This is a genomic window from Arthrobacter sp. HMSC08H08, assembly GCF_001807575.1.
GTDB lineage: Bacteria > Actinomycetota > Actinomycetes > Actinomycetales > Micrococcaceae > Pseudoglutamicibacter > Pseudoglutamicibacter albus.
Map to the genome: position 1 here is coordinate 1 of NZ_KV789387.1, position 44,740 is coordinate 44,740.

Annotated in this window: 33 protein-coding genes, 1 tRNA gene and 1 rRNA gene; 14 read left to right on the forward strand and 21 right to left on the reverse strand. The window is 60.5% G+C overall.

All coding sequences use genetic code 11. The features are described 5' to 3' along the window. Positions 1 to 542: 542 nt before the first annotated feature. The 3 genes from HMPREF3175_RS04345 to HMPREF3175_RS04355 form a co-directional block, all read right to left on the reverse strand. Positions 543 to 1,364 carry a spermidine synthase gene (locus HMPREF3175_RS04345; RefSeq protein WP_070490859.1) on the reverse strand — a complete coding sequence of 274 codons (822 nt, stop codon included), beginning with the start codon at positions 1,362 to 1,364 and terminating at the stop codon, positions 543 to 545. Positions 1,365 to 1,462: 98 nt separating this feature from the next. Then, complete coding sequence (locus HMPREF3175_RS04350; protein ID WP_070490827.1) at positions 1,463 to 2,773, reverse strand: GNAT family N-acetyltransferase; 1,311 nt, start codon at positions 2,771 to 2,773, stop codon at positions 1,463 to 1,465. 82 nt (positions 2,774 to 2,855) lie between these two features. Further along, positions 2,856 to 3,170: a thiamine-binding protein gene (locus HMPREF3175_RS04355; RefSeq protein ID WP_070490829.1), complete on the reverse strand. Its 315-nt coding sequence runs from the start codon at positions 3,168 to 3,170 to the stop codon at positions 2,856 to 2,858. 197 nt (positions 3,171 to 3,367) lie between these two features. Here HMPREF3175_RS04355 and HMPREF3175_RS04360 point away from each other — a divergent pair, with 197 nt between their 5' ends. From HMPREF3175_RS04360 to HMPREF3175_RS04375, 4 genes are all read left to right on the forward strand, one after another. Next, positions 3,368 to 4,504 carry a hypothetical protein gene (locus tag HMPREF3175_RS04360; protein WP_070490830.1) on the forward strand — a complete coding sequence of 379 codons (1,137 nt, stop codon included), beginning with the start codon at positions 3,368 to 3,370 and terminating at the stop codon, positions 4,502 to 4,504. Between the two features lie 298 nt (positions 4,505 to 4,802). Beyond that, entirely contained in the window at positions 4,803 to 6,908 is a 2,106-nt protein-coding gene (gene pta, locus HMPREF3175_RS04365; protein WP_070490833.1) for a phosphate acetyltransferase, read from the forward strand. 102 nt (positions 6,909 to 7,010) lie between these two features. After that, positions 7,011 to 8,141 (forward strand): acetate/propionate family kinase, encoded by a 1,131-nt coding sequence (locus HMPREF3175_RS04370; RefSeq protein WP_070490835.1) that lies wholly within the window; start codon positions 7,011 to 7,013, stop codon positions 8,139 to 8,141. 298 nt (positions 8,142 to 8,439) lie between these two features. Then, the gene (locus HMPREF3175_RS04375; RefSeq protein WP_070490836.1) at positions 8,440 to 10,242 is read left to right on the forward strand and encodes a dipeptide ABC transporter ATP-binding protein; all 1,803 of its coding nucleotides are present in this window, start codon (positions 8,440 to 8,442) and stop codon (positions 10,240 to 10,242) included. A 91-nt stretch (positions 10,243 to 10,333) separates the two neighbouring features. Here the strand turns inward: HMPREF3175_RS04375 and HMPREF3175_RS04380 are convergent, their stop codons facing one another. Both HMPREF3175_RS04380 and HMPREF3175_RS04385 read right to left on the reverse strand, forming a co-directional pair. Next, a complete protein-coding gene (locus tag HMPREF3175_RS04380; RefSeq protein WP_070490838.1) occupies positions 10,334 to 11,392 on the reverse strand; it encodes a D-2-hydroxyacid dehydrogenase in 1,059 nt (352 codons plus the stop codon). A gap of 176 nt (positions 11,393 to 11,568) precedes the next feature. Continuing rightward, the gene (locus HMPREF3175_RS04385) at positions 11,569 to 12,393 is read right to left on the reverse strand and encodes a glycerophosphodiester phosphodiesterase (protein WP_070490840.1); all 825 of its coding nucleotides are present in this window, start codon (positions 12,391 to 12,393) and stop codon (positions 11,569 to 11,571) included. 90 nt (positions 12,394 to 12,483) lie between these two features. Here HMPREF3175_RS04385 and HMPREF3175_RS04390 point away from each other — a divergent pair, with 90 nt between their 5' ends. Next, complete coding sequence (locus HMPREF3175_RS04390; protein WP_141742462.1) at positions 12,484 to 13,866, forward strand: DUF445 domain-containing protein; 1,383 nt, start codon at positions 12,484 to 12,486, stop codon at positions 13,864 to 13,866. A 216-nt stretch (positions 13,867 to 14,082) separates the two neighbouring features. Here the strand turns inward: HMPREF3175_RS04390 and HMPREF3175_RS10570 are convergent, their stop codons facing one another. The 3 genes from HMPREF3175_RS10570 to HMPREF3175_RS04405 all read right to left on the reverse strand — a co-directional run bounded on the left by HMPREF3175_RS10570 (position 14,083) and on the right by HMPREF3175_RS04405 (position 20,073). After that, positions 14,083 to 17,616, reverse strand: coding sequence for a DUF7507 domain-containing protein (locus HMPREF3175_RS10570; protein ID WP_070490842.1), 3,534 nt, complete (start codon positions 17,614 to 17,616; stop codon positions 14,083 to 14,085). Positions 17,617 to 17,855: 239 nt separating this feature from the next. Continuing rightward, complete coding sequence (locus HMPREF3175_RS04400) at positions 17,856 to 18,716, reverse strand: hypothetical protein (RefSeq protein ID WP_052048611.1); 861 nt, start codon at positions 18,714 to 18,716, stop codon at positions 17,856 to 17,858. Between the two features lie 31 nt (positions 18,717 to 18,747). Next, on the reverse strand, positions 18,748 to 20,073 hold the full coding sequence (locus HMPREF3175_RS04405) for an endonuclease/exonuclease/phosphatase family protein (RefSeq protein WP_070490845.1): 1,326 nt from the start codon (positions 20,071 to 20,073) through the stop codon (positions 18,748 to 18,750). A 207-nt stretch (positions 20,074 to 20,280) separates the two neighbouring features. Here HMPREF3175_RS04405 and HMPREF3175_RS04410 point away from each other — a divergent pair, with 207 nt between their 5' ends. Both HMPREF3175_RS04410 and HMPREF3175_RS04415 read left to right on the forward strand, forming a co-directional pair. Beyond that, complete coding sequence (locus tag HMPREF3175_RS04410) at positions 20,281 to 21,558, forward strand: type III PLP-dependent enzyme domain-containing protein (protein ID WP_083289391.1); 1,278 nt, start codon at positions 20,281 to 20,283, stop codon at positions 21,556 to 21,558. Further along, positions 21,555 to 22,949, forward strand: coding sequence for a D-arabinono-1,4-lactone oxidase (locus tag HMPREF3175_RS04415; RefSeq protein ID WP_141742463.1), 1,395 nt, complete (start codon positions 21,555 to 21,557; stop codon positions 22,947 to 22,949). Before HMPREF3175_RS04410 ends, HMPREF3175_RS04415 begins: the two co-directional genes overlap by 4 nt. A 104-nt stretch (positions 22,950 to 23,053) precedes the next feature. Here HMPREF3175_RS04415 and HMPREF3175_RS04420 read toward each other — a convergent pair. Beyond that, positions 23,054 to 23,126: transfer RNA gene (locus tag HMPREF3175_RS04420), tRNA-Lys, on the reverse strand. A gap of 213 nt (positions 23,127 to 23,339) precedes the next feature. Between HMPREF3175_RS04420 and HMPREF3175_RS04425 the strand changes: the two genes are divergently transcribed. From HMPREF3175_RS04425 to HMPREF3175_RS04435, 3 genes are all read left to right on the forward strand, one after another. Continuing rightward, a complete protein-coding gene (locus tag HMPREF3175_RS04425) occupies positions 23,340 to 23,975 on the forward strand; it encodes a hypothetical protein (protein WP_070490847.1) in 636 nt (211 codons plus the stop codon). A 390-nt stretch (positions 23,976 to 24,365) separates the two neighbouring features. Continuing rightward, positions 24,366 to 24,926: a hypothetical protein gene (locus HMPREF3175_RS04430; RefSeq protein WP_141742464.1), complete on the forward strand. Its 561-nt coding sequence runs from the start codon at positions 24,366 to 24,368 to the stop codon at positions 24,924 to 24,926. Beyond that, positions 24,927 to 25,940 (forward strand): inorganic phosphate transporter, encoded by a 1,014-nt coding sequence (locus HMPREF3175_RS04435; protein ID WP_052048605.1) that lies wholly within the window; start codon positions 24,927 to 24,929, stop codon positions 25,938 to 25,940. Between the two features lie 181 nt (positions 25,941 to 26,121). Here the strand turns inward: HMPREF3175_RS04435 and pstB are convergent, their stop codons facing one another. The 4 genes from pstB to HMPREF3175_RS04455 form a co-directional block, all read right to left on the reverse strand. Then, on the reverse strand, positions 26,122 to 26,901 hold the full coding sequence (gene pstB, locus HMPREF3175_RS04440; protein WP_035757300.1) for a phosphate ABC transporter ATP-binding protein PstB: 780 nt from the start codon (positions 26,899 to 26,901) through the stop codon (positions 26,122 to 26,124). A gap of 115 nt (positions 26,902 to 27,016) precedes the next feature. Next, complete coding sequence (pstA, locus tag HMPREF3175_RS04445) at positions 27,017 to 28,096, reverse strand: phosphate ABC transporter permease PstA (RefSeq protein WP_052048627.1); 1,080 nt, start codon at positions 28,094 to 28,096, stop codon at positions 27,017 to 27,019. 133 nt (positions 28,097 to 28,229) lie between these two features. Continuing rightward, entirely contained in the window at positions 28,230 to 29,177 is a 948-nt protein-coding gene (gene pstC / locus HMPREF3175_RS04450) for a phosphate ABC transporter permease subunit PstC (protein WP_083289394.1), read from the reverse strand. Positions 29,178 to 29,275: 98 nt separating this feature from the next. After that, positions 29,276 to 30,391 (reverse strand): phosphate ABC transporter substrate-binding protein PstS, encoded by a 1,116-nt coding sequence (locus HMPREF3175_RS04455; protein WP_035757297.1) that lies wholly within the window; start codon positions 30,389 to 30,391, stop codon positions 29,276 to 29,278. A 178-nt stretch (positions 30,392 to 30,569) separates the two neighbouring features. Between HMPREF3175_RS04455 and HMPREF3175_RS04460 the strand changes: the two genes are divergently transcribed. The 3 genes from HMPREF3175_RS04460 (at position 30,570) to disA (ending at position 34,461) form a co-directional block, all read left to right on the forward strand. Beyond that, positions 30,570 to 31,715, forward strand: a complete 1,146-nt coding sequence (locus HMPREF3175_RS04460; RefSeq protein ID WP_035757294.1) for an FUSC family protein — start codon at positions 30,570 to 30,572, stop codon at positions 31,713 to 31,715. Between the two features lie 96 nt (positions 31,716 to 31,811). After that, entirely contained in the window at positions 31,812 to 33,206 is a 1,395-nt protein-coding gene (radA, locus tag HMPREF3175_RS04465; protein ID WP_070490851.1) for a DNA repair protein RadA, read from the forward strand. Positions 33,207 to 33,366: 160 nt separating this feature from the next. Further along, entirely contained in the window at positions 33,367 to 34,461 is a 1,095-nt protein-coding gene (gene disA / locus HMPREF3175_RS04470; protein ID WP_256173838.1) for a DNA integrity scanning diadenylate cyclase DisA, read from the forward strand. 32 nt (positions 34,462 to 34,493) lie between these two features. Here disA and HMPREF3175_RS04475 read toward each other — a convergent pair whose 3' ends face one another. Continuing rightward, a complete protein-coding gene (locus tag HMPREF3175_RS04475) occupies positions 34,494 to 35,219 on the reverse strand; it encodes a DUF4834 family protein (protein WP_070490853.1) in 726 nt (241 codons plus the stop codon). Between the two features lie 49 nt (positions 35,220 to 35,268). On the opposite strand from HMPREF3175_RS04475, the gene HMPREF3175_RS04480 reads away from it, so the two are divergent. Further along, positions 35,269 to 36,303, forward strand: a complete 1,035-nt coding sequence (locus tag HMPREF3175_RS04480) for an HhH-GPD family protein (RefSeq protein WP_239445944.1) — start codon at positions 35,269 to 35,271, stop codon at positions 36,301 to 36,303. A 109-nt stretch (positions 36,304 to 36,412) separates the two neighbouring features. Here the strand turns inward: HMPREF3175_RS04480 and HMPREF3175_RS04485 are convergent, their stop codons facing one another. The 7 genes from HMPREF3175_RS04485 to rrf form a co-directional block, all read right to left on the reverse strand. Next, on the reverse strand, positions 36,413 to 36,985 hold the full coding sequence (locus HMPREF3175_RS04485; protein ID WP_052048623.1) for an amino-acid N-acetyltransferase: 573 nt from the start codon (positions 36,983 to 36,985) through the stop codon (positions 36,413 to 36,415). A gap of 173 nt (positions 36,986 to 37,158) precedes the next feature. Beyond that, a complete protein-coding gene (locus tag HMPREF3175_RS04490; RefSeq protein WP_083289396.1) occupies positions 37,159 to 39,861 on the reverse strand; it encodes an ATP-dependent Clp protease ATP-binding subunit in 2,703 nt (900 codons plus the stop codon). A gap of 143 nt (positions 39,862 to 40,004) precedes the next feature. Next, positions 40,005 to 40,304, reverse strand: a complete 300-nt coding sequence (locus HMPREF3175_RS04495; RefSeq protein ID WP_035757283.1) for a histone-like nucleoid-structuring protein Lsr2 — start codon at positions 40,302 to 40,304, stop codon at positions 40,005 to 40,007. Positions 40,305 to 40,422: 118 nt separating this feature from the next. Continuing rightward, entirely contained in the window at positions 40,423 to 40,650 is a 228-nt protein-coding gene (locus HMPREF3175_RS04500) for a hypothetical protein (protein WP_070490856.1), read from the reverse strand. A gap of 2 nt (positions 40,651 to 40,652) precedes the next feature. Next, positions 40,653 to 42,188, reverse strand: a complete 1,536-nt coding sequence (lysS, locus tag HMPREF3175_RS04505; RefSeq protein ID WP_035757277.1) for a lysine--tRNA ligase — start codon at positions 42,186 to 42,188, stop codon at positions 40,653 to 40,655. Between the two features lie 116 nt (positions 42,189 to 42,304). Continuing rightward, positions 42,305 to 44,338, reverse strand: a complete 2,034-nt coding sequence (locus HMPREF3175_RS04510) for a M13 family metallopeptidase (protein ID WP_070490857.1) — start codon at positions 44,336 to 44,338, stop codon at positions 42,305 to 42,307. 218 nt (positions 44,339 to 44,556) lie between these two features. Then, a 5S ribosomal RNA gene (gene rrf, locus HMPREF3175_RS04515) occupies positions 44,557 to 44,673 on the reverse strand. Positions 44,674 to 44,740 lie beyond the last annotated feature (67 nt).

Here is a 44,740-nt window from a genome sequence, read left to right on the forward strand (position 1 = left end):
CACCATCCCAGGAACCTTAGAAACCCAAGCTACACCCTTGGGTATACGGGTTTGGAGTATGAGGTCCGTCAATGTCTCCGGTCCCTGCCAACCAGGCAACCCGAGTGATGATCCGACCTGCAAGATACAAGACTTCACCATCTTCAAACCCCGCCAAACACGCAAACCCCCACACGGCGCGAGCCCCACATAACCGCTCAGCCGCCGCGCACCACAATCCCACAACACAACACACAAAACGGGCCGGCCGCTTCTCGCGGCCGGCCCTGAACATACCCTCTGGGGTTCAGTTGAATAACCAATGTCGGCGATGCGTCAATGCCGCTGTTTACGCTACTCTTGCTATACCCACCAGGTAACCTGCGGGGAATCTGAACTCGAGTACGATCACACCATCCATCATCGACAGCTGAGTTTCACTAAGCGGTGCAGTACGCCTTATCCGGAAGAACTGTCCTTGACGCGAGCGGGACTACTTTGTCGAAGAAATCAGGCACCTATGCACGTTCGCGGCAGTTCCTCGTCAGCCATCAACGCAACCTTCACTTCGCGCCGAAGCGTGACTCCAGCTCGTTGCCTGCCAACACTTGAGCCGGCAAAGGGTCGGAAAGCAATCCTTTAACAAGGCGCGCCGCATCTCCGAAGCCTTGGTTCGACGCCGCCATCACGATATTTCCTCTGCGCCTTCCCTTAAATACCGCGGGATCCGAAACAGCAATTATGTTGCCGAAGGTTCCTTTAAGGGTTGAGAGTTCGCGGCGCACATTCACCAGTTCCGGGCCATCACCCACATTCAACAGATATAACCCATCCGGCGCCAAGACTCTCGCAACCTCACCAACGAACCCGGCATCAACGAATCCCGACGGCGTCACATCTCCCACGAAGACATCCCGGACCACAACATCACGGCTAGCCGCCGTCAGCGTCGGAACAACATCCAAAGCATCCCCCGAACGCAACCGCAGCATCGGCGCCCGCGGCAGATCGAACCAGCCCCGCACCAACTCGTTTAGCCGGGCATCCAACTCCACAACAACCTGTCGCGACTCCGGGAACGCCGCATTCACATACCGTGGAAAAGCCGCAGCCCCGCCACCCAAATGCAAAACCCGAAGACGCGCCTCAGCATCAAAAACATTGCCCAGAATCAATGCCATCCAACGCATATACTCGAAATCCAGGTGAAACGGATCAGAAAGATTGATGCTCGAGGACGGCACACCATTCACCAAAACTGTCCAAGTATCCGGTGTATACGAGTCGCGTTCAAGCGCCACCACACCAGTCGAAACAGGCCACTGGCCTTCCCGCAGATCCTCCGGCCCTGCCGGCGGAACATCGGTGCGAGCATCAGCGCCCACATCGGACGCTGTATTCTCGCCCTGCAGCAAGCGTGATCGACGGGCAGCCCTCCCCCGCTTCCTACGCGATACACCCACGCGCCGCGTTGAGCCCCCGCTCATGAATGCGTCGTCAAATTCTTCGTTGGAACATTGCGGATCATGCGAATCTCTCGCGCGCCCGACCACTCATCCGGCAGATTCTCCACCGCCCCATCGGCAACGAAACCAAGCTTCGTATAGAAAGCGCGCGCACGAGCATTATCCTCCAGACCCCCCAAAATGCAGGAATCCTCACCAACCACAAAATCCACCAGCCGCGACGCAATCCCACTGCCATGCCACGCCTTGTCCACGTAGCAAGTGAACAGTTGCCACTTTGCGTGCGTCTCAAAACGATCCTGGTCATCAAGAATCGGCGCCGCCGTCGCCACACCAACCACCTGACCATCCGAGGTACGCGCGACCGCAAAACGCGACTGATTACCTGGGCGCGCCAGCATAGCCGACCACGCAGCCACATCTTTATCTAGGCGCGCATCCATCTCATTCAGGTCTTCTTCACCCAAATACTTGTCATAGGTATCACGCCAGCCCTGATTCTTGACACGCAAAGCATCTCTGACTGTCTCCGCAGTCATAGGCTCGATGCGCACATCAGTGCCAGCCGACGCGGGCGGGCTCGCCGCAGTAATCAAGGCGACCGCCGTGCCGGAGGAAACCTGCTCACTCAAACAACCGAACGCAGTTGAAGCGAACCGCGGATCGTCACGCAAAAGCTGCAACGCTCCATACATTCCCGTAGCGGCATCTATCGAGGCTGATTTCTTACCTGTAACGGCATATAAAGACTCCGATGACGCTGACTCCTCAGCCCACGCCCGTTCCACAGCCTCAACATCCGCATCCGCCAACGCATCCAGCCCACGCACAACCACAACCGAACCCGGCGTCGTCAACCGCAAAGCCCACTTCAAATACGTCGCAGCCGACTCAGGATCAGCATCAATCAACACCACATCAAACGGAGCCAAACGATTCCACGTCAACTGATGCAACGCACGAACCGCAGGCCCCGCATCAACAGTCCACCGCCCCGAAGCCTCACCCTCCGGGTCCAACAGACGCAAATTCTCCCGCGCCCGAGCAGCGCAGTCACGGTCAATCTCCAACGCATGCAAATGCCCATCCGCCGGCAACGCCTGCAAAAACCAACCAGACGAATACCCCAGCCCCGCACCAATATCCAGCACACGCCGAGAACGAGTCAACGTCGTCAACAACGCCAACAACTTCCCGAAAGAAGCACTCGCATGAGTATCGCCCTCCGCCTCCAACTGACGGCGAATAGTAGCCAACGCCTCAGGTTCATGGGTGACCGAAGACAGCAACCCCTGAAAAGAGAAACCCCCAACAGGAACGTCAGTCACTCAAACCTCCCACAACCACGATGCGAACCCGAACCGGCCACGCGAACTCGACCGACGCGTGCGTACCGCGTCGCCACAACAATCAGCTATCCGACTTGCTTATAGCGGACTCCAAGCGCTCAAGCTTACCGTCCAATTCCCCATCGAACCCTGGACGAATATCAGCCTTGATGACCAGCGAAACACGGGAACCGAACCGCTCCACCGCCTCGGTGGCGCGCTTGATCACATCAAACACCTCATCCCAAGTGCCTTCGATCTCCGTGAACATACTCGACGTGCGGTTCGGCAGCCCCGAATCACGGACCACCTTCACCGCCTCGGCAACAGCCTCAGCGACCGAACCATCACTGTCAGCACCAGCACCGGAAGGCGCAACAGAAAAAGCAACAATCATAAAAAACAGCGTGCCACGTTTACCCGGCGAAGCCCACCCAAGTGACACCCTTTAACTTTCGGCAACACCAGTGCTACAAAACCACGCACCCAGGCCACTATCCACAGATTTTCCAGCAATTACGTTGCCAAAGAATAATTATCCACAGATTCTAGAAATCACCTCCACGCCACACAAAAACACCCCATGATGCATCCATGGGAAGAAAACTCACACCACCACCAGAAGCACTCCACAACACTGTCTTCACGCGCCAAGAAGCCATCCAAGCCGGCCTCACACCCGGCCAACTCCGCTCACACCAATACACACGCGTAGCCCCAAGCATCTACTGCCACCGCAACACCACACCCACCCCCACCGCAATCGCCCGCGCCTACAGCAGAAGCCGCCCCCGCATCGTCATCACAGGAATACAAGCAGCCCAACACTACAAACTCCCACTACCCCACTGGATCGAAAACCCCACCACCGACCCAAACACCCCAACACCACGCATCAGCCTCTGGTCACGCACCTGGCGCCGCGACCACCCAGGCCACCACCTCGAATGGAACAAACGACGCCTCAAACCAGGCGACGTCACAACCCTCCCCGACCCCGAATTCCCCACCCACATACACATCACCACCGTCGAACGCACCTGGTTCGACCTCGCCAACATCCTCGACCTCGAAAACATGGTCATCACCCTCGACCACATCATCCGCATCCCCAACCCAAAATACGAAAACCGCGAAAAACCACTCTCCACGCCCGCGAAAATCGCGGCGTTCATCGACGCGCACCCCCACATTCCAGGCATCAGAATCGCGCGAAAAGCACTACGCCTCGCACGCATCGGCGCCGACTCGCCCCAAGAAACCCGCCTACGACTCGCCTGCCGCGAAGCTCAACTGCCCGAACCCGCCGTCAACCGGTGGATCCAAGACCACGACGGACACCCCATCGTGCGCCCCGACCTCACCTGGCCCGAAACGAAAGTAGCGTGCGAATACGACGGCGCAATCCACACAAGCGCAAAGAAACAAGTCACCGACGCGCGCCGCAACGCACTCACAGCCCGGCTCGGATGGAAGCAAATCATCGTCACAGAAAAAGACATATCACCGCAGGAGCGCCTCGGCTGGCTGACCCGGGAACGCCTCACCGCCTGGAACCAACTCAGCAAAAACAAACAGAGGCCGATGCGGCCGCTCGGGGTACGCATCGGGCATTACGGGATCAAACTGCGGGTATGGCAGCCAGCCTCAATGGGGTTAGCGCCGGCGCTGGCTCAATCACCTGTTATCCGCCAGATCCGTAAAGCGCTCGGCTACACGTTAGCGGCCTGACACCAACGCCATGATCTGCGCCCCACCCTACCTATTTCTAACCTTCGGCACCGAGAGTGCTGTTATTTCCCCAACAACGACCCAGACATTCACCAAACTCGGTGGCCATCTTCGCGTAGCTGCCGCAAAACTAGCCACCCGGTAGCGTTCAGGCATGCCGTGTTACTCCATTTCTTAACCTTCGGCATCAACATTGTCGTTATCGCCACTTTTGCAGCAGTTAAAGTGCCGAAGATGAAAAATGGTGGGAAAATGTAGGGGTCACACGTACATCCCCCCACCACACAGCGAGGACTTCATGACCCGCGGCCTGTACATTTCTGCCACTGCCCCCGGCGCAGCCAAAACGATCATCGCCGTCGGGGTGACCGAACTCCTCCACCGCCGCGCAACCCGCGTCGGCTTCTTCCGCCCCATCACCGAAGCCGACACACCCGAAAACGACACCTCGCTCAAGTACTTCCGCGCCAACTACAGCCTCACCAACGAAAACTCCGGGGTCGGCCTCACCCGCAGCGAAGCACACGAACTCATCGCCTCCGGCCGCACCGAAGAAATCTATACACTCACCCTCGAAACCTACTCAACACTCGCCGCGAACACCGACGTCATCGTCATCGAAGGCACCGACCTCACCGGCCACGACTACGGCAGCGAATTCGAACTCAACGCTCGCCTCGCCAACCACCTCGGCAGCCACATGATCGGCGTCGTCAACGGCTCCAACAAAACCGCCCATGACGTCGCCGAAGCCGTCGACCTCGCACGCGACGCCTTCTACGACGCCAACGTGTCCCTACTATCCATGATCGTCAACCGCGCCAACCCGGCCCTCCTCGACGACATCCGCACCCAAGTCCGGCCAGGCCGCTCCCACCGCAAGGTCTACGTCATCCCCGAACTCACCGACGTCACCGCACCCACCGTCGAAAACATCGCCAAAGCAACCGACGCACGCCTCATCGCCGGCACCAACAACCCCGAACGCACCATCAACAACACCATCATCGCCGGCATGAACGTCGGCTACCTGCTGGAACGCTACATCGCCGACGACACGTTCCTCATCACACCATCCGACCGCAGCGACGTCCTCCTCGCCGCCGTCGCCGCCTCCCGCACCCTCGACTTCTACTCGACCGCCGGGGTCCTCGTCACCGGGCCGCGCCCCGTCGACTCCGCGGTCTTACCCGTCCTCGCCGAAGCGCCCTTCCCCGTCTACGCGACCGAACAAGGCACCTTCACCACCGCGCAAACCGTCGCGAACATCCACGGCGACATCACCGACAACATTGCCCGCAAAAACGCGGCCGTACTCTCCGCGTGGGAAGAATCCGTCGACGAAGACGAGCTCCTCGCCCGCCTCGAACTGCCTTCCCCCGACGTCGTAACCCCCGTCCGGTTCCTCCACCGGCTCATCACCAAAGCGCAACAAGACCGCCGCACCGTTGTGCTCCCCGAAGGGCAAGACGAACGCATCTTGCGCGCCGCTGAAATCATCACCCGCCGCAATATTTGCGACCTCATCATCCTCGGCGGCCCAGAAGTCGAGACCCTCGCCCGTGAAAAAGGTATCAACCTCACCGGCGTCACCATCGTCGACCCCGAAACCGACCCGCGCACCGAAGAATTCGCGCACGAATTCTACGAACTACGCAAACACAAAGGCATCACCGAACACGATGCGCGCGCCAAAATGTCTGATAAAACTTTCTGGGCCACGATGCTGGTGCACACCGGCGGCGCGGACGGCATGGTCGCAGGAGCAGTTGGCACAACCGCCGACACGATCCGCCCAGCCCTCCAAATCATCAAGACCCGTGAAGGCGCAGATATCGTCTCATCCGTGTTCCTTATGTGCCTGCCGGAGAAAGTCCTCGTCTACGGCGACTGCGCCGTCAACCCCAACCCGACCGCGCAACAACTCGCGTCCATCGCCACCGCTTCGGCCGCAACAGCACGCCAGTTCGACGTCGACCCACGCGTCGCAATGCTCTCCTACTCCACCGGAACCTCCGGCAGCGGCGAAGACGTCGACCGTGTCCGTGAAGCAACCGAACTCGTCCACGCCCAAAACCCTGACTTCCCCGTCGAAGGACCCATCCAATACGACGCCGCCGTCGACACCAGCATCGCCGCATCCAAACTGCCCGACTCCAACGTTGCAGGCCACGCCACCGTCCTCATCTTCCCTGACCTCAACACCGGCAACAACACGTACAAAGCCGTGCAACAATCCGCCGGCGCAGTCGCAGTCGGCCCCGTACTCCAAGGACTCAACAAAGCCGTCAACGACCTCTCCCGAGGCACCACCGTCGCCGACATCGTCAACACCGTCGCCATCACGGCGATCCAAGCACAAAGCCTCACCCCGCGCGAGCACACCCAGCACCAAGACGATTAACTTCGGCAACGGGAGTGCTCTAATCCCAGTTAGACTACGATGTGGTGGGCGCCTCGCACATGCGCCTCACCTCAAGACAGCGTGTAGAAGGGTCAGGTTGCGGTGCGTATTCTCGTGATGAATTGGGGTTCTTCGTCCCTCAAATACGTGATCCTCGACCCAGAAACAGGCCACGAAGCGCTTTCTGGGAACGTTGAAGAGATCGGGCTCGGCGGCGTCGACGACCACGGGGAGGCTCTCACCCTCGTCACTGAACACATGCAGCGGGAACTCGGCGACGACCACGGCATCGACGCTGTCGGGCACCGTGTCGTGCACGGGGGAGAAAAATTCTCAGAGCCTACGCTCGTCACCCCGGACGTCATCAAAGAAATCGAAGCGCTCTCCCCGCTCGCACCGCTACACAACCCGGCCGCTGCGTCGGGCCTACGGGCCGTATCCGAACAGTGGCCGGAGCTGCCGCAAGTCGTCGTCTTCGACACCGCGTTCCACCGGACCATGCCAGAAAAAGCCTGGCGATACGCCATCCCCGACGTCCTCTACAAAGAACACGGTGTCCGCCGTTACGGGTTCCACGGCACCAGCCACGAATACGTCGCCAACACCGCCGCCGCAACCCTCGGCATCACTAGTGCTGAATTCAACGGCATCGTCGCCCACCTCGGCAACGGCGCATCCGTCACCGCAATCCGCAACGGCAAGTCCTACGACACCTCGATGGGCTACACCCCGCTCGCGGGCCTGGTAATGGGGACACGGTCAGGCGACCTCGACCCTTCCGTGGTAACGCAACTCATCGAACGCGGCCTCTACACCGCCGACGAGCTGGATATCATGCTGAACAAACGCTCCGGCCTGCTTGGGCTCGCGGGACGTTCACACATGAAAGAAGTGGTCGATGCGGCGGCAACAAACCCCGAAGCGCAGCTCGCGCTCGATGTTGCCGCGTACCGGCTACAGAAATACATCGGCGCCTACCATGTAGCGATCGGCGGAGCAGATTCACTCGTGTTCACCGGCGGCATCGGCGAAAACTCCGCGCCGTTCCGTGACATCGTCTGCAAAGGCCTCGCGCCGCTCGGGATCGAGATCGATGAGAACGCGAACAACAACGCCAGCACAGAACCCACCATCATCTCCACCGAACACTCAACCATTACAGTCATGGTCGTAGCAACCGACGAGGAGGTCGCGATCGCGAAAGCCACCGCCCACCTCCTCTCTAACCTTTAGCAACAAGAGTGTTCCAAAACTACGGTTTAAGGAACCTTCGGCAACGAAATTGCTGAAATAGACTCGCCAACAGGCACGCTGCCACCAAACTGTCGCGTAGCCGTCGTCTCGCTACTGTGCCGCCTGGCCACTGGCCCGCCAGCGAATCGCTACCATGCCGCCGCCCTGCTGCGGCTCGGCCGCTTCGCCCTCGGCTCGACATCGCGCTGACCCGCATAGCTTTACCGAATAACTACAATTTTTGTGCCGAAGATTAACGTCTGAGGGAAAACAACACTCATAAGGCAAAATGGTGCCTATGCCTCACGTCACTTCCTGCGAGGACGATATAGCGCCTAACACCACCGCTGAGGGCCCGCTACTCGACGTCAAAGACCTCTCCGTCAGTTTCAAAACCCGTCATGGCGAAGTCAACGCGGTCCAAGGCGCCAACCTCACGTTGAAGCCCGGCAGGACGCTCGCGATCGTTGGTGAGTCCGGCTCGGGTAAATCCACCCTCGCGATGGCGGTCATCGGCCTACTCCCCGAGAACGGCTCCATTACGTCCGGTTCGATCCTCTTCGAGGGCGTTGACCTCGCGACCTACTCTGACCACGACTTTCAGCGGCTACGCGGCAACCACATCGGGCTTGTGCCGCAGGATCCGATGTCTAATCTCAACCCGGTGGCGCGGGTCGGTGCGCAGATCGCGGAGACGCTGCTCATCAACAGGGCAGCCACTAAGAGCACGGTTGATGCGCGCGTCCTCGAGCTGATGCGGGAGGCGGGGGTCCCTGACCCTGAGGATAAGGCCCGGCAGTATCCACACGAACTTTCGGGTGGTTTGCGCCAGCGTGTCTTGATCGCTATCGGGCTTGCGTGCCGGCCGCGTCTTTTGATCGCTGATGAGCCGACGTCTGCGCTCGATGTGACCGTGCAGCGGGTCATCCTCGATGAGTTGGACACTTTGACGGCTCAGCAGGGTACGTCGGTGTTGTTGATTACGCATGATCTTGGTCTTGCGGCAGAGCGCGCCGAGGACATCGTGGTGATGCATCGTGGCCGTGTTGTTGAGGCGGGCCCTGCGCGCCAGTTGTTGGAGAGCCCGCAGCACCCTTACACGAGTGAGTTGGTGACGGCGGCGCCGTCGGTCGCTGCGGCACGGTTGGTGCCGGGCGCGTACGCGGGCATGCTTGGTGTTGCCGGGGCTTACGATGCGGTGGCTGGGTCTAGCGCGAGGTCAGGTTCCGGTGGGGCTGATTCGGGGTCGGGGCTTGATGCGGCAGCTGCGGCCGATGCGGCGGCCGTGGCGAAGACTGATGGCCCGTTGGTTCGTGTTGAGGGGTTGTCGAAGTCGTATCCGAGGCGTGGTGGGCGCGGTGAGGATTTTTTCGCGGCGAAGGATGTTTCGTTTGAGATTCCGCGTGGTTCGACGGTTGCGCTTGTGGGTGAGTCTGGGTCTGGGAAGACGACGACGGCGCGCATGTTGTTGGGGTTGACTGAGCCCTCGAGTGGACGGATTGAGTTTGATGGCCGGGACATGTTGCGTATGGGGAAGGCGGATTGGAGGGGTGTCCGGCGCCGTATGCAACCGATTTTTCAGGACCCTTATTCGTCTTTGAACCCGATGTATACGATTGGCCGCATCATCCGGGAGCCGCTTGACGCCTATAGGGTGGGTTCTTCTAGGCAGCGGCGTGAGAAGGTGCGTTCGTTGATGGATGAGGTTGCGTTGCCGCTCGAGTTGTTGGGGCGTTATCCCTCTGAATTGTCGGGTGGGCAGCGGCAGCGTGTGGCGATTGCGCGCGCTTTGGCGTTGGAGCCGGATCTGATTGTGTGTGATGAGCCGGTGTCGGCGCTCGATGTGTTGGTTCAGGACCAGATTTTGAAGTTGCTGGGACGCTTGCAGGCAGAGAAAGGGCTATCGTATCTTTTCATTTCGCATGACCTGGCGGTGGTGCGGCTGATTTCGGACTATGTGTGTGTGATGAAGTCGGGTGAACTGGTGGAGGCTGCGTCTTCGGAGGAGATCTTCACGAACCCGCGGCACCCGTATACACGGAAACTGTTGGCGTCCATCCCCGGCAATGTACTCGGCTTTGAGGAAGACCAGGGAGCCTGACCACCCCCGTTAACCACCTTCGGCATCGCTAGTGCTGAAATTCGGCCCCGAGGGGCCTTTTCAGCACTAGCGATGCCGAAGATACAAAACGTCAGTAGAAGTGGACCTTATCGACCACGTTCTTCATCTCTTCACCGGCGAGCCAGGCTTTCGCGTTCTCAATGAACAAGTTCACGACCCTCTCTGGCTCCTTGTTCGACAGTGCAGCGTTGTGCGGGGTAATCATCACTTTCTCGTGGCGCCACAGCGGGCTCTCCGGCGCCAACGGTTCCCGCTCCGTCACATCCAGCGCAGCGAAACTGATCTTCCCCCGATCAAGCGCCTCAACCAAAGCTGCCTCATCGATCACCGAGCCGCGACCCACGTTGACCACAACCGCATCGTCCTTCAACGCGTCCAAAAACTCAGTGTCCACGAGGTGGCGGGTCGCTGACGTGCCGGGTAGCGTCACAACGAGCGCGTCCACCTCGCCCAGCGCGCCGTGCAACTCATCCATCGGGATGACCCTGTCCAACCCGTCAACTGGGCGCCCTGAACGCGAAGCACCCCAGACTCGGGCGCCAACAGCAGAGAACACGGCTGCCGTGCGGGAGCCGATGCCGCCCAAACCCAGGACCAGAACGGTCATATCTGCGAGTGCACGCATCGTCCAGCGAGGCTCCGGCCAATGAGAGTTCCGTTGATCTTCCTGGATGCGGGGCAGGTCTTTCGCGCCGGCGAGGACCCCGAATAGCGCGTACTCGGTGAGGGTTTGCCCGTGGACGCCGGCCGATGTGGTGGCGGTGAATGTTTCGAGGCGTTCAGGGCTGATGTTGGCGCGTTTGATTTGTGCCCCGCCGCCGGCCGCGGTGGTGTGAACCCAACGGAGTTTGTCGTTTTTCTCCACGATTTTGCCGAGGAGAGTGCCGGATTCGTCTGGTACTGCGAAGAGTGCGTCGGCAGTTGCGAGGAGCTCTTCGTAGCGTTGTTGTTGCTCTGCGGTGCGGGTGAAGTTCGGGTCACCGGGCCAGTCTCCGGGGTATCGCGCTGGCGGTTGCAGGTCAGGTGCGCTGACGATCTCGCATTCCGGAAGTTCGGTGCTGATGCGGCTGGTGAGCTCTTCGTTCAGCGGGGTTGCGATAACGATGCGGGGGCGCGTTTCCTTCTGCATGCTAGCTCCTGTGGGATGGGGTTTGGTTTGGTTGCCATCCTAGTGCGCGGGCGTGTTGAGCAGCGGTGCGGTCTGCCCCTCGTTTTAACCTTGGGCAACGTAATTGCTGAAATTAATCGTTGCGGGGTTAATAACTGCAATTTTGGTGCCGAAGGTTACTTACCTGGGGCCGAAGGTTAGTTAGGGCGTGGGGGGGTGGGTGCGTCTTGTAGTGCTTGCCGCAGCTCGGCTGGGTAGTTGCCGGTGAGCTCTTCGACCCCTAGATCGAGTAGGTAGTGGGCGTCTTCGAGCGTGTCGACTGTCCACACACGGTGCTTCGTGCCTTGGCGTATCCATCGGTGTACATGTTCTTCATGCGCCCGGATGAACGATACTCCTGGGCCCGCCAGGAGTTGAGCAGTTTCATCGAGCATTTTCATCGCAGCGTTTTGTCGCGACCTTTGTAGCTTGGTCAGTCTCTTATTTTCAATGAGCATACATACCTTTTCAGCTCCGCAGACCTCGATCATGCGGCGTACCGAGGTGGGGCTGAAGCTCATAATAGAAGCACTCACGTTGCCGAAGGTTAAAGAGGAGGGGGTGGAGCGGGCCTCCAGGATCGCCAACACCGCTTCATCGAGGGCCGGGTTGTGTGCGGGTGTGTGTTTCACTTCGATCGCTACCTCGATCGGCCGGCCAGCCGCCTCCGCGATATCGAGCAGGTCATCCAACGTCAAGAGCTGCTCGCGTGTTCCCCCGTATTCGGCTGGCCAACTCGGGTTCTTCCAGCTGCTGAAGTCCAATCCGCGCAGTTGCGTCAAGCTATGCTCGCTCACCGGACCTGACCCGTTCGATGTCCGCCCGAGTTTCGCGTCGTGATGCACCACAACCTCGCCGTCGGCGGTGAGCCGCACATCGCATTCCAGCCCGTCGGCTCCGTCCTGGATTGCTTGCATGAAGGCAGCGCGAGTGTTTTCGGCATAGCGGCCTGATGATCCGCGGTGAGCAAATATGCGTGGCACGCCTTCAGCCTAGCTTCTTACGCCCTGAGCTGTTAACGATGCGGCGCAGGTGTTTAGATTGGATTGTTCATTTTCATTGAGGAGGATTCCGTGCCGTCCACCCCTGCACTCAACCAACAGCCGCCCAACCAACAGCCGCTCAATCAACAACCGGCCGACAAAGAGCCAACTAGCAAGGAACCCTCCCCGTTCCAGCTCGCTACTAGCCCTAACCTGAGTGCTCCTACCGATGAAGAGCGGCGCCAGGCTCTTCGCAAAATGAAGTTCGTCGCGACGGCACTGCTCGCAATACTGGCTGTGATTTTTGCGGTCGGTTTTGCGTTGCAGGATCGTTTTGTGTGGGCTGGTTATGTTCGTGCTGGCGCTGAGGGCGGCATGGTTGGTGCGTTGGCGGATTGGTTTGCGGTGACGGCCTTGTTTCGTAGGCCGATGGGTTTGCCGATCCCGCATACGGGTTTGATTCCTCGGAAGAAGGATCAGATTGGCGATAGTTTGGGCGCTTTTGTTCGTGAGAATTTCTTGAATGATGAGGTTCTTGAGAAGCGTTTGGCGAATCTTCGTGTTGCGCAGCCGTTGGGTGGCTGGATCGCTGATCGTGAGCGGGCTGAGCAGCTTTCGGGCGAGCTTTTGACGATCGCGTCTGGGCTGATGGAGGTTGTCGCGGATGAGGATTTTCAGCGGGTCGCTGAGGGTTTGGTTCGTGAGCATGTGGTTGAGCCGCAGTGGGCTAGCACGGTTGGCATGGTTTTGGGCCGGGTTGTGGATGATCGGCAGCATGTTGCGGCGGTGGAGTCTTTGGTCGATCAAGCGGCTGGGTGGTTGCGGGAGCATCCGGAGGTTGTTCATCGGTTGGTTGCTGATCGGACGCCTGGCTGGTTGCCGTCGCGGGTGGATCGGTTGATCGGTGAGCGTTTGCATCGGGAGTTGGTCAGTGTTTTGGAGGCGGCGCGGTCTGATGCGGCTCACCCTTTGCGTGTGAGTGTGGATGGTTGGTTGGCCTCTGTTGCTGATGGTTTGCAGCGGGATGCTGTGACGCAGGAGCGTTTTGAGGCTTTGAAGGTTTCGTTGGCTTCGGATCCGCGGTTGCGTCAGGTTGCCTCCGATGTGTGGGTTCAGATGAAGCGGTCTGTGTCCGATGCTGCGGCTTCTGTTGATGCGCCGTTGCGTGAGTCTTTGACGCATGGCTTGGTTGATCTTGGCCGGCGGTTGGTTGGTGGCGATCCGTTTGCTGCGAAGGTCGATGTGTGGGCTGTTCAGGCTGCCCGGTGGGCTGCTGTGCGGTATAGGGATAAGGCTGTTGAGCTGATTACGGATACTGCGCGTGATTGGGATGCGTCTCAGGCTACGGATCGTATCGAGCTGATGGTGGGTAGGGATCTTCAGTTCATCCGGATCAACGGTACTGTCGTGGGTTCGTTGGCTGGTGTCGCTATTTTTGCGTTGGCTAGTTTGGTGAGTGCCGGGCTCTCTTAGCGTTGAGTGTATTCTGTGGCGGGCCGGATGTGGGGTCCCTCTTGGCCGGTCATTCCACCTGGACCGACAGCGCCGCCCTAGCCGGCAGCTCCGTCTGCGAGTGAGAAGTGAATACAGATACAGCAGGGTGGGAACACGGTTTTCGTGTTCCCACCCTGCTGTTGTGCTGGTCTGCTCTAGCGGGGCAGGCCGGCTGCCGGGCTAGTCGAGGCCGCCTTATTTATTGCGGCGACGCATGATGATCGTCAGCAGAATCCCCAGGAAGATGAGGCCTACAGCGATCGCGATGGCACCCGCTACTTGCGCACCGGTTGCCGCGAGGGAACCCGAGTCGGCGGAGTCCTCGTTGGCTTCGCTACCTGAATCGCCTGCTGGATCCTCAGATGCTTCCACCGCCGGGTCCGCGCTTGATTCCTCAGATGGCTTCTCGCCTGGTTCCTCGGATGGGTTCTCAGACGGCGCTTCAGACGGCTTCTCGGAAGGTGCCTCAGAAGGGTTCTCGGAAGGCTTTTCCGATGGGTTCTCGCTCGGTTCCTCGGATGGGTTTTCCGATGGCTCCGGCGACGGCTTCTCGGTCGGCTCGTTCGTTGGCGCCTCTGTCGGTTCTGGTTCCTTTGTCGGTTCTGGCTCCGCTGTCGGTTCCGGGGTCGATGCTGGTGCCGGCATCTTGATGACAGCTTCAGCAGACGCGCTCGCGCCCGCGCCCTTCTCGCCAGCATCGGCCTTGGTTGCGCTGAACGTCGTCACGCTCTTCGCAGAGCGCTCCCCCGCCTTGTTCTTGACGGCGTCGCCGGTGATCGTTGCCTTGTTGACCAGGTCTTCCTGCTTGGCGACATCGGCTTCGGTCACGGTGTATTCAGTGATGCAGATCAGCGACTGCTTCGGCTCAAGCCGCAGCGACGCGTCCTTGACATTCACCTTGGCGCCGTCAATCTGGCATGCGAGGTCCAGCGGAGCCTTACCCTCAACCCACGTGTCAACGAGCCTGACAGGCTGAACCGCGACCTCACCCGAGTTGGTACCCGTGATGGTGAACTGAGCGGTCTCACCCGCGCCGAGCTCCGCTTCGCTTACGAGCTTGCCCGTGGCAGGGTCCTTCAGGAGTTTCGTCAGCGACAGCTGAGGGGCCTTCGGTGCCTCAGTAGGCTCCGGCGAAGGCTTCCCCGTCGGTTCCTCGGTCGGCTCAGCCGTTGGCTCACCCGTCGGTTCGTCCGTAGGCTCGCTAGTCGGCTTTGCGGTCGGTTCCTCCGTCGGCTCTTCAGTCGGCGAAGGTGCCTCCGTCGGCTCAGCCGTTGGCTCACCCGTTGGCGAAGGCTGCTCAGTTGGCTTCTCAGTCGGTTCAGCCGTTGGCTCCTCAGTCGGCGAAGGCTCCTCGGTCGGTTCAGCCGTCGGTTCTTCAGTTGGCGAAGGTTCCTCGGTCGGCTCCTCCGTCGGTTTAGGTTCCTTCGTCGCTGCCGGCGTGAATTCGGCGGTAGCGGTCACCGTGTCGGCTTCGACGTCGTTGTATCCGCCGCTTGCCTCTGCCGTGTTCACGATTGGCTTGCCAGCGGCAACATCTTCCTCAGTGACAGTGATGGAACCCGTGCAGGTTGCGGTGTCTTGCGGGTCGAGGAAGATCCGCCCGTTCGCGATGCCTCGGCCGTTCCATTCACACGTCAGCTCGGAGCCGCGGTCGGAAAGCATCTGGTCGTTGACCAGAACGTTTTCGACGCTACCGGTACCGGTGGAGGTCACCACGATGCTGTAAGTCACCGTATCGCCAGCGGTAAAGCCTTCGGCTGGCTCATCGAGGATGCTCTTCTCGATCTGCAAAGCGGGCAGGCCAACTGGGGAGGTCGCGGTCGCTTCATCGCTTTCGACGTCCTCGCCGGCAGGGGTCTTGCCCTTCGCGGTCGCGGTGTTGATGATCTCCGTCTTACCGTCCGCCACATCGCCGTCAGTGACGGTGTAGGTCGCGGAGCATTCAGTCTGGCCGTTCGGTGCGAGTGTGTCGTCTTCACAGACGACGTCCTCGCCCGCGTCGGCGAGCATCTGGTCATTGATTTCGATGTCGGAAACAGTCACGTTGCCGGTGTTGCGTACCGTGAACCAGTATTCGATCTCGTCGCCGACCGTGCTGTTGTCGTCACCGTATTCGCCCCACGCTTCTTTGCTTACCTCAAGCTGTGCGTCTGCGGCTGCTGGGATGACTTCCGCGGAGTCAGTTTCCTTGAGGTTTTGTGGCTCACCGGATGCTGGGCGGGTCACGGCCTCAGCTGTCACGGTGTTCTTGAGAGGCTCGCCCGCGTCAATATCTCCTTGCGTCATCCGATATTCGGACTCACAGTTGAGGGCTTCACCGACGTTCAGCGCGAACTTCTCGTCGTCTGCGTAAACGTAGTCGCCGTCGACCTCGCAATAGAGTTCGAGCGGTTCCTTACCGTCAACCCAGGAACCGGTGAACGCGACGTCGTGAAGGTCAGCTGCACCCGTATTCTCGAGCTTGATGGTGAACTTCGCGGCATCGCCAACGTTCTTCTCAACAGACTTTTCGCCGTCGATGAGGGTCACGAGCTTCATCGACGCGTCCCCGCCTGGCTGCGGCGACGGATCCTCAGTAGGCTCAGGCTTCTCGGTCGGATCCTCAGTAGGCTCAGGCTTCTCGGTCGGCTCAGGCTTGTCAGTCGGCTCCGTCGTCGGCGAAGGCTTCTCGGTTGGTTCAGGCTTTTCGGTTGGCTCCGGCGTTGGCTCCTCGCCGGAGAGGCGGATCACTGCGCTGTCGGCCGCTCTCACGTCCAGTGTCTCCCTTGGCCTCTGTTTGCTACCGAAGTTGTCGAGGTAGTCGTAGGCGCCGCGAACACTGGCCTCGTTGGTGAGGTCTTGTTTCGCATCTACGTCAGCTTGCGTCACAACGTAGGTTGCGGAGCACTTGAAGGATTCGCCCGCCTTCATCTTGACGGTTGTCTTGGTGTTCGGGAAACCCATGTAGGTCTCGCGCAGCGCCTGGCCCTTGTACTGGGTGCCGTCCGCTTTATAGAACGTGCATGTGTGGGACAGCGGTTCGCGTCCGCTCATCCAGGTGTCGGTGAGGGTTACTCGATCCAGCGTCACGTTGGAGGTGTTTTCACCTTCCGTGGTGAAGGTCGCTTTCTTACCGGCCTCCTGGGTCACGCTGTTGGCGCCGTTGACTTTCTTCGTCACCTTGAAACCGAGCTGAGGCTTGATGATGCCGAAGTCGATGCCCGCATGCCCTGTAGTGCTATTGATGGGGATGGGCCCGGTATACCACTGGCCCTGTTCCCGTGGGACAAAGCTGCCAGCGTGGGTGAGTCCGTCGGTGGCTTCCACCGGATAGATGACGACGACGTATGTGCCGTCCGCTACGTCGTTGAAGACGTACTTTCCTGCCCTATCTGACCTCATGGAGGCTACAGCATCTTTGGGTTTAGGTACCCCGGCAGCATTTGTCAGCGTCCGCTTTTCAAACAGTGCCACCTCATAACCGGATAGCACCTTTTCGCCCTCGTTGCGGGACTTGTCCTGGTTGACGTCGTTATAGACGGTCCCGGTGATCTGCCGCGGCTTAGCCGCTTGCTTGCTCGCGGCAAGCACGGAGCTGTTGACGGCCTGTTCCGGGGCTGCGTGGCTGGTGACTGCGCCTGTAGCCATCGATCCGATGAGGCCGAATGAAGCGATGAGGGCTAGTACGCCCCGTGCACGTCGTTTGCGACTTGCGCTGCGTGCAGATGTGAGGTGAGAACCCCAGGTCATAAGCGCTCCGCTCTAGAACTAGTTAGAGACTTCGCGCCACATAGCTATGCGTAACACCTGCGGGCGGCCGATGTCAGGCCCGCAAACAGTCTCAACCCAGGCTCCAGTACATGCCGACTAAGGCATACTGCACGTGCGGAGCCGCGAGGGCACAGTGGTGGCGCGAGATGGGTGAAATACAACACAAGATTCTACATCGACCGTGGGCCACCAGCACATCCGTGATGGAAGTTAACGGCTCACTTCTCGATGGCTTCCGGGGCCACTTCCAGCGCGTCTCGCGGCTCTGTAGCTTTCACGTCACGCGGCGTGACCGTGGGCATATCGCCGAACAGTTCGTGAGCGGCTCGCACCACGCGGCGGGCAAGAACCCGGTTCGCTACCCCGCCGAATGCCGCGCCTGCCCCGAACGGCATCGCGCGGCCCAGCGCGGACGCGGATTGTCGTTTGGCGAATTTCTTCAGGAACTTTGAATGCAGTTGCTTGCCGAGTGAGGCATATGATCCGCCCGCGCCGATCGCTGTGGCGAAGAAGGTGCGCATCCCGATTTTGCCGCCGGATGCGATAACGCCGGACATGTCTTTGAGGATCTTGATGCCCTCTTCGCCCAGCATGAGGGCCATCACGAGCTCGCCTGCCCGCTCCGGGTCATCCACGGCGACTCCGTGCAGTTCTGCCATGCCTTGCGCATAGAGCGCGGTCGCTTCCAGGTAGCCGATGGCCACACCTGCGGAGAGCCCGAGTGATGCGAGTGTGCCTAGCCCAGGCACGATGGCGGCGGCACCTCCCGCGGCACCCATGGTTGTTACGGTGCGCACATAGTTCACTTCGATGATGCGTGCGAGCTCAGCTGGGGTTGCGGTGGGGTGCTTCTTGCTCAACCGGCGGATGTAGGCGACGACTACCGGCCTCTGCCACCCAACGACGCGTTTGAGGCCTCGTTCGAAACCGTCATTGACCTTGCCGCCATCGGTCACGATGCTGCGGGCGAGCATTTCGGTTGCTTCACGCGGTAGAACTACCTCCGCGCTGCGACGTTGGCGCGCTTTACGGGCGCGGCGCGGCGTCGCTTGAGTACGGGGCGTGTTCTCAGTAGACATGTTCCCAGCCTAACGTGCTGGGCGGGGGCTCTTAGTCACGCTTGAGCGTGATGTCAGCCCACACCATGCGGCGCTCACCGCTCAGGTGATCGGTTGAGCCGTGTTCGTGGTGGTCTCCCGCATCGCTCATCGCGGTTTCAATTCCGGATTCTACGATCTTGGGACCCGCCGTGACCCCAACATAGTCGGAGCGGCTAGCCACTCCGTCCATGCGGGTCGCATACTGGGTTGCGCACATGAAGTCCATGAACGTGCGGATCTGTATCGGCAACGTGTTCTCACACTGCCCAGCAGCCATGGAAGGTTTCGCAACCTCTAGGGATTTCGAATCCATGAGCGTTTCAAGTTCGGCCGATGCGTCTTGACGCATCTGGTCTGCGTCGTTACCCAAAGATGCCTCGTCCGGACCGAAGGCGCCAAGCACAACCGCGCTCGAGGACTTATCCAAGCCGCCGTACTGCCCGGCGTCATCGGTCAGCTCCCGCAACTTGGCGTTGTCGCTGAGATACATACTCAGGAAACGCAACTGGTCAAGCCTGCGCACAGGGTCAGCACCCTCGCCGTTGTCCGGGGTGAGGTCTGTTGCGATGACGTGCAGGGTCTCGCCGTCAACTTTCAACGGGATGTCCCACATGCTCGTCGAGTTCAGTGGAAGAACCGACCTAACAAGCTTCGAGTATTTCTCAGTATCGAGGCTGTTGCCCGGTACCTCGTCCCAGGTCAGGTCATTGAACGTGCGGACTTCATCCTGATCGATGGGGTAACGCGAGTACAAGACCATCGAGCGTTGTCCCTCAAAGTGTCCCGCGCCGAAAGCGTCGCCGGGGTCCCCTGTTGTGCCGTTTCCGTTGAGGTCGGCACCGGACTGTATGCCCGCATTCGTTGTTGCGGAGTAGACGTATTTGTACTCGGTCGAGGACGGTTCCTTGGAGCCTGCATCCGCATCTGCGTTCACTTCGGCGCCGTCGGTTTGTGCCTGGCCGAGGTACTGTTCATTGAAGATGTCAGCGACGTGGCTGTCCGTATCGATGTCAGTGACCAGGAGAACATCCGGGCGCGTCTGCTGGACACTGCGGGCGAGCATCTGGGCGGCGGCGTCGTTACCGCCTTCGAGACGCTCGGCGAGCGCCCCTTCTCGCTCTTCACTCAGGCCGGCGCTCACGGTAGCTACACGAAGCGATGCTTTGCCGCTGTCTTGTTTTGCGGTGTGCTGTTTTCCGGTGTGCACCATTGAGGCGTTCGCCCCAACGGTAAGCACTTCAGGTTTGAGGTTCAGCGTTGCCGCTGTTGCTTGTGGGGCGACGCCCAGCGTGATGCCGAACAGGGCCGCTGCGGCGGCCGCATAGAAACGTCGCATACTTCCACGGTAGAAGGTTTCGGCTCAGATGCAAGAAAAACTAAGACTGCACAGGGTGTTCACAGTTTGATTGTTATCGGCGTTTTGCCTTGCAATCGCGCCGATCTGGCGTGTTCAATCCCGCGCGACGTAACCTGAAGGGGTGGTTATCGGTATCTAATCGTGACCATTCCGTGACCTGAAGTCTCGTTGTTCGGAGGACTAAGCATGCACCGCTTCCGCAACAGTCGCGTCTCTGATGTGAAGATTGACTGGCCGGCACTCAAGGACATCCTGGCTGATGCCGGCTACGCCTCGCGCCCTGTGGGTGTTTTGTTCGCGGATCATTTTCACGCGAATGCCGAAAGCCTTGTCAAGCGTCTCAAGAAGGCTTCCACTCTGCGCAGTAACATCCGCACTAACACCGGCACTAACACCGGCTTGTCCCCTACGGTTCGGGTTGCGAGTAAGTCGCTGCGCATCCGTAAGGCGCTCGATGCCGCACTGCAGACTCCTGGTTTCGCTGGGATTCTGGGTTTCACGCTGGCGGAAGCCGTGTGGCTTGCCGAAAAGGGTTATCAGGACATCGTGGTTGCGTACCCGAGCGTGAATGCCGAAGCGATTGCGGCGTGGACGGCGAGCGAGGCCGCGCTGCAGCACGTGACCCTCATGGTCGATGATCCGCAGCAGCTGGAGATTATCGATCACCTCGCCCCCGGCCATCCGGACCTCAAGGTCGCTATAGAGCTCGATGCGGCTTACCGTCCCGTACGCGGCGTCATGGTGGGTGCGGCACGTTCGCCGCTATCCAGCCCGGAGGAGGTGGCCAGGCTGGCGGCCCACATCGTGGGCAGGAAGGGTTTCACGCTGGATGGGCTCATGGCCTACGAGGGGCAGATCGCAGGCGAGGCGAACGCGGGGAGCTCGCCGCGGCAAGTGATCTTGCGGCGCATCCAGGCGGCTTCCGCGAAAGAGATCGCGCAACGGCGTGCTGAAACCGTCGATGCTGTCTCCGAGATCGCTCCGTTGCGTTTCGTCAACGGCGGCGGGACCGGTTCGATCGAGACCACCGGGACCGAAGCTGCCATCACGGAGGTAGCGGCAGGCTCCGGGCTCATCGGCCCCGGTCTATTCGACCACTACACCGCTTTCAAACCAGCGCCGGCCCTCGCGTTCGGGATGGATGTTGTACGCCGCCCCAACAAGAACACCGCAACAGTGCTCGGCGGGGGCTGGGTCGCCTCCGGGCCGCCCGGTCCAAGCCGGCTACCGAGGGTCGCGTGGCCACCCAACGTCACCTACCGCGCAACTGAAGGTCCCGGTGAAGTGCAGACCCCGCTCACCGGACGAGGCGCTCGCGGCCTTGCAATCGGCGATGTCGTGTGGTTTCGGCACGCGAAAGCCGGCGAAGTATCGGAACGCCTCAACAGCGTTGTAGTCATCTCAGGCTCAGAAGTCATCGACGAATGGCCCACCTACCGTGGCGAAGGGAAAGCATTCCTATGAAAACCAATCCCCACACCAAAAAGGCCGGCACCCGCGCCAGCCGGGCCAGCGCCCGCGCTTCCAACAAAACCGGCCGCGCCGCAGCCCGAGGCAAAGAGTGGACCAACTGGTGCCGCCTCTACCGCAGCGAACCTGCCGAGGTTTTCACCCCACGTGATGAAGCCGAGCTCGCGGCACTGCTGGTGCGCGCCTCAGAAGAGAAACGCACCGTCCGCCCTGTGGGTGGAAGCCACTCCTTCACCCCGCTAGCGCACACCGACGAGATCCTGCTCGACATGCGGAACTTCCACGGCCTCTACGCAGTCGACCCACTGGGCGGGACCGTAACGCTCGGCGCCGGAACCCACTTGTGGGAGCTACCAGCCCTACTGGAACCTTATGGGCTCGCGTTAGCGAACATGGGAGACATCGACCGGCAAACCATCGGCGGCGCACTGTCAACCTCAACCCACGGCACCGGCCTCGGATTCACCGGCTACGCGGGCATGATCCGTGCACTGCGCATCGCGCTACCAACCGGGCAGATCGTCACCGCGTCCCCCACCCAAAACGCTGAGCTTTTCGAGGCCGCACGCGTGGGTCTCGGCGCGCTCGGCGTCATCATCCACGCAACCCTCGCCGTCGTGCCCGCGTTCATCCTGCATGCAGAGGAACGGCCCGTGCCGCTGGCCGACACGCTCGAGAACTTCGTTGAGCTCTCCTGCGAACGCGACCACGTCGAGTTCTATTGGTTCCAGCACACCGACGTCGTGGCCCGCAAAATCAACCGCCGCTCCCCCGGCTTTGAAGGCGATAAACCGCTGTCTTCGTTCAAACACTGGTTCGGGGACGAACTGCTCAACAACGGCGGGCACCGCGCCATCTGCGAACTCGGCAGGTTCGCGCCGAAAACCGTTCCGGCGCTCAATAAACTCGCGGCACGCACGATGGGCAACCGCAGTTTCGCTGACACCTCCCATAAGGTCTTTGTCTCGCCACGGCGCACACGGTTCCGCGAAATGGAGTACGCGATCGACATTGCCGACTATCACGAGGTTTTCAGCGAAGTGGTCCGCGCCGTCAACGCGTTCCCGGAAGGGATCACATTCCCGCTGGAAGTCCGGACCGCCAAAGGCGATGACGTGTGGTTTTCAACCGCTCACGGCCGTGACTCCGTCTACATCGCGGTTCACCGGTTCTACCGCGAAGACCACAGAAAATACTTCGCCGTGCTCGAAGACATCTTCAAAGCCGCCGGCGGGCGCCCCCACTGGGGCAAACTCCACACCCTCGGGCCAGAGGACCTTCACGAGCGCTACCCACATTTCGGCGACTGGCTCACCGTCCGCAAACAAGTAGACCCCAACGGGGTGCTCCTCAACAGCCACCTATCCACGATGCTCGGGGTGTGAACGTGCTCAGGGTGTGAACACACGCGAGCCCCGGAAACACATCAGCCTCGGAGCTGACGCATCGACGGCGTACCGTCTGGTCAGTTCCGAGGCTGATCTTTGTGTGGGCCCACCGGGGATCGAACCCGGGACCAACGGATTAAAAGTCCGGTGCTCTGCCAGCTGAGCTATAGGCCCCAGCTCCCTATCGTAAACGACACCACCGCAGTTTCCCTAACCCGCCCGTCACGATCGCTACCTCCTGGCCCCGCCACCGGCACCAGTCCTGTCTTAGATCCGGGGCCAACCGCCCCATCGTCGACACAAACCCGGCCCTGCCACCGGCGCAAACCCGACCCCGCCACCGGCACCAACCCGGCCGCGATCGCGCGTGTTCCTACACTGGAGGGGATGAGTTTTTCGGCGCGCACCCACCACAAGCCAGCCGTGATGCCTCCCGAGCTGTTGGACCGTGAGGCACCTGGCTCGGATCCTGCACATCATTCCGAGGCGGCACACCTGACTGCCCACGCTATCGTGCATCAGGGCCGTTCGGGGGTTGAGCCGGAGGTTCTGGACCGCCTCATCAAGCTCGCGGACTCGGATGGTCTGCTTGAGCTCGCCGAACTGTGGTCCGCCTCCTCTGCCGTTTCGCTGCCGGGTACGTTGTGGCGGCTGTATGTGCTGCGCCGGGCTGTCATGAACGATGCGCACCGCTGGTCCGCGCTGTTCCGCGCCGGTATGTCTGTGGATGACGTCACGGTTGTGGTTGCCGGGGTCGCGGACCCGCCGGGGCCTACCGAGGTGGTTGAGGTCACCACCGCGATCCTCACGGGCGCCTATACGGGAGACTTCGCCGTCGCGCTTGAACGCGCCGCCGCGTTCTGCCGGCTCGTCGCCGCCGGGCAGGCAGCCCACGCCGACAGCGCCGAGGCGCACGCAACACAGCATGCCCGCGCACTCACCGAAAGTTCGCGACGCTTAGCTTCCACCGCGTCGGACCTCGTCGCCTCAGCTGAAATGTGGCGCCGCAACCAACTCGAATAGCCCCGCCGCGGCCACACCAACCTGGCGCAAGGACTACCGGTATCCCCGCAGCGCTTGACGAGCACCCGGCCCCGTCTGCCACACTGGAGGGGACACCGGGCCGCAGGAGGCCCCGGGCTCCAAATATCTGCCGCTTCGAGCGGCCTTCCGCCGAGAGGCGCCCCCGGCCCGGTGTCTTTCAGAACCTGGCTTCTGTCAACGTCCGGGATCTTTGTCGCCGCACATTAGTTCGCGCATCGCTGCCTGCGCAGATCCCCCGCCGCTCAACGCGTTTGTCTGTTAACCTTCACTCATTAGACTGCCAGCTGTAACGTCCCCTTTGAGAATGAGGTTTCCGTGCGTTTGCGGCTGTTTCCTTCTGAGGCTCGAAGCCTCAAGTTGCTGGCCGGCATGTCTGAGCTGTTATACGAGGCCATCGGTTCGGCCGCCCAACTCATCTCTGCGCCTGCAACGGAACGGACCGCTTTGCGTGAAGCGATCAAGGAAAACCTGAACGAGGTTGATGACAAAACCTATACATTGCTCACGCATTTGCGCACCTCATTCATCAACCCGTTGCCTCGGGAAGACCTGTTCACGTTCTCTCGCCACCTTCGCGCATCCATCGGTGCTGTCTCTAATGCGGCGGGCCTCATCCCGGATGCGATCCCGATGCGTTCAACGTCGCTGCCTGAGCTTCTTGAGCTTCTGGGCCAGCAAGCCAAAGTGTTACGGAAAGTTTTCGCGCATCTGGCGCAGCTGGACAACGTCGAAGACGATTGGCTGGACCTCATGGGGCTCACCACCCGCGGCCGCCACACGATCCGTACCTGGAAACTCGAAATCAGCGAAACCACCCGCGTACAGACCGCTTTGTCTCAAACCATGTTGCTCGATGACTTGCGTGAAGCCCAGTACGAACTGATTCAGGCGATGAACCATCTTGGGACCATCCTGGTCAAGGAATCGTAAATGGGTTTCCTTTTGGTGTGTGCGTGCCTGCTGTGGGCTTTGGTCACGTTCCTCAACGGTTTCCATGACGCGTCCAACGCTGTTGCGACCTCGGTGCGTACGCGTGCTTTGACCCCTGGTATCGCAACGATTGTTGTGGCCGGTTTCGCTGCGGCCGGCACATTTCTCTCCACGGGGCTGGGGATCGCGTTTCAAGACCAATTCGAGCTGGCTTTGGCGCCCGGTCCTGCGGGCCTCGTGATGGCGATGGCGGCGCTGGCATCGGCGGCTATGTGGGCTTTGTTCACGTGGTGGCGTGGACAACCGACCTCCCAAACCCACGGGATGTACGGCGGGCTTGTAGGCGCCTTGGTAGCGGCGATAACGATGGGCCACATGGAGAACACGGGCGTGTGGCTGACCTTGTTGTTGGCGATCCTTATTCCGCTTGCGGTCACGGTGCTTGTTGCGCCACTGTTGTCGATACTGATCATGATCCCGGCGGCGTGGCTCATGCGGTATCAGACACCGAAATCTGCTGACCGGATTGGCCGGGTTTCCCAGGCGATCGCGACCGCTGCGGTGGCATTCGCTCACGGGTTGCAGGACGGCCAGCGTTTGGCTGTCTTCCTGCTTGTTATGACCGCTACCGCCGGATTAGATTTCGATTACGGTGACATGCATGGTTTCGAGATCATCACCGCGGTGATCCTGGGTGCGGGAATGCTTGTGGGAGGTTGGCGCATAACCTATACCCTCTCAACGCGGCTCGTGCAGCTGGACCCGTTGCGGGCAGGCATGGCGAAAGTTTCTTCTTCCCTGCTCGTGTTCTTCGGTTCGATCGCCTTCCACTTACCGATCTCTTCAACCCAGTCCGTCACAACTTCGCTACTCGGTGCCGGCCTCACACAACGTCACATGACCGTGAATCAGCGCCGCGCCGTTGAAGTCGCGGCTTACTGGCTCATGACACCGGTGGTGACCTTCCTCGTCAGCGCCGTCCTGTACCTCGCCGCGTCCCCACTCATCGGGTAGCGCACCGCTGCCCCGCCTTGCGCAGCGGCCAGCCTGCGCCGCGGCCAACCCGTCCAGCACCCAGCCAGCACATCTTCCGCTTAAACAGCGATGGTGGCGCCCGCTGTCTGCAGGCGCCACCATCGTGGTGTGGCTATTGTTTCGCCGCCGCTACTGCACGCTCGTAGCTCCGCGGCGTGGTTTAGCCGAAGCGGCCGGACACGTAATCCTCGGTGTCTTTCTGCTGTGGGTTGTTGAAGATCGTCGAGGTGTCGTTGTATTCGATGAGCTCGCCTGGCTTGCCGGTGCCTGCGATGTTGAAGAACGCGGTCTTGTCAGAGACGCGGGCTGCCTGCTGCATGTTGTGGGTCACGATCACCACGGTGAAGGTGTCCTTGAGCTCGTTGATGAGGTCCTCGACGGCGAGCGTGGAGATCGGGTCGAGCGCGGAGCACGGCTCGTCCATCAGGATCACGGACGGCTGGACTGCGATAGTGCGGGCGATGCACAGACGCTGCTGCTGACCACCGGAGAGACCGGAACCTGGCTTATCCAGGCGGTCCTTGACCTCGTTCCACAGGTTCGCGCCGCGCAGCGACTTCTCGACAATCTCCTCACGGTCGGAGGAAGAGAGGCGCTTGCCGTTGAGTTTGAACCCGGCGAGGACGTTGTCCTGGATGGACATGGTCGGGAACGGGTTGGGGCGCTGGAAAACCATGCCGACCTCGGTGCGGACACGCACTGGGTCAACACCTGAACCGTAGATGTTGTCGCCATCGAGTAGCACCTTGCCCTTGACGTGTGCACCCGGGATGACCTCGTGCATACGGTTCAAAGTCCGTAGGAAGGTGGTTTTACCGCAACCGGATGGGCCGATGAACGCGGTAACGGAACAAGGGTCAATCGTCATGTTGACGTCTTTTACCGCGTGCGTGCTGCCGTAGTAAACGTTGAGGTCTGAGACGTCGATGCGCTTTGCCATAGTTTTTATTTCCTTCACTTTGACCTGGTGGTCAGTGGTTGGTGTGACCTGTGGTCAGTGGTCTATGAGAGCTCGTGTGTGGGGTGGCTGGCGTGTTCCGTACCACCCGGTTCCTTTAGCGGCCGGCCTGCTTCGGTGCGAACATCTTAGCGATGATGCGTGCCAGCAGGTTCAGCAGCATCACGATGATGATCAGGACAAGCGCTGCACCCCATGCGCGTAGGGTCGATGCGTCTTGCGCGGCTGGCGCTGCCGGGTAGTTCAGCTGGCGGTAGATGAAGACCGGTAGCGCCATCATCCAGTCCTTGAACAGGTTGAAGTTCACGACTGATGCGGTACCTGCGGTCACCAGGATCGGCGCGGTTTCACCGATGACGCGTGCGATAGCGATGGTGACGCCGGATGCGATACCGGATAGCGCGGTTGGGAGGACAACCTTCATGATGGTGCGCCACTTGCGTACGCCGAGTGCCGCTGACGCTTCGCGCAGCTCGTTCGGGACAACGCGCAGCATTTCTTCGGTTGAGCGGACCACAACCGGGATCATGAGCACTGACAAACCGATCGCTGCAGAGAAACCGATCAGCTGGGAGCCTGGCCGCATCTGGAACAGGTCGAGCATCACGTAGGCGGAGATACCGGCCGCGAACAGACCCGCGACGATTGATGGGATACCGGTCATGACGTCAACGAAGAAGCGGATGACCTTAGAGAGCCAGTTGTCGCGTGCGTATTCGACGAGGTAGATCGAGGTCAGCAGACCGATCGGCACGGAGATCACGGTGGCTGCGAGGGTGATGAGCAACGTACCGATGAGTGCGTGCTTGATACCGCCGATGAGCGGGCCGCCTTCGCGGGCGTGCTGGATGTCGGCGATCGCGATCTGTCCTTGCATGTCGGATGCGAAGAACCCTGGCGCGACGATCGCTTTGGAGCCGTTAGCGACAACGGTCCAGATGACTGAGACGAGTGGGACCAGCGCGATGAGGAACGCGCCGACGATGAGGTTGCGGGCTAGCGTGTTGGCCGCTTGGCGGCGGTTGGCTACCAGCAGGGTTGCAACGTAGTCGACGATCAGGAAGATGATCGCGGAGACGCAGAGCCAGCCTGCGATGTTGAAGCCGATGAGCGCTACGATGGCGGCGCCGAGGATCAGCGAGATGACACCGATGAGTGGCTCGCCCCATCGTGGCATTTGTCCGGAGGTGAGGCGGCTACGGCCGTGGCGACGTTCCCCCTCTGGTGTGGTTTTGGTGCGCTGTTCGGTCGCGTTCACTGGTTTTACCTCAGACTTTTGGGAGCTGTGTTCGTGATTCGGGCGGGTCATGTTAGTTAGCTCCGTCGAATTCTTTGTGACGGGACACGATCCACCGTGCGATCAGGTTCACGATGAGGGTGATGATGAAGAGGACCAGGCCGGCCGCGATGAGTTCGTTGGCGCGTAGGCCGGAGGACTCTGGGAAGTGCAGGGCGATGTCTGCCGGGATGGTGGAGTTACCGGAACCGATGAGGTTGATGGTAAGGCCACCTGCGGAGAGCACCATTGCGACTGCCATGGTTTCGCCGAGGGCGCGGCCGAGGCCGAGCATGATTGCGGAGACGACGCCGGCGCGGGCGAATGGGAAGACTGCCATGCGGATCATTTCCCAACGGGTTGCGCCGAGTGCCAGCGCTGCTTCTTCGTGAAGTTTAGGGGTTTGGACGAAGATTTCGCGGGAGAGCGCGGTGATGATCGGCAGGATCATCACCGCGAGCACGACCGATGCGGTCATGAGTGTTCGGCCGGTCTGGGATGGGTCACCGAAGATCGGGATGAATCCGAGGTTGTCGTGCAGCCAGTTGAAGATCCCGACCATCGCTGGGCCGAGCACGGCCATGCCCCATGCACCGTAGACGACCGATGGGATCGCTGCGAGAAGGTCGATCACATAGCCGACCGTTTTCGCCATGCGGCGGGGCGCGAAGTGGGAAATGAACAATGCAACACCAACTGCGACTGGTGTTGCTAGGAGCAATGCGATGCCGGCGGCGATGAGGGTACCGATCGCTAGCGGCAGGACGTAGTTGAGGAAGCCCTTGCCGCCTGTGATGTCTGCTGGGTCTGCAGTCAGCGCCGGAATGGACTGGGTGACCAGGAAGACCGAGACGAAGACGAGGATGACAAGGATGATGATGCCGGCTACCAAGGCGGTGCCGGAGAATACTATGTCTCCGACTCGGCCTTTCGCCTTTTCATCGAGCGGGCCACTCTTTGGTGCCAGCGATGGGGAAGTCACGAGATTGCTCCTGTGCGGGTGAATCCAGTGGGATGTGGGGGCTTAGATGCGTGGTCGGGCGGCCGGCAATCAAGCCGGCCGCCCGTCACAGGTATGCGTTACTCGGCGACCTTGATGGCGTCGATTGCCTTTTCGGCGTCCTTACGCATTGCTTCGGTCATTGGTGCGGAGCCAGCAGCTGCCTGGGCAGCGTTCTGGCCGTCTTCGCTGACCACGTAGTGGCCCCATGCCTGGACCATGTCCACGGTCGACTGATCCTTATAGGTGGAGCAGTAGATGTGGTAGGAGACGAGGACGAGTGGGTAGGTGCCCTCTTCGGTGGAGGTGCGGTTGATGCGCACAGCCATGTCGTTCTCGTTCTTGCTTTCAACGCGGTCCGAGATTTCAACAGACTTAGCTGCTGCTTCTTCCTCTGGGGCCTGGAAGTTCTCGCCGACCTTGATCTTCGCAAGGGTCAGGTCGCCAGCTGCGGATTTGTCGGCGTAGCCGATAGCGCCGTTGCTCTTCTGGACAACACCAACCAGTGCGGAGGTGCCCTGTGCCGCTTCGCCGCCGAGGTCGGATGGCCACTCTTCGACGTTACCTGCTGGCCAAGCGTCCTTAGCGTTCTCAGCGAGGTAATCGGTGAAGTTGTCGGTGGTACCGGACTTGTCAGCGCGGTGCACTGGGATGATCTTGGTGTCTGGAAGGTCAACACCCTCGTTGAGTGCGGCGATCGCTGGGTCGTTCCAGGTGGTGATGTCCTCAGCGAAGATCTTCGCCAGCGTCTCGGCATCGAGGTTGATCTCGTCAACGCCCTCGAGGTTCACGACGATCGCGATTGGGGAAATGTATGCAGGGATGTTGATTGCGCCCTCTGGGCCGCACATCTTCTCTGCGTCAGCAACTTCTTCTTCCTTGATGGAAGCGTCGGAGCCTGCGAAGGAAGCCTGGCCGGAGAGGAATGCCTTACGGCCAGCACCGGAACCAGCTGGGTTGTACTGGACGTTGAGGTCCTTCTGGGATTCCTTCAGACCAGCGGTCCATGCGCCAATAGCGGATTCCTGCGAGGAAGCGCCAGCACCGGAAAGGGTGCCGGAAACCTGCTTGGCGTCGCCGTTGCCGGAGTCTTTGTCCGAGGAGCCGGAAGTGTTGTTTGCCTGGCCACATGCGGTGAGGCCCAGGGCCGCGATGGACAGGATTGCAGCCGTACGGCCGAAGTGCTTAATCTGCACGGTCTTTCTCTTTCATTCCTGGGGAGGCGAGTGCCGCGGTTTTGCGGCGACGCTCTAGACGCTAACCACGCAAGGTAACGGAACCTGTGGCCTTATGTGAACAACAGGTGAACTATTTGGGGTGGTGTAAGAATGGAGGATAGATATTGATCACATTGGGTGTAAGGAGGTGCGCGGGATGAGCACACGCAGCAAGCGGAAGCTACCCCGCGCATCGAGCGCAGCCATGCGCCACCTCAAGGCCCGCCTCAAAGGTGGCCTCCGCCGGGTACAGATCTCCATGACCCGGATCATCTTCGCGACAGTCGGGTCAGTGTTCTCTTTCTGGTTCGCAGAAAAAGTGCTCGGCCACCAACAACCGATCTTCGCCGCAACCAGCGCCCTCATCGTGCTCGGCTTCGCGACATCGTCCCACTTGCGCAGAACCCTTGAGGTCGCGCTCGGGTGCACGCTCGGCATCGTGTTAGGCGACGTGCTGATGACGCTGTTGGGCAGGGGCGTATGGCAGGCCGCGATCGTCGTGTTCCTCTCCCTCGTGCTTGCACGCTTCCTTGACCCCGGCGTGATCTTCGCAACCCAACTCGGCGTCCAATCCCTGCTGGTTGTGCTGCTACCCATCCCCTACGGCGGCCCGTTCACCAGATCCATCGACGCGATCATCGGCGGCACCGTGGGCCTACTCTTGATGCTGATGTGGCCACGCGACCCACGGCGAGCGCCAGCGGCGAAACTTTCGGGCCTGCTGCGGGAGGTCAGTCAGTGTTTCCGTGAGTTGGGTGAAGCGCTTGAGCGTTCAGATTCGCAGGCCGCGTGGCACACGCTGGTGCGGGTGCGTAACGCTAGCACGCTGGTTGATCAGGCGCGGCAAGAGATCAAGACCTCCAACGATTACGCGAAGTTGAGTGTTTTGGGGCGGCGGCACCGTCATGAGTTGAGTGATCAGGAGCAGCTTTTGGAGGTTGCTGACCTGATTCTGCGTGGGCTCAACGTGGTGGCTCGGCGTGCCGCGGGGCTTTTGAACACCTTGGCGCCCGATGCGGAACAACGGGAACGCTTACACACTCTGTTTGAGGGGTTCGCTGATGCGATGAACGCTTTGGCGAACTCGGCAGCGGAGACCTCAACGGGGTCTGCGAACATGATGCGGCGCCGTGCCCGCTCGATCATGGAGGAGGTCGTGGGCGACTTGGATGCGGCCTCGTGGCGTGCCGAGACCATGCAGTTGACCACGCTGATTATGCTGTTGCGGCCTACTGCCGTGGATATTCTGCACGCAACCGGAGTCCCGCGCGACGCCGCATCGGAATACCTGCCCCGCATCTAGCGTCGTTGTTGCGGCAGGGTTGCTGCTGTGGCGGGATGCTTTGGCGGAGCGGGCCTGCGTGAACAAAGTGTCAGGGTATCTGCGTAGGGTTGGAGCATGAGTTCTTCTGGGAAAAAGGCGTCCCGAAAGTCGAGTGAGTTTCGGTGCCAGGAGTGCGGGTGGGCGACCATCAAGTGGGTTGGTCGTTGCCCTGAGTGCGGGACGTGGGGATCTGTTGAAGAAGTTGGCCCTGAGCTGGGTCAGCTGACTCAGGTGCGTTCAGCGGCTAAGCCGGCTCAGAAAATCGCTGACATCGATTCGCAGCCGGCGGTGCATCGGGCTACTGGCGTGGGTGAATTCGACCGGGTCTTAGGTGGAGGCTTGGTTCCAGGCGCGGTGATTCTGCTCGCCGGGGAGCCTGGCGTGGGTAAGTCGACCCTGCTGATCGATGCGGCGGCACGGTCTGCCCGTTCTGGTTTGAAGGTCCTCTATATCTCGGGTGAAGAATCCGCCGCGCAAGTGAAGTTGAGGGCTGAGCGCATCGGAGCCATCTCGGATGATCTGTATCTAACCTCGGAAACTGATCTGGGGACCGCGTTGGGCCAGGTTGAACAGATTGAGCCGGACTTGTTGATCGTGGATTCGGTTCAGACCCTGGCATCTGCCGAGGTTTCCGGTTCCGCGGGCGGGGTCTCACAGGTGCGTGAAGTCGCGTCCGCGTTGATCGGTACCGCTAAAACTAAAGGAATCACCACAATCGTTGTGGGGCACGTGACCAAGGAAGGCACTATCGCCGGGCCGCGTCTACTTGAGCATCTGGTGGATGTGGTGTGTCAGTTTGAAGGCGAGAAACACTCACGCCTGCGGCTTCTACGCGCGGTCAAGAACAGGTACGGCCCCACCGATGAGGTCGGCTGCTTCGACCTGACTGACTCCGGTATCGAGGGGCTAGCCGATCCGTCCGGGCTGTTTCGTACACGCACCATCCAACCCGTTGCCGGCACGTGCCTCACCGTGACCGTTGAAGGCCGCCGCCCACTCATCGCTGAAGTTCAGGCGCTAGTGACGGCGGCGACCACGCCGTCGCCGCGTCGTAGTACAACCGGCCTCGATTCTTCCCGGGTTTCGATGCTGCTAGCTATTTTGGATTCCCGGGCAGGGCTCGCCTTAGGCCAGACCGATTGCTTCGTAGCAACCGTGGGCGGTGTCCGGTTGACTGAGCCCGCGATCGACCTTGCGGCGTGCCTCGCCGTGGCCTCGGCGGTAGCGAACCACCCTCTGGACCAACGCATGATCGTGTTCGGTGAAGTCGGTCTTGCAGGCGAGGTGCGTGCGGTACAGGATGTTAACCGGCGCATCGCTGAAGCGCACCGTTTGGGGTATCAGCGAGCGATCGTCCCCGCCTCCCCCAACGGACCCGGGAAAATCCCTGACGGAATGGAAGTCAGGACCGTAACGAGCCTCGCGGAAGCTCTACATTTAGCAGGTTTCACACCGGCCGGCTCATCCTAAATGAGGCCCCATCCGCCGGCGAGCGCTTCTAGAATAAAGATGAATGTTCGTGCGCGCTCCGCTGGCTCGGGGCTGCGCATCGCGATGTGAAAGGTACCCAACCCACGTGACGCCTCGTTATTCAGAACATGTGCGAGCCGAGCACTACCGGCCCGATGACCTGCGGCCTGAGCAGGCCGAGGCTCTGCGGCAGACGATGATCAGGCTCGCGCCCGGCACTGAGTTGCGCGACGGGCTTGAACGGATTGTGCGCGGCCGCACCGGCGCGCTCATCGTGCTGGGTTTCGACCGGGGGCTTGAGCAATTGATCACCGGCGGATTCCCGATCGATATCGAGTTCTCGCCGACTAGGCTGCGGGAGCTTGCCAAGATGGATGGTGCGATCATCGTCTCCCGGGATGTCACCCGCATCCTGCATGCCGGAATCCACCTAGTTCCTGACCCGACAATTCCCGCGACGGAGACCGGAACCCGGCATCGCACGGCAGAGCAGACCTCGGTTCAGACCGGCTATCCGGTGATCGCGGTATCACAGTCGATGAACACCATCACCATCTATGTTGATGGGCAGCGCCACCAGCTTGAGGGTTCTGAGACGATTCTTGCGCGGGCAACGCAGGCGCTTTCGACCCTGGAACGGTATAAGGCACGCCTGGTTGAGGTGACGAACGCGTTATCGAATCAGGAGATCGAGAACGTTGTCACGGTGCGCGATGTCGCGATGGTGCTCCAGCGGCTTGAGATGGTGCGCCGCATTTCAGAGGAGATCCGTGATGACATCCTTGAACTAGGTGTTAACGGGCGGCTCGTTGATTTGCACCTTGAAGAGCTCAGCACGGGCGCTGGGCCGTCGCTTTCGGTTGTTTTGCGGGACTACGCGAACGCGGCACGCCGTGCCGGTATCGGTGAGACGCTTGTGGACATCAACCAAGTAGAGCAACAACTTGCTGCCATGGACTCTCCACACCTGGTGGATCTTGGGCAGATCGCGATGCTTTTGGGTTTCCCGGAGGGCGCCTCGGATCTTGACCGTCATGTTGAGCCGCGCGGTTTCCGCCTGCTGTCCGGTATTACTTCGCTACCTCAGCATCTTGTGGAGCGGGTGGTTCAGCGTTTCGATGGCCTGCAGGAGCTCATGGCCGCGAACGTCGATGAGCTACAAGAGATTGAAGGGGTCGGCGAAAGCCGCGCCCGCAGCGTACGAGAAGGACTAAGCCGTTTCGCTGAAGACAGTCTGTTGGAACGCTACCGCTGACCCCGCCGGCAGGTGGGGGGCTGGCGCGGTGGCTACTTCAGCAGGAACGCGGCCGGTTCGGATTCGTTGGAGCCTAGGCTGACTTTGAGTTTGTAGGTACCTGGTAGCGGTTTTGCTGAAATCGGTTGACATTCGGGCAGGGACCGTACTCTGTTCCACGTGAAACGGGCGTTTTCCTCTTTGCCTTTTTCAAGCTTGAGCTTGATGTCTTCTGCGTCTTTCTGGCAGTCGCGGGTCGAATAGATCCTGTCGGAGCCGGAGGTCACCACGAACTCTTGTTGGCTGGTGCCGACGTTCATGGTGCAGGGGACGTCGCCGGTGTTTTTGATTTTGAGGATCAGTACGGGGTTTTCACCCGCGCCATAGGATTTCTTGTCGGTCGCTGCGCTGACTTTGATGTCGCCCTCCGCGCATTCTTGACTGCCGTCGGGCCGAGGGCTGGGCCGCCCCTCCCCCTCTTTCTCATCTTTAGCATCACCAGTGCTCTTATTATCTTCGGCATCACCAGTGTTCTTATCTTTAGCATCTCCAGTGCTGCTATTTTCTTCGCCCGACTGTTTCGAGTCTTCCGCGGCTTGTTGCTGCTGGCTTTGTTCTTGCGCTTGGGTTTTGCCTCCACCGAAGACCCCGGAAACCCATTTAACGACACTCACGATGCCCAAGGTTATTAAGGTGAGGAGGATCAGCAGAATAATCAGTGCCACAATACGGCGACGTCGATACGTGGCTGCAGACGGTTTCTGGTTCTCGGTGGCCATGCCTCCAGGATAATCGGCTAACCATCCCTGACGAGCTAGCCGCCGTATGATGACACACGTGTCCATCCAGAACCCAGTCCCCACAACGCCCTCCGCCAGCGTGGTCCGCGCACGCGTCAACGAATGGTTCCAAGCCCACGGCCGTGACCTTCCGTGGCGCCGTCCTGAGGCGAGCCCCTGGAGCATCCTCGTTTCGGAGATCATGTTGCAGCAGACCCCGGTGGTGCGGGTTCAGCCGGTGTGGGAGGAGTGGATGCGACGCTGGCCTACCCCGCATGATCTCGCGGCTGAGCCCGCCGGTGAGGTCCTGCGCGCTTGGGGTCGCTTAGGCTATCCGCGCCGTGCGTTGCGTTTACATGCTTGTGCACAGGCGATCGTCACGGAGCACGCTGGCGTGGTTCCCCGCGATCTTCCGACACTGCTTTCTCTGCCCGGTATCGGCGAGTACACGGCCGCGGCGGTCGCGTGTTTCGCATACCAGGTCCCGGCGACCGTGGTTGATACGAATATTCGCCGGGTTGTGGGTCGCGCTTTTCACGCTAAGGCGCTGCCGGGGCCTTCGATGACTCGGGCGCAGTATCGTGAGGCTCAAGCATTGATGCCGGCTCACCCGAATGAGGCGGGGGATGCGGCGGATGCGTCGTTCACGTCTGCGGAGGTCGCTGAGGCGAATACGTGGAATGCGGCCTCGATGGAGTTGGGTGCGCTGGTGTGCACGGCCCGGGATCCGCGGTGTGGTGAGTGCCCCGTGGAGTCTGTGTGTGCGTGGGTTGCTGCAGGGAAGCCGGCAGCGGATTACGTTCCGCGTGGGCAGGCGTGGCATGGGACGGACCGACAGGTGCGTGGCCGGATGATGGCGGTTTTACGGGAGTCCGATGGCCCGGTTCCGTACGGTGTGCTCGTTACGCGTGATGGTGCGGAAGGGGCCGCGCAGGAAGTCGCGGAGGCGCATTTGCGTTCTGCTTTGGCTCAGTTAGCTTTGCTTGGTGCCGACGATGCGCAGCGGGCTTCGTGCGCCCGCGGACTTATTGAGGATGGGCTGGCGGTGCTGACTACTTACGGTGAGGTGTCACTTCCCGGCTAGGTGGCTTCCGGCGGCGACCGCTGAGAGCGTGGATATATGCCCCGCACCCCTCAATTCCGGCACCGCTCAACTCCAGCTCAATTCCCGCGCAGCTCAGCCCTGACGCACCTTAATTTTGGCTCATGAGCGGGGTGATTCGTTCTTCGACGTCTTTGAGCGAGGTGATCATGCGGGTGTTGCCGAGGGTGTTTTGTTTGACGCGTGCGAGGTCTAGGAACTCGGCGACGCCGTCGTCGGGTGAGCGCAGGAGTTCTTGGAACACCTCGGGGGCTACGGCGTCTTGTTGGTCCATAACTTCGAATCCGTGTTTTTTGAAGAAATCGACTTCGAATGTGAGGCAGAAGACCCGGTGGATGCCGAGGTCTCTGGCGTCTTGGAGTAGGTGTTCCAGCAGCATTGCGCCGCATCCGCGTCCGGCGGCGTCTGGGTGGACGGCGAGTGTTCGGATTTCGCCGATGTCTTCCCACATGACGTGGAAGGCTCCGCAACCAATGATGCGCCCGTCGGCGTCTTCGGCGACCCTGAATTCTTGTAAGGATTCGTAGTAGGCGACGGCTTCTTTTTCCAGCAGGATCCGCTGTTCGGCGTATGGGCGTACGAGGTCTCGGATGAATTTCACGTCTTGTGAGCGCGCTGGCCGGACGGTGATCGCGTTGGGGTTGTGTGTTGCTGGGGTTGCCATGGTGTCCATCGTAGTTTGGTGGCCTCAATATAAAGGCCTGTTAAGGCTGCGCTCAGTTATGACTGGGCCGTATTATGACTAGGCCCTGTTAAGACTATGCCCAGTTAACTGACTGAGCTGTGCCCCCTTCCCTCACGGGACGCGGGGCACAGCTCACTCATGCGTTCGATGCGCTAGGTGCCTGGCCTGTAGGCGTGGCGGCCGGTGCCTGCCTCACCGGAGCCTGACTCGCCGGTGCCATCCTCACCCTGGCCATTTGCGCCGGCGCCTGACTCGCCAGTACCCGAGCCTGACTCGCCTGAACCCGAACCTGTCTCGTCCGAACCTGAACCGGTCTCTTCCGAGCCGGTTGGTTCGGTGGAGCCGGCGAGGATCGCGGCTGGGGTTGGTTTGCCTTCGAGCTGGTCTGGCCCGTCGACTGCGGTGAAGGTCAGCTTGCGAGCGTCGTCTTCGCCTTCGACGTCTACAACAACGGTCTGGCCTGGCAGCAGGTCTCCGAAGAGGATCTTCTCGGACAGTGGGTCTTCGACGTCGCGTTGGATGGTGCGACGTAGTGGGCGGGCGCCCATCGCTGGGTCGAAGCCGCGGTCTGCGAGCAGGTCGCGTGCAGGTTGCGTGACGGACAGCGAGATCGAACGTTCGGCAAGCCGTTCGGCAAGCCGGTTGGTGAACAGGTCCACGATCTGGACGATCTCGCTGTGCTGCAGCTGCGGGAAGACCACGATGTCGTCAACACGGTTGAGGAACTCTGGCCGGAAGTGCTGGCGTAGCTCTTCCTGGACTTTGGCCTGCATGCGTTCGTAACCGGTTTGGACGTCGGTGGTGGATTGGAAGCCGGTCATCACGCCCTTGGAGATGTCCCGGGTACCGAGGTTGGTGGTCATGATGATGATCGTGTTCTTGAAGTCGACCACGCGGCCTTGCGAATCGGTCAGGCGGCCGTCTTCGAGGATCTGCAGTAGCGAGTTGAACAGATCAGCGTGGGCCTTTTCAACCTCGTCGAACAGCACGATCGAGAACGGGCGGCGGCGTACCTTTTCGGTCAGCTGACCGCCTTCTTCGTACCCGACGTAGCCCGGAGGCGCACCGAACAGGCGGGAAACGGTGTGCTTCTCTGCGTATTCGGACATGTCGAGGGTGATGAGGGCGTCCTCGTCACCGAACATGAACTCGGCGAGCGCTTTAGCGAGCTCGGTCTTACCTACACCGGTTGGGCCTGCGAAGATGAACGAGCCGCCTGGACGGTTCGGGTCTTTGAGGCCGGCGCGTGTGCGGCGGATCGAGCGGGCGATCGACTTGATCGCTTCGTCCTGGCCGATGACGCGCTTGTGCAGTTCCTCTTCCATGTTGAGTAGTCGCGTGGACTCTTCTTCGGTGAGTTGCACAACCGGGATGCCGGTCGAGGAAGCCAAGACTTCGGCGATGACCTCTGGGGTGACCTCAGAGATTTCGTCGAGGTCGCCGTTCTTCCATGCGGCTTCCTTTTCTTGGCGCTCGGTGATCAGGCGCTGCTCTTCGTCGCGGAGTTTCGCCGCGCCTTCGAAGTCTTGGGCGTCGATCGCGGATTCTTTTTCGCGACGGATTTCCGCGATTCTCTGGTCCATCTCTTTGAGCTCTGGCGGGGCAGTCATGCGCTGGATGCGCAGGCGGGCGCCGGCTTCGTCGATGAGGTCGACGGCCTTGTCCGGCAGGAAGCGGTCGGAGATGTAGCGGTGGGCGAGCTGGGCTGCGGACTGCAGCGCTTCGTCGGTGATGGATACGCGGTGGTGTGCCTCGTATTTATCGCGTAGGCCGCGCAGGATTTCGACGGTGAGCTCGACCGATGGTTCCGGTACCTGGATCGGCTGGAAGCGGCGTTCCAGTGCCGCGTCTTTTTCGATGTGTTTGCGGTATTCATCGAGCGTGGTTGCGCCGATGGTCTGCAGTTCACCGCGGGCGAGCATCGGCTTGAGGATGCTCGCGGCATCGATCGCGCCTTCGGCGGCGCCGGCACCGACGAGGGTGTGGATTTCGTCGATGAACAGGATGATGTCGCCGCGGGTGCGGATCTCTTTGAGGACCTTCTTGAGGCGTTCTTCGAAGTCACCGCGGTAGCGGGAGCCAGCCACGAGGGAACCCAGGTCAAGCGTGTAGAGGTGCTTGTCTTTGAGGGTCTCTGGCACATCGCCGCGCACGATCGCTTGCGCGAGCCCCTCAACGACCGCGGTCTTACCAACGCCTGGCTCACCTATGAGCACGGGGTTGTTTTTGGTGCGGCGAGATAGAACTTGCATGACGCGTTCCATCTCGTGTTCGCGCCCGATGACGGGGTCGAGTTTGTTCTCGCGTGCTGCGGCGGTGAGGTTGCGACCGAACTGGTCGAGGACAGCGGAACCGGACGGGGTTCCGTCTTTCTGGTCGCGGGAGCCGCCGCCGGCTCCGGCTGGTTCCTTGGAGGAGTGGTAGCCGGAGATGAGTTGGATGACTTCTTGGCGTACGGCTTGTGGGTCGGCGCCGAGGCTTTCGAGTACCTGGGCTGCGGTGCCTTCGCCTTCACGGATGAGGCCGAGCAGGATGTGTTCGGTGCCGATGTAGTTGTGGCCCAGTTGGAGGGCTTCACGTAGGGAAAGTTCGAGGACTTTCTTGGCGCGCGGGGTGAAAGGGATGTGTCCCGTTGGCGCTTGCGAGCCTTGACCGATGGCTTCCTGGACCTGTTCGCGTGCCGCTCCGAGTGACACGTTGAGGGATTCCAGGGCTTTTGCTGCTACGCCTTCACCTTCGTGGATGAGGCCGAGCAGGATATGTTCGGTGCCGATGTAGGTGTGGTTGAGCATGCGCGCCTCTTCTTGGGCGAGCACCACAACACGACGGGCACGGTCCGTGAAACGTTCGAACATGCGCACACTCCTTTAATGACTTATTTCCGATGCTACGCATCGAAAGCAGTCGATTGGTCTGTGTTCACCATCAGGTGAACAGTTTGTGACCGTGTACGCAGATAGCAGAAGTCTGTGCCTTGGCTTCGAAGTCTGTGGACGCCTTAGCTACGGTGCGCTTCGCGGTATTTCACGATGATCTCGTGGCTGAGGCGTCCGCGGTCGGAGACGTCGTAGCCTTTTTCTTTGGCCCATGCGCGGATGCGCGCTGCTTCATCGGATGAGTGCGGCGCGGAGCGGCGGCCGGCTTTGATGTAGGGGCGTAAGAATTCCCGGAGCTTGTTGAGGTTGTCTTGGGAAAGGTCGATTTCGTAGTGCATGCCTTCGAGGCCGAAATAAACCGTCGATTCTGCTGGCGTGCCGTCGATATCGTCGATCAGCGTGACTTGAACTTGGCGTGCCATAAATACTTCTCCACTCATTATTGAGTTCGCTTAAATTGAAAGGTCATCAAAATAAGCTTCGAATAAAAATACTACGCTACGCCGTTGAGGGTGTCAGATATTTTCTGACGGGTTTTCGCTATTTTTGGTTCTTAGCAGCCATTTCGGATTCGATTTCTTTCATCCGCTTCTCAACGGCGTCTTCGAACCGCGCGTCCGTGAGCTCTTTGCCCTTAGCTGCGGCTTCACGCTCGCGGCGGTCGGCGTTGACAATCGAGCGCATAACCCACCAGAAAATAAGGGCGAGGGTAATGGTCGGCAACAGTACTGAAACGTATGGGTAAATAGCGTCCCAGATTTCGGCCATGGCTATGCCTCCGGTTTCAGCAGCGGGAAGAGGATGGTCTCGCGGATGCCTACGTTGGTGAACAGCATGACGAGGCGGTCCACACCCAGGCCGGTGCCGCCCATCGGTGGCGCACCGTATTCGAGTGCACGCAGGAAGTCTTCATCGAGCTGCATCGCTTCGGGGTCGCCACCTGCGGCGAGCTCGGACTGATGCGTGAGGCGTTCCCGCTGGATCACCGGGTCGATCAGTTCGGAGAACGCGGTGCCGCGCTCCATACCTCCGATGATGAGGTCCCACGCTTCGATGACACCGTCCTTGGAGCGGTGCTGGCGCGCGAGCGGCTGGGCTGCCGGCGGGTAGTCGTAGACGAACGTCGGGTTGATCAGGGTTGGTTCGACGATCTCCCCGAACAGCTCGATCACAGCGTTCTGCTCATCCCAGTTCTCATCCCAGGCCACATCCTTTTCAGCAGCGACTTCCTTCAACACGTCGATGCCGGTTTCTGGGGTGATCTCGCGGCCCACAGCTTCAGATAGCGCCGGGTAGACGCTCACCCAAGCCCATTCACCGGAAAGATCGATCGTGGTGCCGTTTGGTCCCGGGATCTGTAGGCCGCAACCGATTTCCTCGGCGGCGGCGAGAATGATCTCCTTGAGGCGTGCGGCCATCACGAACTGATCCGCGTACGCCTCATAGAACTCGAGTGTCGTGAACTCAGGCGAGTGGGTCGAATCCACACCTTCGTTGCGGAAGATACGGCCCATCTCATAGACGCGGTTCACCCCACCCACCACGGTGCGCTTGAGGTACAGCTCGGTCGCGATACGCAACGTCATGTCCTGATCGAACGCGTTCAGGTGCGTCTCGAACGGACGCGCCGCGGCGCCGCCGTGGATGAGTTGCAACATCGGCGTTTCGACTTCCACATAGCCGTGGGAATCGAGTACGCGGCGGATCGCGCGGGTGACTGCGGCCCGCTTATAGATCATCTGGCGCGCTTCTTCACGCACGATGAGGTCTGCGTAACGCTGACGTACGCGGGTTTCTTCGTTGAGGTCAGCGTGCAAAACAGGCAACGGACGTAGCGCCTTGGAGGCCATCTGCCACCGCTGAGCCATGATGGACAGTTCCCCGCGGCGGGATGAGATCACGCGTCCTTCAAAGAACACGTGGTCGCCAAGGTCAACGAGGTGCTTGAAGTCTTCAAGCGCTTCCTGACCGACCTCCGCGAGCGAAATCATGACCTGCAACTGCACGGTCGAGCCGTCTTCGCCGCCCTCTTGGAGGGTAGCGAAGCAGAGCTTACCCGTGTTGCGCTGGTACACAACGCGCCCCACGACACCAACCACATCGTCGGTTTCTTCACCGCTTGCAAGATGCGCCCAGTATTCGCGCACGGTCGCCAGTGAATGGGTGCGGCGGACCCCTACCGGGTACGCCTGCTTACCGGAGTCAAGGATTTCCTGACGCTTGGCCAGGCGCACGGCGCGCTGGTCACGGTTGTCAACGGTCGATGTCGTTTCAGAAGAGTTAGCGTTGGCAGTCACGCCCACCATTCTAGCTGGCACCTCTGTGCTGTATAGAACCCAAAGCGCTGTACAGAACACTGCGCTGTATAGAACCCAGTCGCTGACCGGAACTCAAGGCGGGCGTGAGTCTGCCGGCTAACTGGCTACCAGATGCTGACGCGTTCTTCGGGTGCCAGCCACATCCCATCGCCTTCTTCGGTGCCGAACGCTTCGTGGAAGGCGTCCACGTTGCGGGCGGTCTGGTTGGCCCGGAACTCGGTTGGTGAGTGCGGGTCGGTCGAGACCATGGTGACCATGGACTCTGGGCGGGTGAGGCTCGCCCACACCCTTGCCCACGATGTGAAGAAGCGCTGGTTGCCGCTCAGCCCGTCGGTCTCTTCCTCGGGGTCGCGGCCGGTCGCCTTCATTTCGGCGAGGTAAGCCTTATGGGCGATTCCGAGGCCGCCGAGGTCGCCGATGTTCTCACCGAGGGTCAGCTCACCGTTGACGGTGTGCTCCGGCGCTTCTGGCGGGACGAGTGCCCCGTATTGTTCAACCAGGTTCTTGGTGCGGGCTTCGAAGGCGTTGCGGTCGTCTTCGGTCCACCAGTCGGTGAGGGTTCCGTCGCCGTCGAAGCGGGAGCCTTGATCGTCAAAGCCGTGCCCGATTTCGTGGCCGATCACCGCGCCGATCGCACCGAAGTTGGTTGCGTCATCGCCGTTGAGGTCGAAGAACGGTGGCCGCAGGATCGCTGCAGGGAACGCGATTTCGTTGAGCAACGGGTGGTAGTAGGCGTTGACGGTCTGCGGGTACATGAACCACAGTTCACGGTTCACGCCGTCCTCGATTTTCTTCAGTTCTCGCTTGAGCGTGGATTGGGCGATCGCGGCGACGTTGCCCGCCAGGTTTTCAGGGTCGACCTCGAGGGTGCTGTAGTCGATCCATTCGCTCGGGTAGCCGATCTTGGTGCGGAATTTCTCGAGCTTGATGAGTGCTCGCTTCTGGGTGTCTTCACCCATCCAGTCCAGCCCGGTGATCGAGGTGCGGTATGCCTCAATCAGACGGTCGACAAGATGGTCCATCCGTTCTTTCGCTGCCGGCGGGAAGTGTTCGGCCACGAAGATCTGACCGATGTCCTCACCAACGCCGGATTCGACGAACGCTACGCCGCGTTTCCAGCGTTCGCGCTGTTCGGTGGCCCCGCCGAGGGTGTGGGAGTAGAAGGACCAGTTTTCGGTCACGACGTCTTTATTGAGGTACGGGGCGCGTGCGCGCATCACGTTGAACGCGAGCAGATCCTTCCATGCCTCAAGGGGTTGTTCGGTGAGCTCTTTGTTGAGCCCTTCGAGGAAACTTGGCTGCCACACGTCTACAACGGACCAGTATTTTTCTGAGATGCGTGAGCCGTCAAACCAGTTCCGCAACAGCGGGGCCAGCTCGAGCAGTTCGTCGCTGTTCATCTTGTTGTAGCGGGCTTGGGCGTCGCGGGTTTTCACGATGTCCCAGTGGTGCTTGGCGATCGCTGTTTCAAGATCGAAGATGCGGATAGCGGTACCTGCTGGGTCTGGGTATGCGAAGAGGGTCAGCATCCGTTCGATGTGGGCGCGGTAGGCCTCGCGGATGTCCTGGTAGGCGTCTTCGCGGTAGTAGGCCTCGTCTGGTAGGCCGATGCCGCCTTGGAGGATCGTGAAGAGGTTTACATCTGGGTCTTTGGCGTCGTTGGAGGCTCCGATGCTGAAGAACGCCTCGATCCCAACGGTCGCGAACTCTCCTGCGAGCTTCATAAGGTGTTCGACGTCGTGGACGTTGTCGATTTTCTCCAGCAGGTCGCCCACGGGGCTGGTTCCGAGCGCTTCGATACGTTCTTCGTCCATGAAGGAGTCCCATAGGCCAGCGATGCGGGCGTCGCGCGCGGCTTCTTCGTCGCTGCTATCGGCAGTGTTGCCGCCGTTGCTTTCGGCGGTATTGCTACTGCCGTTGTTGGCTTGGCGTTGATGGTGGCGTGCTACAGCTTCTTCGATAATGTTCCGCACGTCTGCTTCTGCGCGGTCGCGTAGTTCGTGGAAGACACCGTAAGCTCCGCGATCTGAGGGGATCTCGTTGCTGGTGAGCCATTCGTGGTTGACCCAACGGTACAGGTCGTCTTGCGGACGCGGCACGTCGGTGGCTTCGATGTGAGTGTTAGCTGTCGCGGTCATGTATATAACGCTACCGGGCACCGCGCACGGGCTCCAAAGTGCAGCGGTGGGCTGTGGATGATGTGTTGGTGTTTGCGTGGTTGTGTTTGTGCGATTGGTTAAAAAGAAAAGTGACAGGAGAAGGACCGAAAGGGGCTATCGGTCGCGAGCCGGTGGTGGTGGGGTGGCTCAAGCGGAACCGATAATCGGTCTCTTCTCCTGTCACGTTCGTGAAGTGTGTTCGGCGGTGTCCTACTCTCCCACAACCTCCCGGTTGCAGTACCATCGGCGCTGTGGGGCTTAGCTTCCGGGTTCGGGATGGGACCGGGCGTTTCCCCCACGCTATAACCGCCGTAACTCTCTCACCCCTAACCAGCGTTAGTGGCTTGGCCGGGGAAATCTGTGTGTTACGTGTACGAGTGT

What these genes read in the sequence shown, in the direction of transcription:
- HMPREF3175_RS04355 (WP_070490829.1), bottom strand. Translation starts at nt 3,170, where the DNA reads ATGATTGTTGCTTTTTCTGTTGCGCCTTCCGGTGCTGGTGCTGACAGT.
- HMPREF3175_RS04360 (WP_070490830.1), top strand. Translation starts at nt 3,368, where the DNA reads ATGGGAAGAAAACTCACACCACCACCAGAAGCACTCCACAACACTGTC.
- pta (WP_070490833.1), top strand. Translation starts at nt 4,803, where the DNA reads ATGACCCGCGGCCTGTACATTTCTGCCACTGCCCCCGGCGCAGCCAAA.
- HMPREF3175_RS04375 (WP_070490836.1), top strand. Translation starts at nt 8,440, where the DNA reads ATGCCTCACGTCACTTCCTGCGAGGACGATATAGCGCCTAACACCACC.
- HMPREF3175_RS04380 (WP_070490838.1), bottom strand. Translation starts at nt 11,392, where the DNA reads ATGCAGAAGGAAACGCGCCCCCGCATCGTTATCGCAACCCCGCTGAAC.
- HMPREF3175_RS10570 (WP_070490842.1), bottom strand. Translation starts at nt 17,616, where the DNA reads ATGACCTGGGGTTCTCACCTCACATCTGCACGCAGCGCAAGTCGCAAA.
- HMPREF3175_RS04400 (WP_052048611.1), bottom strand. Translation starts at nt 18,716, where the DNA reads ATGTCTACTGAGAACACGCCCCGTACTCAAGCGACGCCGCGCCGCGCC.
- HMPREF3175_RS04405 (WP_070490845.1), bottom strand. Translation starts at nt 20,073, where the DNA reads ATGCGACGTTTCTATGCGGCCGCCGCAGCGGCCCTGTTCGGCATCACG.
- HMPREF3175_RS04410 (WP_083289391.1), top strand. Translation starts at nt 20,281, where the DNA reads ATGCACCGCTTCCGCAACAGTCGCGTCTCTGATGTGAAGATTGACTGG.
- HMPREF3175_RS04415 (WP_141742463.1), top strand. Translation starts at nt 21,555, where the DNA reads ATGAAAACCAATCCCCACACCAAAAAGGCCGGCACCCGCGCCAGCCGG.
- HMPREF3175_RS04425 (WP_070490847.1), top strand. Translation starts at nt 23,340, where the DNA reads ATGAGTTTTTCGGCGCGCACCCACCACAAGCCAGCCGTGATGCCTCCC.
- HMPREF3175_RS04430 (WP_141742464.1), top strand. Translation starts at nt 24,366, where the DNA reads ATGTCTGAGCTGTTATACGAGGCCATCGGTTCGGCCGCCCAACTCATC.
- HMPREF3175_RS04435 (WP_052048605.1), top strand. Translation starts at nt 24,927, where the DNA reads ATGGGTTTCCTTTTGGTGTGTGCGTGCCTGCTGTGGGCTTTGGTCACG.
- pstB (WP_035757300.1), bottom strand. Translation starts at nt 26,901, where the DNA reads ATGGCAAAGCGCATCGACGTCTCAGACCTCAACGTTTACTACGGCAGC.
- pstA (WP_052048627.1), bottom strand. Translation starts at nt 28,096, where the DNA reads ATGCCACGATGGGGCGAGCCACTCATCGGTGTCATCTCGCTGATCCTC.
- HMPREF3175_RS04460 (WP_035757294.1), top strand. Translation starts at nt 30,570, where the DNA reads ATGAGCACACGCAGCAAGCGGAAGCTACCCCGCGCATCGAGCGCAGCC.
- radA (WP_070490851.1), top strand. Translation starts at nt 31,812, where the DNA reads ATGAGTTCTTCTGGGAAAAAGGCGTCCCGAAAGTCGAGTGAGTTTCGG.
- HMPREF3175_RS04475 (WP_070490853.1), bottom strand. Translation starts at nt 35,219, where the DNA reads ATGGCCACCGAGAACCAGAAACCGTCTGCAGCCACGTATCGACGTCGC.
- HMPREF3175_RS04480 (WP_239445944.1), top strand. Translation starts at nt 35,269, where the DNA reads ATGACACACGTGTCCATCCAGAACCCAGTCCCCACAACGCCCTCCGCC.
- HMPREF3175_RS04485 (WP_052048623.1), bottom strand. Translation starts at nt 36,985, where the DNA reads ATGGCAACCCCAGCAACACACAACCCCAACGCGATCACCGTCCGGCCA.
- HMPREF3175_RS04490 (WP_083289396.1), bottom strand. Translation starts at nt 39,861, where the DNA reads ATGTTCGAACGTTTCACGGACCGTGCCCGTCGTGTTGTGGTGCTCGCC.
- HMPREF3175_RS04495 (WP_035757283.1), bottom strand. Translation starts at nt 40,304, where the DNA reads ATGGCACGCCAAGTTCAAGTCACGCTGATCGACGATATCGACGGCACG.
- HMPREF3175_RS04500 (WP_070490856.1), bottom strand. Translation starts at nt 40,650, where the DNA reads ATGGCCGAAATCTGGGACGCTATTTACCCATACGTTTCAGTACTGTTG.
- lysS (WP_035757277.1), bottom strand. Translation starts at nt 42,188, where the DNA reads ATGGTGGGCGTGACTGCCAACGCTAACTCTTCTGAAACGACATCGACC.
- HMPREF3175_RS04510 (WP_070490857.1), bottom strand. Translation starts at nt 44,338, where the DNA reads ATGACCGCGACAGCTAACACTCACATCGAAGCCACCGACGTGCCGCGT.